At 36.2% G+C, this 57,671-nt stretch carries 52 protein-coding genes (2 of these 52 cut by a window edge); 24 read left to right on the plus strand and 28 right to left on the minus strand.

The genetic code is table 11. From position 1 onward, the window contains the following. From B6A10_RS03515 to B6A10_RS03555, 9 genes are all read left to right on the plus strand, one after another. A protein-coding gene (locus B6A10_RS03515) for a DUF4450 domain-containing protein (protein WP_188219730.1) crosses the window boundary here: on the plus strand, positions 1-3,487 show its 3' portion. The gene continues 140 nt to the left of window position 1, outside the view; the window shows 3,487 of its 3,627 coding nt (coding positions 141-3,627); its start codon lies off the left edge, out of view; the stop codon is at positions 3,485-3,487. Position 3,488: 1 nt separating this feature from the next. Beyond that, positions 3,489-4,559 (plus strand): glycoside hydrolase family protein, encoded by a 1,071-nt coding sequence (locus B6A10_RS03520; RefSeq protein ID WP_188219731.1) that lies wholly within the window; start codon positions 3,489-3,491, stop codon positions 4,557-4,559. A gap of 10 nt (positions 4,560-4,569) precedes the next feature. Next, positions 4,570-6,702, plus strand: coding sequence for a hypothetical protein (locus tag B6A10_RS03525; protein WP_188219732.1), 2,133 nt, complete (start codon positions 4,570-4,572; stop codon positions 6,700-6,702). A gap of 622 nt (positions 6,703-7,324) precedes the next feature. Next, positions 7,325-9,172 (plus strand): rhamnogalacturonan lyase, encoded by a 1,848-nt coding sequence (locus tag B6A10_RS03530; RefSeq protein ID WP_188219733.1) that lies wholly within the window; start codon positions 7,325-7,327, stop codon positions 9,170-9,172. 95 nt (positions 9,173-9,267) lie between these two features. Next, positions 9,268-10,155 (plus strand): hypothetical protein, encoded by an 888-nt coding sequence (locus B6A10_RS03535; protein WP_188219734.1) that lies wholly within the window; start codon positions 9,268-9,270, stop codon positions 10,153-10,155. Between the two features lie 17 nt (positions 10,156-10,172). After that, the gene (locus B6A10_RS03540) at positions 10,173-10,523 is read left to right on the plus strand and encodes an STAS-like domain-containing protein (protein WP_188219735.1); all 351 of its coding nucleotides are present in this window, start codon (positions 10,173-10,175) and stop codon (positions 10,521-10,523) included. Then, positions 10,510-11,049, plus strand: coding sequence for a type II toxin-antitoxin system VapC family toxin (locus B6A10_RS03545; protein ID WP_188219736.1), 540 nt, complete (start codon positions 10,510-10,512; stop codon positions 11,047-11,049). The genes B6A10_RS03540 and B6A10_RS03545 overlap by 14 nt, the downstream gene beginning before the upstream one ends. 347 nt (positions 11,050-11,396) lie before the next feature. Further along, positions 11,397-13,616 (plus strand): nitric-oxide reductase large subunit, encoded by a 2,220-nt coding sequence (locus B6A10_RS03550; protein ID WP_188219737.1) that lies wholly within the window; start codon positions 11,397-11,399, stop codon positions 13,614-13,616. A 254-nt stretch (positions 13,617-13,870) separates the two neighbouring features. After that, complete coding sequence (locus tag B6A10_RS03555; RefSeq protein WP_188219738.1) at positions 13,871-14,395, plus strand: hypothetical protein; 525 nt, start codon at positions 13,871-13,873, stop codon at positions 14,393-14,395. A 59-nt stretch (positions 14,396-14,454) separates the two neighbouring features. Here B6A10_RS03555 and B6A10_RS03560 read toward each other — a convergent pair whose 3' ends face one another. The 18 genes from B6A10_RS03560 to B6A10_RS03640 all read right to left on the minus strand — a co-directional run bounded on the left by B6A10_RS03560 (position 14,455) and on the right by B6A10_RS03640 (position 33,195). Next, entirely contained in the window at positions 14,455-15,264 is an 810-nt protein-coding gene (locus tag B6A10_RS03560; protein ID WP_188219739.1) for an MOSC domain-containing protein, read from the minus strand. Positions 15,265-15,439: 175 nt separating this feature from the next. Beyond that, on the minus strand, positions 15,440-17,983 hold the full coding sequence (locus tag B6A10_RS03565) for a heavy metal translocating P-type ATPase (protein ID WP_188219740.1): 2,544 nt from the start codon (positions 17,981-17,983) through the stop codon (positions 15,440-15,442). Between the two features lie 72 nt (positions 17,984-18,055). Then, positions 18,056-18,445 carry a heavy metal-binding domain-containing protein gene (locus tag B6A10_RS03570; protein WP_188219741.1) on the minus strand — a complete coding sequence of 130 codons (390 nt, stop codon included), beginning with the start codon at positions 18,443-18,445 and terminating at the stop codon, positions 18,056-18,058. 96 nt (positions 18,446-18,541) lie between these two features. After that, entirely contained in the window at positions 18,542-19,102 is a 561-nt protein-coding gene (locus B6A10_RS03575) for an AraC family transcriptional regulator (RefSeq protein ID WP_188219742.1), read from the minus strand. Positions 19,103-19,210: 108 nt separating this feature from the next. Beyond that, positions 19,211-19,909 (minus strand): DUF3347 domain-containing protein, encoded by a 699-nt coding sequence (locus B6A10_RS03580; RefSeq protein ID WP_188219743.1) that lies wholly within the window; start codon positions 19,907-19,909, stop codon positions 19,211-19,213. A 167-nt stretch (positions 19,910-20,076) separates the two neighbouring features. Next, positions 20,077-21,288, minus strand: coding sequence for an efflux RND transporter periplasmic adaptor subunit (locus B6A10_RS03585; RefSeq protein WP_188219744.1), 1,212 nt, complete (start codon positions 21,286-21,288; stop codon positions 20,077-20,079). Between the two features lie 47 nt (positions 21,289-21,335). Further along, positions 21,336-22,568, minus strand: a complete 1,233-nt coding sequence (locus tag B6A10_RS03590; RefSeq protein ID WP_188219745.1) for an efflux RND transporter periplasmic adaptor subunit — start codon at positions 22,566-22,568, stop codon at positions 21,336-21,338. 2 nt (positions 22,569-22,570) lie between these two features. Next, positions 22,571-23,824 (minus strand): TolC family protein, encoded by a 1,254-nt coding sequence (locus B6A10_RS03595; protein WP_188219746.1) that lies wholly within the window; start codon positions 23,822-23,824, stop codon positions 22,571-22,573. Then, entirely contained in the window at positions 23,814-25,748 is a 1,935-nt protein-coding gene (locus tag B6A10_RS03600; RefSeq protein WP_188219747.1) for an efflux RND transporter permease subunit, read from the minus strand. The genes B6A10_RS03595 and B6A10_RS03600 overlap by 11 nt, the downstream gene beginning before the upstream one ends. 8 nt (positions 25,749-25,756) lie before the next feature. Continuing rightward, on the minus strand, positions 25,757-27,037 hold the full coding sequence (locus tag B6A10_RS03605; RefSeq protein ID WP_188219748.1) for an efflux RND transporter permease subunit: 1,281 nt from the start codon (positions 27,035-27,037) through the stop codon (positions 25,757-25,759). A gap of 60 nt (positions 27,038-27,097) precedes the next feature. Continuing rightward, positions 27,098-27,439, minus strand: coding sequence for a heavy-metal-associated domain-containing protein (locus B6A10_RS03610; protein WP_188219749.1), 342 nt, complete (start codon positions 27,437-27,439; stop codon positions 27,098-27,100). A 143-nt stretch (positions 27,440-27,582) separates the two neighbouring features. Then, positions 27,583-27,954 (minus strand): hypothetical protein, encoded by a 372-nt coding sequence (locus tag B6A10_RS03615; RefSeq protein ID WP_188219750.1) that lies wholly within the window; start codon positions 27,952-27,954, stop codon positions 27,583-27,585. 90 nt (positions 27,955-28,044) lie between these two features. Beyond that, entirely contained in the window at positions 28,045-28,386 is a 342-nt protein-coding gene (locus B6A10_RS03620) for a phage holin family protein (protein ID WP_188219751.1), read from the minus strand. Between the two features lie 88 nt (positions 28,387-28,474). After that, complete coding sequence (locus B6A10_RS03625) at positions 28,475-30,391, minus strand: family 43 glycosylhydrolase (protein WP_188219752.1); 1,917 nt, start codon at positions 30,389-30,391, stop codon at positions 28,475-28,477. 13 nt (positions 30,392-30,404) lie between these two features. Further along, a complete protein-coding gene (locus B6A10_RS03630) occupies positions 30,405-31,178 on the minus strand; it encodes a glycoside hydrolase family 43 protein (RefSeq protein ID WP_202986193.1) in 774 nt (257 codons plus the stop codon). Further along, positions 31,175-31,501 (minus strand): hypothetical protein, encoded by a 327-nt coding sequence (locus B6A10_RS16320; RefSeq protein WP_202986194.1) that lies wholly within the window; start codon positions 31,499-31,501, stop codon positions 31,175-31,177. The genes B6A10_RS03630 and B6A10_RS16320 overlap by 4 nt, the downstream gene beginning before the upstream one ends. A gap of 146 nt (positions 31,502-31,647) precedes the next feature. Continuing rightward, positions 31,648-32,409 (minus strand): alpha/beta fold hydrolase, encoded by a 762-nt coding sequence (locus tag B6A10_RS03635; protein WP_188219753.1) that lies wholly within the window; start codon positions 32,407-32,409, stop codon positions 31,648-31,650. A 72-nt stretch (positions 32,410-32,481) separates the two neighbouring features. Next, positions 32,482-33,195, minus strand: coding sequence for a pyridoxine 5'-phosphate synthase (locus tag B6A10_RS03640; RefSeq protein ID WP_188219754.1), 714 nt, complete (start codon positions 33,193-33,195; stop codon positions 32,482-32,484). A 115-nt stretch (positions 33,196-33,310) separates the two neighbouring features. On the opposite strand from B6A10_RS03640, the gene B6A10_RS03645 reads away from it, so the two are divergent. The 8 genes from B6A10_RS03645 to murI all read left to right on the plus strand — a co-directional run bounded on the left by B6A10_RS03645 (position 33,311) and on the right by murI (position 41,823). Continuing rightward, positions 33,311-33,967, plus strand: a complete 657-nt coding sequence (locus B6A10_RS03645; RefSeq protein WP_055094390.1) for a CBS domain-containing protein — start codon at positions 33,311-33,313, stop codon at positions 33,965-33,967. A 5-nt stretch (positions 33,968-33,972) separates the two neighbouring features. Continuing rightward, positions 33,973-34,857 carry an NAD kinase gene (locus B6A10_RS03650; protein ID WP_026712693.1) on the plus strand — a complete coding sequence of 295 codons (885 nt, stop codon included), beginning with the start codon at positions 33,973-33,975 and terminating at the stop codon, positions 34,855-34,857. A gap of 170 nt (positions 34,858-35,027) precedes the next feature. Continuing rightward, entirely contained in the window at positions 35,028-35,711 is a 684-nt protein-coding gene (gene porG / locus B6A10_RS03655) for a type IX secretion system protein PorG (protein WP_055094669.1), read from the plus strand. Between the two features lie 4 nt (positions 35,712-35,715). Next, positions 35,716-36,456 (plus strand): isoprenyl transferase, encoded by a 741-nt coding sequence (locus B6A10_RS03660; protein ID WP_055094386.1) that lies wholly within the window; start codon positions 35,716-35,718, stop codon positions 36,454-36,456. Further along, positions 36,389-39,139, plus strand: coding sequence for an outer membrane protein assembly factor BamA (bamA, locus tag B6A10_RS03665; RefSeq protein WP_188219755.1), 2,751 nt, complete (start codon positions 36,389-36,391; stop codon positions 39,137-39,139). The genes B6A10_RS03660 and bamA overlap by 68 nt, the downstream gene beginning before the upstream one ends. A 37-nt stretch (positions 39,140-39,176) precedes the next feature. Beyond that, on the plus strand, positions 39,177-40,409 hold the full coding sequence (locus tag B6A10_RS03670) for an OmpH family outer membrane protein (protein ID WP_188219756.1): 1,233 nt from the start codon (positions 39,177-39,179) through the stop codon (positions 40,407-40,409). Positions 40,410-40,435: 26 nt separating this feature from the next. After that, positions 40,436-40,936, plus strand: coding sequence for an OmpH family outer membrane protein (locus B6A10_RS03675; protein WP_026712688.1), 501 nt, complete (start codon positions 40,436-40,438; stop codon positions 40,934-40,936). 113 nt (positions 40,937-41,049) lie between these two features. Continuing rightward, positions 41,050-41,823 (plus strand): glutamate racemase, encoded by a 774-nt coding sequence (gene murI / locus B6A10_RS03680; protein ID WP_188219757.1) that lies wholly within the window; start codon positions 41,050-41,052, stop codon positions 41,821-41,823. Position 41,824: 1 nt separating this feature from the next. Here murI and B6A10_RS03685 read toward each other — a convergent pair whose 3' ends face one another. Then, entirely contained in the window at positions 41,825-43,066 is a 1,242-nt protein-coding gene (locus B6A10_RS03685; protein WP_188219758.1) for a PorV/PorQ family protein, read from the minus strand. Next, positions 43,067-44,389: a DUF4270 family protein gene (locus B6A10_RS03690; protein ID WP_188219759.1), complete on the minus strand. Its 1,323-nt coding sequence runs from the start codon at positions 44,387-44,389 to the stop codon at positions 43,067-43,069. It abuts the gene before it with no gap. Between the two features lie 263 nt (positions 44,390-44,652). Between B6A10_RS03690 and B6A10_RS03695 the strand changes: the two genes are divergently transcribed. The 5 genes from B6A10_RS03695 to B6A10_RS03715 are packed head-to-tail and all read left to right on the plus strand — an operon-like array spanning position 44,653 to position 48,642. Further along, on the plus strand, positions 44,653-45,468 hold the full coding sequence (locus B6A10_RS03695) for a DUF6268 family outer membrane beta-barrel protein (protein WP_188219760.1): 816 nt from the start codon (positions 44,653-44,655) through the stop codon (positions 45,466-45,468). Between the two features lie 15 nt (positions 45,469-45,483). After that, entirely contained in the window at positions 45,484-46,488 is a 1,005-nt protein-coding gene (locus tag B6A10_RS03700; RefSeq protein WP_055094374.1) for a Kelch repeat-containing protein, read from the plus strand. Next, entirely contained in the window at positions 46,478-46,834 is a 357-nt protein-coding gene (locus B6A10_RS03705) for a DUF4907 domain-containing protein (RefSeq protein WP_188219761.1), read from the plus strand. The genes B6A10_RS03700 and B6A10_RS03705 overlap by 11 nt, the downstream gene beginning before the upstream one ends. Further along, positions 46,835-47,920 carry a sensor histidine kinase gene (locus B6A10_RS03710; RefSeq protein WP_188219762.1) on the plus strand — a complete coding sequence of 362 codons (1,086 nt, stop codon included), beginning with the start codon at positions 46,835-46,837 and terminating at the stop codon, positions 47,918-47,920. Positions 47,921-47,925: 5 nt separating this feature from the next. Further along, the gene (locus B6A10_RS03715; RefSeq protein WP_055094368.1) at positions 47,926-48,642 is read left to right on the plus strand and encodes a LytR/AlgR family response regulator transcription factor; all 717 of its coding nucleotides are present in this window, start codon (positions 47,926-47,928) and stop codon (positions 48,640-48,642) included. A gap of 1 nt (position 48,643) precedes the next feature. Here B6A10_RS03715 and B6A10_RS03720 read toward each other — a convergent pair whose 3' ends face one another. Together B6A10_RS03720 and B6A10_RS03725 are read right to left on the minus strand one after the other, a co-directional pair. Continuing rightward, positions 48,644-49,162, minus strand: a complete 519-nt coding sequence (locus B6A10_RS03720) for a gamma carbonic anhydrase family protein (RefSeq protein ID WP_188219763.1) — start codon at positions 49,160-49,162, stop codon at positions 48,644-48,646. A gap of 14 nt (positions 49,163-49,176) precedes the next feature. Further along, positions 49,177-50,175 carry a PorP/SprF family type IX secretion system membrane protein gene (locus B6A10_RS03725; RefSeq protein WP_055094363.1) on the minus strand — a complete coding sequence of 333 codons (999 nt, stop codon included), beginning with the start codon at positions 50,173-50,175 and terminating at the stop codon, positions 49,177-49,179. A 124-nt stretch (positions 50,176-50,299) separates the two neighbouring features. Between B6A10_RS03725 and B6A10_RS03730 the strand changes: the two genes are divergently transcribed. Continuing rightward, on the plus strand, positions 50,300-51,199 hold the full coding sequence (locus B6A10_RS03730) for a NifU family protein (protein ID WP_188219764.1): 900 nt from the start codon (positions 50,300-50,302) through the stop codon (positions 51,197-51,199). 170 nt (positions 51,200-51,369) lie between these two features. On the opposite strand, the gene tsaB is transcribed toward B6A10_RS03730, so the two are convergent. From tsaB to B6A10_RS03745, 3 genes are read right to left on the minus strand one after another with little or no spacing between them, the layout of a single operon-like run. Then, positions 51,370-52,038 (minus strand): tRNA (adenosine(37)-N6)-threonylcarbamoyltransferase complex dimerization subunit type 1 TsaB, encoded by a 669-nt coding sequence (gene tsaB, locus B6A10_RS03735; RefSeq protein ID WP_188219765.1) that lies wholly within the window; start codon positions 52,036-52,038, stop codon positions 51,370-51,372. A gap of 60 nt (positions 52,039-52,098) precedes the next feature. Next, positions 52,099-53,394, minus strand: coding sequence for an efflux RND transporter periplasmic adaptor subunit (locus tag B6A10_RS03740; protein WP_188219766.1), 1,296 nt, complete (start codon positions 53,392-53,394; stop codon positions 52,099-52,101). A 10-nt stretch (positions 53,395-53,404) separates the two neighbouring features. After that, a complete protein-coding gene (locus B6A10_RS03745; protein WP_188219767.1) occupies positions 53,405-54,778 on the minus strand; it encodes a TolC family protein in 1,374 nt (457 codons plus the stop codon). Positions 54,779-54,957: 179 nt separating this feature from the next. Between B6A10_RS03745 and B6A10_RS03750 the strand changes: the two genes are divergently transcribed. Continuing rightward, entirely contained in the window at positions 54,958-56,370 is a 1,413-nt protein-coding gene (locus B6A10_RS03750) for a DUF4403 family protein (RefSeq protein ID WP_188219768.1), read from the plus strand. Between the two features lie 79 nt (positions 56,371-56,449). Here the strand turns inward: B6A10_RS03750 and B6A10_RS03755 are convergent, their stop codons facing one another. The 3 genes in view from B6A10_RS03755 to B6A10_RS03765 are tightly spaced (at most 3 nt apart) and all read right to left on the minus strand, a layout consistent with a single transcriptional unit that may run on beyond the window. Beyond that, the gene (locus tag B6A10_RS03755) at positions 56,450-56,728 is read right to left on the minus strand and encodes a hypothetical protein (protein WP_188219769.1); all 279 of its coding nucleotides are present in this window, start codon (positions 56,726-56,728) and stop codon (positions 56,450-56,452) included. Further along, positions 56,718-57,260, minus strand: a complete 543-nt coding sequence (locus B6A10_RS03760; RefSeq protein WP_055094348.1) for a DUF420 domain-containing protein — start codon at positions 57,258-57,260, stop codon at positions 56,718-56,720. Before B6A10_RS03760 ends, B6A10_RS03755 begins: the two co-directional genes overlap by 11 nt. A 3-nt stretch (positions 57,261-57,263) precedes the next feature. Beyond that, positions 57,264-57,671: the 3' portion of an SCO family protein gene (locus B6A10_RS03765; protein ID WP_188219770.1), read on the minus strand. It continues 279 nt past the right edge of the window; only the last 408 of its 687 coding nucleotides appear in the window; its start codon lies beyond the right edge, outside the window — the gene reads right to left on this strand; it ends in the stop codon at positions 57,264-57,266.

A 57,671-nucleotide genomic window follows, 5' to 3' on the forward strand; every position in this document is an offset into this window, starting at 1 on the left:
CGGCACCCGGAAATTCAATCGTGCTTTATACGGAAGTAACACCGCTTTTAGAGTGGAAGCGGGCGATTTACCGGAATTTTCCATGTACATGCCGGGAATGGGAGGCAATTTCAAATTGGGAATTAGTAATGGCAAAAACAGCAAATGGATTACGGAGGCGACTCAAATCAAAACCAAATACACACCAGGAACTGTAGCATATGAAATCAAAGATGCTCTACTTGAAAAGGGAACTTTGGCTGTACAAATAGTTGCCTTAAATGATAGCGAAGGATTTATTATTAAAGTTACAGCAAACAACATACCTAAAAACAGCTCCTTATTTTGGGCTTTTGGTGGTGCCAGTGGCAAAAAATTCTCCCGAAATGGAGATATTGGTGGTGACCCGGAATCTGTTTTTTATTTGCATCCCGAAAATTGTATTAACAATCAATACCAAATAAGCAAAAACAGTTTTATACTTTCTTATGGTTCAGAAAGCAGTAAAAAAATAACCGAAAATAATCAAAATCTTAGTGGAATATTCCCAGATTCCAAAGTCCAAATTTCAAGCGCTAATTTTCTAAAAACACCTCTAGAAAATTGGGCTTCAAAAGTAGATACGGCTCCGATGCTGATTGGTCAATTAAATGAATTTTCGAAAAATGGAGATTATTGGCTAATTGAAAACATCAAAAAGGTTGAAAATGCAACTCAAAAAAGTCTTGCTGAAAAATTCCAAAAAGCCCTCAATCAAAGTGATGTTTTGGCCAACCGAATCAAAGTCAACACCCCAGATCCTTACATAAATACACTGGGCGGTGCTCTAGCCATGGCAGCCGATGCTATTTGGGAAAATCCGGCTTATTTGCACGGTGCTATTGCCTGGAGAATGTACCTGAATGCCTGGCGAGGTGCTTATGTAGCCGACCCTTTGGGCTGGCACGACCGAGCTAAAACCCATTTTGAAAGCTATGGAAATTCTCAGGTCATCGAACCGGAATCAGGTCCTGTTGTACCAGATACGACCCGAAATTATGCCCGTCAACTCGAAAAAATAGGCACTTCAATGTTTAGTAGTGGTTACATCAGTCGCAATCCAAACAAAAACACCGTTGCCCATCATTATGATATGAATTTGGTTTTTATTGACCAATTAATTCGCCATTTTAAATGGACGGGTGATAAAGATTTTCTCAAAAAAATGTGGCCAGTAATCAGCAGACATCTGGCTTGGGAAAAACGTAATTACGATACAGACGGCGATGGTTTGTACGATGCCTACGCAGCTATTTGGGCGAGTGACGGTCTGGGTTATAGCGGCGGTGGCGTAGTTTACACCTCTGCCTATAACTATTATGCAAATAAAATGGCTGCAGAATTAGCCATCATTATTGGCGAAGATGGTTCGGCCTACGCCAAAGAAGCACAGCATATTTATGATGCCATTCAAAAAAAATTATGGCTCAACAACAAAGGGACTTTTGCCGAATACAAAGACCTTTTGGGCAATCAACTCACACATGATACTCCCGGAATTTGGAGTATTTATCATACGCTAGACAGCGAAGTAGCCAATCCTTTTCAGGCATATCAAGCGCTGAAATACATTGACAATGAAATTCCTCATATTCCGGTTCAGGCTGAAGGTTTGGATAAAAACAATCTGGAATTGATTTCAACCACCAATTGGCAGCCTTACACCTGGTCTGTAAATAATGTGGCATTGGCTGAGATTTTACACACTGCCCTCGCCTATTGGCAAGGCGGACAAGCCGAAAAAGCCTACCAACTTTGGGAAAGCGGACTCATTGAAAGTATGTATCTAGGAGCTTGCCCAGGCGGATTTGAACAGTTATTATTTCAGGATGCGATTCGTGGCGAATTGTACCGTGACTTTGCCGATCCAGTGGGAATGGCAGGAAGATCATTGGTAGAAGGACTTTTTGGAATTCAGCCAAATGCACTCAAAAACACGCTTACTATCCAACCTGGACTTCCTAAATCTTGGAATGAAGCTTCGTTAGAAATTCCCGATGTGGCATTTTCTTTCGAAAGAAAAAACAATATTGACATTTATAAAATAACACCGCATTTTCCAACAAAAATGAATTTGCAATTAGTACTAAATGCAACTCATGAGAACATTAGCAAAGTCATCGTAAACGGTAAGGAAGTTTCATGGAAACAAATTGAGGGAACAGTTGGAAACCCAAAAATCAGCATCGAAAGTCCTTATGCAGATATATACCAAATCGAAATTATTTGGAAAGGCGAAAAACTTGAAAAAATCAGCTCGGATTTTAGCATTTGCGAAGGCGAAAAACTCATTATCAAAACCCAAAAAGCGACTATTTTAGAAATCAAAGACAGTCAAAGTTGTTTGGAACAAATCAACCAACAAAATCATGAAATAGCTGCAATTGCCTATGGTTTGAGTAATAAATCTTTCTTCGTCAAATTACAACAAAAAGAGATGATTTGGTGGGAGGCAATCGACTTAAAAATCAATCCTAAAATAGCAATTGTTTCGAATGAAATTAAAGCTGATAAAGCAATTTTGACAATTAAAAATCACTCCAATTCGAGCTTAGCCGGAACTTATGTTGTTAATCAAAATACAAAGAAAGCAAATACAATTTTCGAAGCAAATTCAGAAAAAACTATTGAAATTCCCGTAAACCAATTGCATTCCGGAACCAACCAAATCGAACTAAATTGGGATAACGGAACCAAAACCAAACTGACTTTTACCAATTGGGACATTTCAAGTAATTCAAAAACGAAATGGGAAACAGTATCTTTAAGCACAATTTATAACGACAAAATCACCAATATTTTTGAAAATAAATACCTCAGCCCAAGAGCGCAATCGCCTAGTTTACAAATCCCGACTCAGGGCATAGGTAACTGGTGCTATCCGTTTATCAAACCAGAAATTGACGATTCGGGCTTAAGAAAATTAGCAGGAATTAAAAACCAAATTACGAGTCCGCAGGGAGTTCCCTTTGCTACACCTTCGTTGGCTGAAAAAAACATAGCCTTTGTATCCCAATGGGATAATTTCCCAAAAAACATCAGTATTCCCCTTTCGGGAAAAGCTTCTCAGGTCTATTTACTGATGGCAGGAACTACCAATCCGATGCAAAGCCGTTTTACCAATGGCGAAATAATTGTAACTTACAGCGATGGCAGCAGCGAGAAACTGGAACTAAAAAATCCGGAAAACTGGTGGCCTATTGAGCAGGATTATTATACCGATGGCTATGCATTTACCACTAATGCACAAAAACCGCCCAGAGTTTATTTAAAATCAGGAATCATTACCCGAGATTTCAATGACTTCAAAACGATTAAGGGTTTTAGTGATTTTGGTGTGGAAGGCGGTGCCGGAACGATTCTTGATATTCCATTGGACAAAAATAAAAAACTAAAAAATCTGGAAATCAAAGCCGTTGCTAATGAAGTATTGATTGGAATAATGAGTCTAACATTAAAAAGAGACTAAAATGAACAGAAAAGAATTTATAAGCAGTACTTTGCTGGCTTCTCTGGCAGCTATGCTTCCTGTACATGCGCATGATTTTTTGACTTCTGACAAAGAACCCAAACTTTCAGATTTTGCCAAAAGTTTAACGCCCGTAGGGCGTGCTTTGGAATTTGAGGACTATTACGTTTGGTGCAATAGTCCCATTGAAGGTCCAGATGGGAAAATTCATGTTTTCTATTCGCGCTGGCCTAAAAGCAAAGGCATGAGCGGATGGATAAACTGTTCAGAAATTGCACATGCTGTTGCCGATAAACCCGAAGGTCCTTATGAATATGTGAGTACCGTACTTGCACCAAGAGGTCCCGGTTTTTGGGATGCTACTACCTGCCACAACCCAAGTATCCATTATGTAGATGGAAAATATGCCTTATTCTTTTTAGGAAATTCCAATGGAAAAATGAACACCAAACGCATCGGATTAGCAACCGCTGATTCCCTTTATGGCCCATGGAAAAGACCGGACGAACCCTTATTACTTCCCGGAAAAGAAGGCGAATGGGATGATTTACTGACTACGAATCCTTCTTTTATCAAACACAATGGTAAGTATTGGCTATATTACAAATCATTGGACACCGAAGGCTACGTACATCCAAAATTTGAAATCAAAGGCAATCGAAAATACGGTCTGGCTATTGCTGATTCACTTGAAGGTCCTTATATCAAATACGAAGGCAATCCTGTAGTTGATTTCCATAAAATGGGCAACAACCAACAATGTGAAGATGCTTATGTTTGGTACGAAAAAGGCAAATTCAAAATGATAGCCCGAGACATGGGTGTTTTTGGTATGGACAAAGGCTTGTACCTGGAATCCAACGATGGTAAACATTGGTCGAAACCACAAATTGGCTATCAGGAACTCAGCAAATACATTGAACAACCACCAGCCCCAAAACATTTGAATCGCTATGGAAGAGTGGAAAGACCACAACTCTTATTTCAAAACGGAAAACCTACTTATCTGTTTACCGCTTCACAAGGCGGGAAATATAAAACGGCTTCCGCTTTTATTTTTAAAATCAATTAAATTATAATTTATGCAAAAATTATTAATCAGCCTCTCTTTATGTTTGCTGCTAACCACAGCTAAGGCACAGCAAAAAATTGACCGAAAAGCCGTTGTAACCAGGCACAATGTCAATATTACCAAAATTGACACCTTAGGTTCTTTATCGGTGGGAAACGGAACTTTTGCTTTTACCGTTGATGCCACCGGATTGCAAAGTTTTCCCGACTATTATCAGGCGGGAGTCCCTCTGGGAACCCAATCGGAATGGGGATGGGATGCTGTACCGAATACCGAAAATTACAAATTTGAGGAAACCCTACGAAATTTTGAACAACACGGCAGACAGGTTCCTTATTCTATGCAACAAAAATCGCCGGAACATGCTGCAAAAGCGGTGGAATATTTCCGTGCCAATGCGCATCGTTTACAGTTGGGGAATTTAGGTTTTGAATTGTACAAAAAAGACGGAACTCTGGCTCAACCATCAGACATAAAAAACATTAAACAAACGCTGAATGTATGGACGGGAGAGATTGAAAGTTCTTTCACATTGGAAGGAACTCCGGTAAAAGTATGGACGGCTTCGCATCAGGAAAAAGATGTTATTGGTGTAAAAGTAGCTTCCGATTTGATGAAAAAAGGACAGCTAAAAATTCGTCTGCGCATTCCTTTCCCAACTATGAAATGGGGCGACAACGGCAACCTTTGGAAAGCCGATTTTGCCTATACCAGCACTCTTTCAAACAAAGGTAAAAATGAGGCGATAATCAATCATAAAATGGATTCCATCACCTACAATATTGGTTTAAAATGGAAAGGAAATGCAAGTATTTCAAAAAAAGAAGCGCATTATTTTCTTTTGACTCCAGCCAAAAGCAACAACTTTGAATTCAGTTGCGAATTTGCTCCGGCTCATAAAGGAAATCTAAACATTCCGGATGTTGCGGCGGTTCAATCGAGCAGCATTGCAGGTTGGGAAAAATTCTGGAAAAGTGGCGCAGCTGTTGATTTCTCAAAATGTACAGATGCCAGAGCTTTCGAATTGGAGCGCAGAATTGTGTTGTCGCAATACCTAACCAAATTGCAATGTACGGGAACAGAACCTCCGCAGGAAACCGGATTGACTTTTAACAGCTGGTATGGAAAACCGCACTTGGAAATGCACTGGTGGCACGGCGTACATTTCCCTTTATGGGGAAGAGCCAATCTATTAGAAAAAAGTCTTCCTTGGTACAATAAAGTGTATGATAATGCCAAAAAAATTGCCGAACGTCAAGGTTTTGATGGCGTAAGATGGCAAAAAATGACCGACCCAGATGGTAACGAAGCACCTTCTTCTATTGGAGCTTTATTAATTTGGCAACAGCCTCATTTTATTACTTATGCCGAACTGATGTATCGTGACCATAAAGATAAAGCCACTTTAGATTTATACAAAAAACGCGTTTTTGCCACTGCCGATTTTATGGCTTCTTTTGCTTATTACAACAAAGAGCAAAAAAGATACATTTTGGGACCAGGAGTTATTCCGGCACAGGAACGATTTGTAGCTGCAGATACTTACAATCCAACTTATGAATTGGCCTATTGGAATTGGGCTTTAAATACCGCTTTAGAATGGAAAAAACGATTGGGTGAACCGGAAGTTGCCAAATGGAAAGACGTGGTAGCTCAATTATCTAAATTACCAATTCAAAATAATGTGTATCTGGCTACCGAAAGCGCCACCGATTCTTATATCAATCCGGAATACAAAACCGATCATCCTTCTGTTTTTGGCACATTCGGAATGTTACCAGAAACGACTTTATTGGACAAAAAAATCATGCGAAATACTTTTGATTTAATTTGGGACACCTGGTCATGGAAAGAAACTTGGGGCTGGGATTTTCCAATGACAGCCATGACTGCTGCCCGATTGGGAATGCCCGAAAAAGCAGTTGATGCCTTGTTTATGGAGGTGCAAACCAACACTTATTTGGTTAACGGACACAACTATCAAGAAGGACGTTTGCCTATTTATTTACCTGGTAATGGTGGAATTCTAACAGCTGTAGCTATGATGTGTGCGGGTTGGGATGGTACTACCGAAAACAATCCGGGTTTCCCAAAAGATGGTAAATGGAATGTAAAATGGGAAGGTCTTGAAAAGATGTTTTAAAGGGTAACTTCTTTCATATATAGAAAAGCCACCCCGCCCGTTGGGCACCCCTCCAAAGGAGGGGAAGTCTCGTAATTTCCCCTCCTTTGGAGGGGTGCCTGAAAGGCGGGGTGGTTTATTTGCTATTGCTTATGTTAATTACATTAAGCTTTAGCCGAATGAAACTAAATCCTGAGAGTTTTTAATTCTCAGTATTTTTTGTTTAAAAAAAGTATACATCAATTGTAATAAAATCATTGTTGCTTATGAGATTCAAACGTCCTTAGCTGCCGCAGTCGAGTGTCAAATGTTTGAAGAAAGCGTAAAAAGAAAAGCTGTCTGAGCGCAGCGAGTGCTGCCTCTTTTAGCATTCGAAAACCAATTTGACCGACGAGGAAGCGCAAGACTTGAAATCAAAGATTCATGAATACAGAAAAACAATAAAAGTGCATGAATATTTTTTTGTTTCTTTTTTGATCAAGCAAAAAAGAAAATTACAATTTATCATTTTGAACAAACTTACATCGTTAGCTTCATAAAGAGATAATCTCTTTTTTTACAAAAAAGACTTTAACTCTTTAAACTTTTTCCCTTATTCACAGTCTAATACCCTTTAACCAATTAACCCAACCCTAAAACCATAATGAAAAAATTCCTCTTAGTAATACTCCTAATTCAGACCAACAGCTTTTTGCTATTCAGTCAAAGACAAATGGAATCCTTAGACCGTGGACTAATTGCTGTAAAAGAAAACAATCATTTCTACATTAGCTGGCGTGTTCTGGGCACAGACCCTGATAATGTAACTTTTAATTTGTATCGAAAAAGTAGCAACAAAACCGCAGTTAAAGTAAATGAAAAACCAATTACAGGTGCAACCAACCTGATCGATGAAAAAGCGAATCCCGCCGAAGAAAATACCTGGTTTGTAAAAACAGTGCTGAATGACGTTGAAAAAGAAGCCAAAGGAAGTTTTAGCCTGGCAGCCAATAGTCCTGATAAAAACTATTTATCCATTCCGTTAAAAGCCATTCCGGGCTATGCTCCCAACGATTGCTCGGTAGGAGATTTAGACGGAGACGGCCGTTATGAACTTGTGGTTCACATGACCGGAAAAGGAGCCGACAATTCGTTTACCGGATTGACTGATCCTCCTATTTTTCAGGCTTATACCTTAGAAGGGAAATTTTTATGGGAAATTAATTTGGGCAAAAACATTCGCGAAGGCGCTCATTACACTCAATTTATGGTTTACGATTTAGACGGTGACGGCATAGCTGAATTCGTTTGTAAAACCGCCGATGGAACAACAGATAATGCCCAAAATGTAGTAGGAGATGCCACCAAAGACTGGAGAGATTTGAATCCGAAATCAGGGACTTTTGGGAAAATTTTACAAGGACCGGAATACCTTTCGGTTTTTGACGGAAAAACAGGAAATTTAGTAACTACCGTGCCTTACATTCCCGAAAGAGGGAATATCGGAGCTTGGGGCGGGAAAGGCGGCAACGGAAAAAATGACAACACCGGAAACCGTGTCGATCGTTTTACGGCTTGTGTGGCTTACTTGGACGGCATACACCCAAGTGTGGTTATGTGTCGCGGTTATTACGGTCGCATCGTAATAGCAGCCTGGGATTTTAAAGATAAAAAACTGACTTCGCGATGGGTTTTTGATACCAAAGACGGCAGTAATCCTTATTCCGGAATGGGCAATCACGGACTCTCGGTTGCCGATGTGGATAATGATGGCAAAGACGAAATCATCTTTGGTTCAATGGTGGTTGATGACGATGGAAAAGGATTGTACACTACCGGATTTCGTCATGGCGATGCGCTTCATGTAAGCGATTTAGATCCTGAAATTCCGGGTCAGGAAGTTTTTGGCGTTCACGAAATCGAAGAAGGCACTAAAGGTCCGGGTGTGGCTTTGTTTTCGGCTGCGGATGGAAAAGTATTGTTTACCGCCGCTCCCAATGAAGATGTAGGTCGTGGCGTTGCCGATAATATCGATACCACAAGAGTGGGTGCCCAAATGTGGTGGTCCGGTTCCAGAGGATTGTATGACATCAAAGGGAACCGCATTGGGGATGCACCCCGTTCTACCAATTTCTTAATTTATTGGGATGGCGATGCTTCGAGAGAAATTCTAAATTCCAATTATATTGACAAATACGGCAAAGGACGCCTATTCACTGCCGAAGGTGCCCGTTCTAATAATGGCTCAAAATCCACTCCTGCCCTTTCGGCTGATATTTTAGGCGACTGGAGAGAAGAACTCATTTTAAGAAGTAACGACAACAGCGAATTGCGTATTTATTCTACCACGATTCCAACTACAATCAGGCAATACACCCTAATGCACGATTCGCAATACCGACTGGCAATTGCCTGGCAAAATGTAGGTTACAACCAGCCACCACATACCAGTTTTTATATGGGAACCGGAATGAAAGCCGCTCCAAAGCCGAATATTAAATTGGCACCTTAAACCTTTATCTTAGATATATTTTTAAAAAGCACAGCTAACTCTGTGCTTTTTTGTGAGAAAATTATAGAGTATCATAAAATTCATATCTTTACAAAATGAAAATTGTATATATACCGTCAAAAATTACTTCAGATGTTAATGGTTATGAATTACTTTTACGACTTCAAAGTGATTTATCCCATTTTATTGGAGAAGACATTCATATAAGCTTTAAAAATGTTTATTGGTTTGAAGCAAATCTAGTTGCTATTCTTGGGGCAATTATTGAAGATTTAGAAAATAGACATAATAGAGTAAAAATTATCGATGCTGAGTACTTTAGATTAAAAAATGATATTTTGTTTAGAAACGGTTTTTTTCCTCAGTATGGAATTACTTCTTCAAGCTTATTTAGCAGTAGTACGCAAATCCCATACATGAAATTTAAAGAACATGAACCGCAACTTTATAATGACTATATTCAATCGGAACTACTTGATAACAAAGATTTCCCAAGACATTCTGAAAAGCTTGGAGGAGAGATAAAGCGTAATATTTTTGAATTATTTGAAAATGCTCGAACACATGGAAAATGTAAACATATACATACTTGTGGTCAATTTTATCCAACTAGAAAGAAATTACACATAACAATTGTTGACACTGGACAAACCATTGTCAATAATGTAAAGGATTTTTTAAAAAAGGACATGAAATCTTCTGAATATATAGATTGGGCTATGGAAACAGGAAACACTACAAAAGTTGGAAACATACCCGGTGGATTAGGTCTAGGTTTAATTTTCGAATTTATAAATTTAAATAAAGGGAAAATACAAGTTGTTTCATCTAATGGTTATTGGGAATTAAGAGAAGGAAAAATTAGCAAACATGACTTAAATTTTAGTTTCAGAGGAACCATTGCAAATCTTGAATTTGATTTAACAGAAAATAACCATTATAGTTTAGCTGATGAAGTGCCTCAATTCGATATTATTTTCTAACTTTGAAAAAAAATATAATGCAATTAAGAATAATAGATATAATAAAGACGAACTTTGCCGTCACAACTGATGATGGTGATAGAATATTTGATTTATTAGATCAAAATTTTTCAAAAAAAAACCCAGTAATTCTTGACTTTGAAGGAATTACACTAATGACAACTGCTTTTTTAAATTCTTCAATAGGACAATTATATAGTAATAATAAATATTCAAGTGAGTTTCTAAATAGTAACTTAAAGATAGTAAACGTCCAAGAACAAGACAGATCTTTATTTGCCATAGTTGTTAAACGAGCGAAAGAATATTTTGCTGACCGACAAGGTTTTGAAAGAAACACAAGTGATTCGATTTATGGCAGCGACTAATATTAATTCTTATAAAATCAAATTATCTGATCAGTTTTTTTTTGATACTAATATTTGGTTATTACTTTTTGGTACTGTAGCCAATTATCAAAGAAATGACCAAACTGCTTATGCTGGTTTCCTTCAAGAACTTATAAACAGAAACAGTGCCTTATATATAAATTCAATGATTATTTCAGAGTTCGCAAATGTTTTATTGCGTCACGATTTCAAACAATGGTCAAAAACGTGTAATATCCCAAATCCAGAATTCAAACGTCATTTTAGCACTACGGATGATTATAAAAACTCAATATCAACTGTGAAACATTTAATTTCAAACATTTTATCAATACCAATTTTAATTAAAGTTTCTGACAGTTTTCATAATAATGATATGATTTCTGTACTCAGTGATTTTGAAATTGTAGATTTCAACGATTCTTATATCGCCAATTTGGCAAGATCGAACAATTATAAAATTGTCACTAATGATAGAGATTTTCAAAAGCTGAAAAATATCGAAATTTTGACAACTCAAATTTAAAGTCCGATATAACACCTCGCTCGTGCGCGAAATAAAATTCAGCGAAGCGAATCCTTTCACGTTCGAAACAGTAAACTTTCACGCAGATTTTGCAGATTTTGCAGATTTCCGCAGATTATGGAATAATTTTTCTGCTCAAATCAGTAAAATCTTCCCGCTAAATTTTAATAAAGGATATTTTTGTCTTTTATTAAAATTAGTGTACTTTTGTATCGAATAATTAAAAACCTTTACAAAAATGAAAAAATCAGTATCCGCCGGCAAGCAATAAAAGACAAAAACCTCTTTTTGTCTTTTGTAAAAGTAAAAACATCACAACAAATTAATTCCAATTAAATAAAATAAAAATGAAAAAAACGTGGTTAGCCTTTATAAGTGTGGTAATCATCTCATTTATAATCCTTCTGGGAGTGGGGAAAGAAATCTATCAAACACAGCCTCCGATTCCGGAAAAAGTAATTTTAAAAAATACAGGAACAATAATTTATACCAAAGAAGATATTCAAACCGGGCAAAATGTATGGGAATCCATTGGCGGAATGGAAGTAGGTTCGGTTTGGGGACACGGAAGCTATGTAGCTCCGGACTGGACCGCCGAATGGATTCATAAAGAAGCCGTTTTTGTGCTGGACAACTGGGCTAAAGCCTTTAGCACTTCTTATGAAAATTTAGATGTTGAAAAAAAAGCGGCGCTAAAAGCCCGATTAATCCAGGACATCCGAACCAATACCTATAATGAAGCCACAAAAACCATCAGTATTTCAGAAGAACGCTACAATGCCATCAAAAACAATACGGCACACTTTAGCAGTATTTTTTCAGAAGGAAATGCCGAATATGCTATCCAGAAAAAAGCATTAACCGACAGCAAAAAATTAACTCAGCTAAATGCTTTTTTATTCTGGACTTCCTGGGCTGCCAGTACCAACAGACCCAACGCCGATTATACATATACGTCTAACTGGCCGCACGAACCTTTGATTGACAATAACATCACTAACAGCTCGGTGATTTGGTCAGGTTTGTCAATTGTGTTGTTATTATTATTCATCGGAATATTAACTTACTATTACCTTCTTAATCATGAAAAAGGCGAATTGCTGGACAAACCGCAAAGCAATCCGTTACAGGATTTAAAATTATTGCCTTCGCAAAAAGCAGTTTTAAAATATTTCCTGATTATTTCATTATTAATCGTTTTACAAATTGTTTTAGGAATTGTCACGGTGCATTATACCGTAGAAGGTCAGGCGTTTTTTGGTTTCGAAATTTCCAAATTCCTGCCTTATTCTGTCACAAGAACCTGGCATACGCAGTTGGCTGTATTTTGGATTGCAGCAACCTGGTTAGCCACCGGATTATTCCTGGCACCGATGATTTCCGGAAAAGAAATCAAAAAACACATTCTGGGAATCAATTTTCTGTTCATTGCCTTACTGATTATCGTATTGGGTTCTATGTTTGGCGAATGGCTTGGAATTCATCAGTTCTTAAGTCTGACAACCAACTTTTTCTTCGGGCATCAGGGTTATGAATACATGGATTTAGGGCGCTTTTGGCAAATATTACTGGGAGTCGGATTGGTTTTATGGGTTCTTATGGTAAGCCAGCACATAATTTTTGCCATCCGTAAAAACGATCATTCTAAAACGTTGCTAACGATATTATTGATTTCCGTAATGGCCATCGGGATGTTCTTCTTCTCAGGATTAATGTATGGCGAAAACAGCAGCTTACCGGTAATCAATTACTGGAGATGGTGGTTGGTTCACCTTTGGGTAGAAGGTTTCTTTGAAGTATTCGCCACGGTGGTGATTGCTTATATTTTCTCTCAAATGAAAATAATTTCAGCCAAAACAGCGGGAAGAGTTTCGGTAGCATCAGCGACTATCTTCTTAGCCGGAGGGATTTTGGGAACTTTGCACCATTTGTATTTTTCAGGAACACCGGTAAAAGCGATTGCTTTGGGAGCAACCTTTAGTGCCTTAGAAGTTGTGCCGCTTACTTTAATGGGGTTTGAAATCAGAGAAAACTGGAATTTATTAAAAAGTACTGCCTGGATGCAAAAATACAAATGGCCTATTTTCTTTTTTATTGCCGTCGCTTTTTGGAATTTTATGGGAGCCGGAGTATTTGGATTCTTAATCAATCCGCCAATTGCTTTGTATTATATACAGGGATTAAATACCACAGCTGTTCATGCACATACCGCTTTATTTGGCGTATATGGAATGCTCGGAATGGGATTCATTTTAATTTGTTTGCGTTTCTATTCAGACAGAGACTGGGATAACAGCAAACTTAAAAAAGCTTTTTGGGCTTTGAACATCGGCCTTGTTGCAATGGTTCTTTTTAGTTTATTGCCAATTGGAATTATTCAGGCATACACCTCAATTACCAAAGGCTATTCCTTTGCCAGAGAAAGCGAATTACTGTACTCTCCAACCATCCAAACCTTAAAATGGTTGCGCATGATTGGTGATATTATTTTCTCAGTGGGTATTTTTTACTTCTGTTGGTTTACCGTAAGTGAAACCATTTATAATTTAAAAAGAAAAATAAAATAACGCTTCCCTTTTTTTAAACGAAAGCCTGTCGAAGGATTATTATCCCTGGCAGGCTTTTTATTTTTTCAATGCAATTGCAGCTCCGGTTGCAAGAACTCCCTCCTGCTGCGCGATTACATTTTACACAAACAAAAACTTTGGTTTCACAATCCTCATAACAACTTAAAACACAATAGATTACAAACACAAACAAGAAAAATTACTTAACTTTATACTACTAAATAATTTAGCATTAATCTTTAAAATTGTTTACCATGAAAACATTAAAAAGATTTAGTCTAGCCCCTGTTTTTATTTTTTTTATTCTAGGACTTTCCTCTTGCAATTATGCACCTGATTTTGGTGATGACTTTGGCGATGTAGAATGTTTAGGATGTGGAGAAGACTGGGAAATCAATACACTTGACGAAGCTAATCGAGAATTGACAAACCATACTTGGAAAATGACTACTATCAATGTAGCCAATGATAATACAGAATTCTATAACTACAAATTGGTTTTCAAAACTGATAAAACAGTAACCGCAACTTATGACACTGTTACTTTTAACGGTACATGGTCTGTTACAGATAACAATCCTAACCAAAAATTAATCTCTGATTTAAAACTAAAGCTTGTTTTTACTTCGCCCTCAATTTTTACTCAAATATCCAAAGAATGGACTTTAATATCCTCCACAGTTAGCCTTTTCAATTATAATGAAGGGGATTTACTAGAATTTGCCTATATCAGCAATAATGTAACAAGTTATAGTTTTAAATTACAGGCAATTAATTAAACTGGCTCAAAAACTCGTAATCACTCTCGAATGACCAACTACTTTAGAATTTAAAAATCTTAATTTTTTTGAATACAACTTGCCCCAACAGCAATATACCCTTCTTGTTTAGCAATTACATTTTGTCCGAACAAAACCTTATTCCCCACTTTCCGGTATTGAGACAAAGTATATAAAGGTTCTTTTCCTGCAAAAACTCCTTTTTCAAAATCAACGGTCGTCATAATGCAACGTCCGCAGGGTTTTACTCCATAAAAAAGCTGATTGCCTATACTGAATTCTTTCCAGCTTTCTTCCTCATAAGGATTTCCTCCGCTAATCACAAAATTAGGTCGAAAACGTCGGATAGAAACCGAATTTTCCAATCGGGAATTTAAATCGTCTAATGAAGCCTGCCCAATGAGCAAAAAAGGAAATCCATCCGAAAAAGAAGTAATATCATCCGGAGTAACGGCATAATTCGGATCTACTTTGCGCAAACTGCCTTCGGGCATATAAACCAATCGGACTTTAATGCCTAAAATTTCCGAAAACCAGTCCGAAACCGCTTCGTCCACCTCAACAGCCTGAACAGCATCTTCCCAAACCATTACTTCCGCTAAAGGACTTCCCTCCTTTGACGAAAGCGGAAAACGAATACTTCCTTTTGCTGTATCATTGTGAGAAATTTGTAAAAAACCGTCTTCAATTTGAGGGTGAAATAATGCCAATTCCGGATGTTTACGTTGAGTAACAAAAACACCATTTTCATCCACCAGCATCCATCTTCGGTCAAATTCCAACCCTCTTGGAGTGACTTTTGCCTTTTCCAAACGAATGCCGGCAAGCGATTTTACCGGATAAATCCAAATTTCGGAGAGTTGCATCATTTTGTCTTTTTTTCAAAAATAATAAATTAAAATCTTAACCATATAAGTTCATTTAGTCAATGATAAACTTATACAGTAAAAAAAAAACAGGAATCAAACAAACAGATTTTAGCCCTTATAAGTTATCTTCGGTAATCTGCTAAAATCCGTTTCATCTGTGTCCCAATTTATATTTTTATAATTTCAAATTTCGCAATCGCAATGCATTGGTAATCACTGAAACCGAACTAAAACTCATCGCCAAAGCCGCAATCATCGGTGACAATAAAATTCCAAAAACCGGATATAAAACCCCTGCCGCAATAGGAATTCCGATAACATTATAGAAAAAGGCAAAAAACAAATTCTGATGAATGTTTTTCATTACCGCCTGACTCAATTCTTTGGCTTTCACAATTCCCTGTAAATCGCCTTTTACCAAAGTAATTTTAGCACTTTCAATGGCAACATCCGTTCCAGTTCCCATCGCAATCCCCACATCCGACTGTGCCAATGCCGGAGCATCATTGATTCCATCACCGGCCATTGCGACAATTTTTCCTTCCGACTGTAATTTTTGGATTACTTTCAATTTGTCTTCCGGCAAACAACCCGCCTGAAAAGAACTCAATTGCAAAGCATTGGCCACTGCCTCAGCCGTATTCTTATTATCTCCGGTCAGCATCACCACTTCCACTCCTTTTTGCATCAACTCTTTGACCGCCGCCGCGCTATTGGTTTTTATCGCATCCGTAATCACCACAAATCCCAAAACCGAACGATCAACAGCAATATAAGAAACGGTTTTCCCCAGTTTTTGCTCGGCAATAACCTGCTCTTCAATAGTTGAAGAAATTGTTATCTTACTATCTTCCAAAAGTTTTTTATTACCCAAAAACACTTGTTTTCCCTCAACAATCCCCTTTACACCTTTTCCGGTAATGGCTTCAAAGTTTTCAGCGGCAGTTAAAGTTATGTTTTTCGCTTTCGCAAAAGAAACGATAGCCTGTGCCAAAGGATGTTCGCTATATTGATTAACAGATGCAATTGCCTGAAGTGCCTCATTTTCCTTTTCGTCATAAACCTGAATGTGCTCCACCGAAGGTTTTCCTTCTGTCAAGGTTCCGGTTTTATCCGTAATTAAAACATTTACCTTATTCATGTTCTCCAAAGCTTCGGCATTTTTTATCAAAACCCCGAATTGCGCTCCCTTACCCACTCCAACCATTACCGACATGGGTGTTGCCAATCCCAAAGCACAGGGACAGGCAATAATTAAAACCGCAACCGCATTGATAAATCCGTAAATGAGTGCATTTTCCTGAGGCCCAAATTGCGCCCAAACAAAAAAAGTAATTACAGCCACCAACACTACTATTGGTACAAAATATTTTGAAATTCGATCGGCTAATTTTTGAATGGGCGCTCTGGAACGGCTGGCATCATTCACCATTTGTACAATTTGCGACAATAAGGTTTCGGCTCCTACCTTTTCGGCCAGCATCAAAAAAGATTTATTTCCGTTGATGGTTCCTGCAACCACAGCATCACCTTTCTTTTTATCTACCGGAATAGGTTCTCCGGTAATCATAGATTCATCAATTGTACTTTCTCCCTCCGTTATTTTCCCATCAACCGGAATTTTGTCTCCCGGTTTCACACGCAACAAATCGCCTTTTTTAATCGCATCGATAGCAATCACTTTATCAGCACCATTTTCTACCAAAACAGCTTCGGTAGGCACTAATTTCAACAATTCCTTAATGGCTCCACTGGTACGGCTGTGGGCTCTGGCTTCTAACAACTGTCCTAACAAAACCAGTGTTAAAATCACGGTTGTGGCTTCAAAATACAAATGCACCGTTCCCATTTCAGTTTTAAATTCTGCCGGAAAAAAATCAGGAAACAACAATCCAAATACACTGAACAAGAAAGCCACACCAGCACCAATTCCGATAAGCGTGAACATATTCAAATTCCAACTTATTATTGATTTCCAGGCACGTTCAAAAAACATCCAACTGGCATAAAAAACAACCGGAAGCGACAACACAAACTGCACCCAATTCCAGCTTTTCATATCCATCAGCTGCATTAACGGATTATTAGGAATCATATCCGACATGGCAATAATGAAAATAGGCAGCGTAAATACTACGGCAATTTTCATTTTTTTAAGCAAATACGTATAGGTTTTATTTTCTTCGTTTTCGACAGGTTTCATGGGTACCAAATCCATTCCGCAAATAGGACAGGAACCCGGTTCGTCCTTAATCACTTCCGGATGCATGGGACAGCTATATTGGGTTTTAGCAATTGTAATTTCAGGGGCTTTTACTAAATCCATTCCGCAAACCGGACAACTTCCGGGTTTATCATACACCTTATCTCCTTCGCAAAACATAGGGCAATAATATTTCCCGGCTTGTTTTGCGGACAATTCCGGATTCACTTTCGGCTGATGATGATGCGAATGAGAAGAAGTCCCGCAACAGGATTTGGATTCCGGTTTCGGTTTATCTTTAGCTTCAGGATGAGTCATTTCGATGGTATAATTTCCGGCATTTGCCAAAACTTCCTGTAATTGAGCAGTAGGCAAATGTTTTTCCATCTGAATAATTGCTTCCGGCGGATTCAACGTAACCTTTGCTTCAATGCCTTCAATAGTATTCAGCGTTTTTTCAACCTTGGTTCGACAACCGTCGCAACTCATTCCTGTGACTGTATAAGTATGTTTCATGATTATAAACGATAAAAATAAGTCCCGTAAAAACAGGACTCTTTCAATTAAAAAATATAAATTCTAAACTATTTATTCTTCCGAATCCATGTTTTTATGCATCTCTTCTTTCATCTTAGGCATGTCTTCCTTCATACTTTTCATCGCTTTCATATCCATACCACATTTAGGACATTTGCCCGGTTTGTCACTCATTTCGTTAGGATGCATCGGACAGCAAAATTTATCAGCATGCTTCTCGGCTTTCATTTTTTTATGTTTGCCTTCTTTCATTTTTTTAGCCACCAAATCCATCCCGCATTTAGGACATTTTCCGGGTTGGTCACTTTTCACTTCCGGATGCATCGGACAAGTGTACATGGCTTTTTGAGCTTCTTTTTTAGAAGCTTTTTCGGTGGTTTGAGCAACAGCTGTTACCGAAACCGCTAAGAACAGGCTTAGCAAAAGGAGTATTTTTTTCATGATTTTATTAATTTATTTTTGGTTATTTTCTTAATCCAAAGTTCAGAAAATCATGCCTTTTTTGCCTTGTACAATTTTGATAAAGATTTGTAAAATTTACAATTTATCAATCTGTTTCCGGCTATTTTCCTGAGATTGTTTGTAAGCCGTAGGCGAAAATCCGGTAATTTTTTTAAACTGATTACTCAAATGTGCTACATCAGTATAATTGAGTTGAAAGGCGATTTCACTCAAACTTAACTCATTATAATTCATCAGTTCTTTTACTTTTTCAATCTTTTGTGTAATAAAATAATGCTCGATGGTAATACCTTCATTTTCCGAAAACAAATTGCTCAACGCATTATAATCCTGTTTTAAATCTTCGGCGAGATATGTGGACAAATTAATTTTGAGCTGGTCTTTTTGATAATGCACCAAATTGACAATCAGGTTTTTTATTCGCTCAATAGTTTGGCTTATTTTGTCATCCAATAATTCAAAACCCAAGTCTTTCAAATTTTCAGACAACTGTTGTTTTTCGGTTTCCGTAAGTGGATTTTCAATTTCAGCTTCTCCTAATTTTAAGGCGCGCACCGAAATATCCATTTCTTCCAATAGCTTTTTGACGGCCATTTCACAACGGGCACAAACCATATTTTTGATATAAATTTTCATTTGAAAATTATTTTAAAACTGTTTTTAAACAAAAAAATCCCAACTTAGAAAAACGAAGTCAGGATTTGGATTGCTTTCATCAACTACACTAATTAAGTTGGAAAAAGATTATTTAATTTCTTTAATCATGCCTCCGCATTCAAGCATTTCGGAACCATAATACGGATTTTTGATGGCTTTAAATTCACTAATCCAATACCCGCTTTTTCCTTCGTTATACATTGGACAATAATCCTGATACAAATGCTGACTGCTCCCAAAAGTGGCAATCAAAGTCGAAATATCTTTGCTTAAAACCGCAAAATACTTTCTTTGCAAATCCATTTTAGTCTCATTCTTAGCGATTAATCCGGCTTGGATTTTAGCATCGTCAGTACTATTTAAATATTTTGTCAATAATTTGGAATCAATTTTTGTAACATCAGTTGCCGAAACTGCTTTTTCAAAATCGGCTGCCGCAGTAGCTGCTTCTTTTGCATTATCGGCTGCCAAAGCGTTTTTGATTTTCAAATAAGCATTGATAATCGCATCAGTAGAAACGGAAGCTTTCACGGCATCGCTCACCTCAGCAATTTCAACTTTAGTGTCTGCCGATTCTTCTCCTGCTTTTACGGGTTCTAAATCCATTCCGCATTTACTGCACACATCGCCTTTTTTTCCTGTAATTTCCGGATGCATCGGACAACTGTATTGCACATCGGATTTAACAATCACCTGTCCTTCAGCTTCTTTTTCTTCTTTATTTTTTTGATTACAACTTACTAAGGCAAGTGTTAACATGAAGCAGGAAAACATTATTTTTTTCATTTTTTTTTATTTTTTAATCGTTAAAACTAATTGGTTCTTTTTTATAATTTATTTTCACGTAAACTGTACCGAAGGTACGACATCTGGATAAAATTTCCCATTTTTGATGACATGCTTTGTTTAAAAATTTCAATCACAGCGCATCTTTTGTAGCAAAATTGATTCCGCTACATTTTCATTCCCTCCATGGGATCTTTTCCTTTTCTAAATTTATATTCACTATTAATGGCATAAGCACCGGTAATTACCACTTTTTTATCCGAATCCAACGGGGAAGTAATTTCAACCATTCCCTCCGATTCTACGCCGGTTGTCACCATCACATTTTCAAAAACACCGTGACTTTTTTCCAGCCAGATAAACGTGGCATTTTCATCTCTGATAACCGCATCAACAGGAACAAAAATTCCTTTTCGCATCGTCATTTTTAATCGGACAATAGCCTGCATTCCCGGTTTTAAATCCAAACGGGGATTAGGAACTTCCATTCGGACAAATAACAACCTGGAATTAGGATCAATTTCCGGATTAATGAAAACCACCTGTGCCTGCACAGACTGATTCGGATAATCCACAAAAGACAAAGTTGCCGTTTGCCCCAAATGTAATTTATTGGCATAATTAACATTAACCTGAGTTTCGAGCCACAAACTCCCTAAATCAGCCAGTTTAAGTATCGGTGTTCCTTCCATTACATAACTGCCTTCGGTAATGGCAATTTCCGAAACCGTTCCGCTGTAAGTGCTGTAAAAAGTAGTATAAGGAGAAACCTCTTTTTGCGTTCTAATGGCTTCAATCTGTTTTGGCGACAAGCCGTAAAACAACAGTTTCTGTTTGGCTGAAGCCAAAATATTTTGGGCATTTTTACCAAAATCTCCCGGCATACTCAGTTGTTTAAAAGCCGCCAGATAATCCTGTTTGGCTATCGCCAAATCTTCACTGTACAGCTGATACACCGGCTGATTTTTTTGCACAAAATCGCCTTCGGTTTTAACATACAACTTTTCTATTCTTCCCATCGCTCTGGACGAAATACTCTTAATTCGTTCCTGATTAACCGCCAGTATTCCGTTATAGCTTTCCTCCGGACTAGCTTGTGAAGCAACTAACGGAGCAGTCGTGATATTGCCCAATTTTAACTGTTGGTCGCTCAACGAAATTTCATTCGACTGGTCTTTATCTTTTTTCATCAAAGTTAATTCCATGTGACAAATAGGGCATTTTCCCGGTTTGTCTTCTTTCACCTGAGGATCCATCGAGCAGGTATAATACGCCTCTTCCTCAGAATGAAGATGCGCATCCTTACTCTTGGAATTACAGGACAAAAGCAAAACAAAAACCAACAAGCAAAGCCAACTTATTCTTCTAAATACTTTCATTTTTTCTCTATTTTTTAGAATCGTTTTTTCTATTTCAACAATAGTTTCTAGCGAATAAAACTTTCACTATCCATCAGATAGTATCCGTTTTCAGCTACCTCCTCTTCGGTGCTGATTCCGCTTAAAATTTGTATCCAGCCCTTTCTTTCAATTCCGGTTTTTACCTTAGTCGATTGAAATCCGTTACCTTTTTTCACAAATACAAGCTGATGACTTCCTAAACTCACCAAAGCTTGTTTGGGAAGCCAGATGCCCTTTTGCGAAAACGTTTCAATCTTTCCTTCTAATCGCAAACCAATTGGGAACTGCCGTTGCGCATTATTGAGGTACACCCTGATGCGATTGGTTTTTTCCGAAGGATTGAGTTGGGTTTCTACAAAATCTACTTTAACATTCACTACCTCATCCGGATCTAATTCACTCACAATCTGAATCGACTGTCCCGCTTTGATTTGACTGGCATAACCCTGTATCACATTAAATACGCCCCAGACTTTATCAGTACTAACCAACTGAAAAACCACGGTATTTTTAGTAATATAATCGCCCTCTTTCAACAAAGAAACTCCCGAAGCAGCGGTAGTTTTCATTCCATCATTGGTAGTATTACTTTTTGAACCACTCACAACACCACTAACCGGACTATAAATTGAAATTATCGGATTGACTCTTTGTGTTGTAACCAACGAATTAATCTGGTTTTTAGTCATGCCGTAAAGCAGTAATTTTTGTTTTAAAGCGTTTATAATTGGCTTATTCTCCGAATCATTATGAATCAAATACAGAAAATTTTGCTGCTCGGTAAGCAATTCCGGACTGTACAAATCGAATAATTTTTGTCCTTTTGTTACTTTTTGGTACGCATAATTCACATACATTTTTTCGATTCTTCCGTTTACTCTTGCTGCAATATTTTCATAGGAATTCGCTTCATAAGTAACAATTCCCGGTAACTTTAGCTCGCTGCTTATTGCGGTATCTTTGGCTCGGGTAGTTTTAAAATTTCCCGCCACAAACTGATTGGCCGGCTGAAGTAATTCTTCAACATCGGGACTTTGTGACTTTTCTTCTTCTACTGTTTTTTTGACCAAATCCATGCCGCAAATAGGACATTGTCCGGGTGCATTTCGAATAATTTCCGGATGCATCGGGCAGGTATAAACTGCTTCTTCATGCGAATGAGCGGACTCATTTTTAGATGTACCAACAAAATAATACACTGCAAATCCCAGCAATACAACTGCTATAGCCAACAAACCATATTTTAGATAGTTGTTCATGTTTATTTTCTTTCTAGTTGTTTTTCAATTTCTACCTGAACATTCAAAATCATTTGCAATTTATCCAGCTTTTCCATTTGCGCCATATTGAGTGCTTCCCAGGCATCCAATACCACAAATAAATCGCCTGTATTGTTTTGCCAGGCTAAAACCGCCGTGTCATAATTGCGTTTCAAAGCCGGAATAATGTGCTTCTCAGCAATATCGTATTGCTTTTTCAGGCTGACCCATTCTGCCTGCATGCTGGAAATCATTCCCGATGCTTCATTCAGAATCATTTGTTTTTGCCATTCCAGACTTTCGTTTTTAATCTTAAAACTATTAGCATTCGCCTTATTCATTTTTGTAGACCAGGGCATTGGCAGTTTAATCATTCCCATTAAAGTAAATTGTTGCGGCATTTGACCAAAAGCAAACATGTGGTCGTATTTTATGCCAAATTCCGGCAGCTGTTTTGACTTTTCAATTTCCATTTTAAGTGTATTCAACTCCATCGTTTTTTCGATTGCCTTAACATCGCTTCGGTTTTGAGCAAGCATAGTCACATCCGTTTGAAACGAATCGGCTTCTTTGAGCGTATAATTTGAATCTATTTCAAAAAGCAAATTTTTATCTCTTGCCATCAGCGTATTGAGCGCAATTCGTTTTTGGGAGATTTCATTTTGCAGCATGAGTTCTTCACTTTGCAAAGCACTGTATTTGGATTTAGCCTTATAATACGTGGGTAATTTATCCATATTATACTGATAGCGGATTTCCATACTTTTAATCATGTAATCCAACAGCAACAGATTTTCTTTGATAATTTTAATTTTTTTATCCAAAACCAGCCATTGGTAATAATTGGCTTTGGCCAAAGCATTCAACTGATTACCGGTATATTTTTTATTTTCGGCTTCCACCGAAGACATGGCGTTCATGTAATTGGCTTCGGCTTTTTGTCGGGAAGCATTAGGAATCATTTGGGTAAACCCAACCATATACGCCCCCATTCCCCGACTCATTTCATCGGCTTTCCACATTTTAGTATTGTAAGGCGTCATAAAAAATCCGGTACTAATTTCGGGAGCCATCCAGCTTTTTGCTCCTTTTGCAGCGGCATCCATGCTTTGAATATCGGCTTCGTACATTTTTAGCTGAGGATTATTGTTTTGAATTTGCATCAAAATTTCATCCAATGAAAGCGTTTGTCCAGCAGCTGCTAAGACATTTAAAAGCAAAAAAACTATACTGATGTAATATTTACTAGTTTGCATCGATAATATCTATTTTCCCTTTTGTTTTCAATTCTCTTAATTTGGTGATTTCAAAAACAACAGGGGTTACTAATAATACATAAATAACAGAGGAAATTGTTCCTCCAATCAAGGGTACGGTAATTGGAATCATCACGTCGGCGCCGGTTCCGGAAGACCAGAGTATTGGCACTAACCCAAAAAGTGATACCGAAACCGTCATTAATTTTGGTCGCAATCTTTTAGCCGAACCTTCAATAACATATTCCCGTATAATGTCTTCGTTGAGAGTTTCGCTGCTGTTTCCATATTTGGCAATCATTTTATCCATTGCTTCATTGAGGTAAATGGTCATCAACATGGCGGTTTCAACAGCCATTCCAAACAAAGCAATGAAACCTACAGCGACAGCCACCGACAGATTAATTCCGTAGAAATACACCATAAATATTCCTCCAATTAGAGCGAAAGGAACGGTTATCATCGTAATTAAAGCTTCTTTCATGGAACGATACGTGAAATACAAAATCATAAAAATAATGAGAACAACAATCGGTAAAATAAGGCTTAAAGTTTGGTTTGCCCGAATTTGATTTTCCCATTGACCGCTCCATTCCAAATAATAACCTTTAGGCATTTTAGCCATCATTGCATTCAGTTTATTTTGGGCTTCTTTGACTGTACTTCCTAAATCCCGGTCGCGTACATTGAACAAAACACTACCGCGAAGCATAGCATTTTCGCTATTAATCATCGGCGGTCCGTCGCTTATTTTAACCTCTGCAACTGATTCAAGAGGAATTGGTCCAAATTCCATGGTTTGAAGTTGTAATTGCTTTAATGCGTTCAGACTGTTTCTGTATTCCTGAGCATATCTCGCATTAACCGAAAAACGTTGTCTCCCTTCGATGGTAGAAGTCAGCGTCATGCCGCCAATGGCTGTTTCTACCACACTGTTTACTTCATCAACACTAAGACCGTAGCGGCCAATTTCTTCTCTTTTGGGAATAATATCAATGTATTTTCCGCCGGTAATAGGTTCGGCAAATAAATCTTTAATCCCCGAAGTGCCCTCTAATGCATTTTTAATTTTTTGGGATAAAGCATCAATAGTATCCAGACTGGTTCCGTAAACTTTAATCCCTACATCGGTTCGGATTCCGGTTGAAAGCATATTAATCCGGTTGATAATTGGCTGAGTAAAACCATTGGTTACTCCGGGAATCTGGAGTTTATTATTAATTTCGGTAATAATATCATTCTTCGTGATTCCGTCTCTCCATTCGCTTTGCGGTTTGAGTAATATTATGGTTTCAATCATACTTATCGGACTGTTATCCGTCGCTGTATTGGCTCTACCGGCTTTTCCTAAAACATGAGTCACTTCGGGAATCGAGCGGATTAATTTATCCTGAACCTGCAAAATTCGTTTGATTTCCGTATTCGAAACATCCGGTAAAGTCACCGGCATAAACAAAATGGATCCTTCGTCCAAAGGCGGCATAAATTCCGATCCCAATCGGGTGAACATAAAACCACCAATTAACAAGGCCACTAGATTTAGTGCCAAAATTGTTTTTCGCCATTTTAAACAAAAAACCAAAACCGGCGTATAAACCTTTTCTAATTTTCTGTTTATCGGATTTTTTTCTTCAGAGCGCAATTTGCCTTTGAGCAAAAAACTAATCAACACCGGAGTAAGTGTTATCGCCAGGAAAGCATCAACAATCAAAATAAATGATTTTGTCCAGGCCAACGGACTAAACAGCTTTCCTTCCATTCCCGTTAACAAAAACACGGGCAAAAAAGAAGCGATAACAATGAGTGTAGAATAGAAAACTCCCGGTCCGACCAGTTTGGAAGAATCTTCAATAATCTTCATTCGCTCCTCGGCAGATAAAGGATCCTGCTCTTTTTTAAACCTATTTTTAAATATATTTTTCATAGTTCCGCTTATTGAATTGTACCTTTTTCTTCCTGTCTTTCCGAAAGTCCCCGATAGGCATTTTCAACCATAACAATTCCGTCATCCACCACAACACCAATTGCCAGAGCAATTCCGGTGAGCGACATAATATTAGAAGAAATTCCAAAAGCTTCTAAAAGAATAAAACCCACAGCTACCGAAATAGGCAATTGTATCAAAATAATCAGGGCGCTGCGCCAATGAAAAAGAAACAGGAGAATTACGACAGATACCGCAATCATTTCCTCAATTAAAGTTCCTTTAACCGAATCGATAGCCTTTTCAATCAGCTCGCTGCGATCATAAGAGGTTTTGAAAGTAACGCCTTCCGGCAAACCTTTTTCAACTTCTTTCATTTTGGCTTTTACAGCCTCAATAACTTTATCGGCATTCTCTCCGTATCGCATGACCACAATTCCGCCTACTACTTCTCCTTCACCATTGGCATCAAAAATTCCCAGACGCAAATCGCCGCCCATTTGTACCGAACCGATATCACTTACCTTTACCGGTACTGAATTGTAATTCTTGATAGCTATGTTCTCAATATCTTTGATATTTTTAACATAGCCCAATCCTCTCACGATGTAAGCCCGGTCGCTCATTTCAAATTTTCTTCCGCCAACATCGTTGTTACTGGTTTTGACCGCCTGCATGACTTCCATCATACTGACTTTGTAATACTGCATTTTAAGCGGATCTAAAACCAACTGATATTGTTTTTCAAATCCTCCAAAAGAAGCTACTTCGGCGACTCCGGGAACGGTTTGCAAAGCAAATTTCACATACCAGTCCTGCAAAGCCCGTTGTTCACCCAAATCCATTCCTTTGGTTTCAAAATGATACCAAAATACATGACCTACACCGGTTCCGTCAGGTCCTAAAGTAGGAACTACATTTTGAGGCAGCAATCGCTGGGCGTAATTCAATCGTTCCAAAACCCGGGTTCTCGCCCAATAAGGATCAACCTCATCTTCAAAAATGATATAAACAAAACTCATCCCAAACATCGACGAAGCCCTGATATTCTTGATTTTCGGAATTCCCTGCAAATTGGAAACCAACGGATAAGTCACCTGATCTTCGATTACCTGCGGACTTCTCCCCATCCATTCCGTAAAAACAATAATTTGGTTTTCGGACAAATCCGGAATGGCATCAATTGGATTTTGTTGCACACTATAAATTCCCCAAGCCAGCAAACAGGCCGAAACCAACAAGACAATCAGCCGGTTTTTAAGAGAAAGTGCAATTAATTTTCTGACCATTTTTCTAAATTTTATATCGAAATATTATCTCTTTTTATATTTCATTCAGCAATTCCTCTTTTACTTGCGGTCATATTGACAACACGTATGAAGGGACTGATAAGCAGCATCAGTAGCTTTTATTTTTTCACTGTCGTAACCTACAGCTGCAATACGCTTTAAAATTTCTTCCTGATTAGTCGCTTTGGCATCATAGGTCAACACAGCTATTTTGCTGTCTTTATTCCAATTAACCGATACTACATTTTCTAAATTAGCCGCTTTTTCAATAGTCTTTTTGCACATACCACAATTTCCGTAAATCTTTGCTTTTTGGGTTTTTACATTTTTAATTTGTGCTTGTACAGCATTAGCCGATAGCAATACAACAATTGCTATCATTATCTTTTTTAATGATTTCATAATGTTAAATTTAATAAGAGAAAATAGTTAACCAATAACAAAACGGTTCAAAAAACCATTATGAGATTGTAGTAACAAAAAAATGAATGGATAAAGCAAATATGCTTTGAATTTGATGCACTTATGGCTATCAAAAAAGAAGTTTAGCCTATTTTAGGAATAAGCCAAAGAGAGGTATATCCGTCCGAAGGAACAGATACTAATGAAGAAAAATTTTGTTTTTTTGAAGAAAAACCAAAATGTGTTTGTATCATTTCGTATGCTGTTGAAGTGGTATTTCCAATATTCACAGAAGACACGCCACACATTGCTTGTCCGCATTTACCGGAACAACCTTTATGATCTTTGGTTTCTTTAGATTTAGAATTTTTACAGCAACAAGCTTTCATCTTGGTTTTAGAAGACATTTCCATTTTACAGGAATGCTTGCCAGAATCTGATCCGCACGCATAGATTTTTGCCGGCAACAAAAAGAAGCCTAAAAACAAAATCAATATGAGGCAGAATTTATTCATTTCTAAATCGTTAATGCTACAAAGGTACTATTTTTTATATTGTAACGATAAAAGCCAAAGTCATTTATGCTTTTTTTATACTTTCTAATTTTACTTATCTCCAATAAAAAGATTGACAATCGATTGGGAAACCGACAAAATAATACTGAATAACAGCGCTGTAAAAAAAGTATCTACATCAAAACCTCCCACAATATTATCGCAAAGTATAATAATCAAACCATTAATAACCAGCAAAAATAATCCTAATGTAACAAAAGTAATTGGTAACGTAAACAAAAACAAAATAGGTTTGATAAAAATATTCAGCAAGCCCAAGACAATAGCCACAAAAATAGCCGTTGAAAAACTGGCTACATGAACGCCTTTCATAAAGTGCGAAATCAGTAAAACCAGAATGGAAGTAGTAAGTACTCTTAAAATTAATTTCATTTACTGTATTTTTAATAGGTCAAAAATACTCTTTTTTAGATTACAGCAATTTGTTTTAAAAAGAAATTGCTGTAATCTGTTTAGAATCTTATTTAGAAACTCCTTCAGAAGTCATAATTACTCTTTTCATAGTCCCATCTGAATTGTATTCTAATTCATCAATACAAACCGATCGACTATAACTACCGCCATTCGTTTGAATTGCTCCGTTATGATAGATAAAATAAGGTTTGCCTTTGAACTCCAAAATTGCCTGATGATTGGTATTCGAATTTCCGGCAATTTCGTTTAATATTCCTTTATATTCATAAGGCCCTTCAATGGAATCAGCCATAGCATAGGCAATTTTTTCCGGAAAACCGCTGGCATAACTCAGGTAATATTTGCCATTTTTTTTATGTACCCAAGGTGCTTCGGTAAACTGTAAACCTTCAAAATCAATTTTCTTAACCGGACCATCAATTTCAATCATATTCTCTTTTAGTTTGGCATAATAACAAACCCCATTACCCCAAAACAGCCAGGCTTGTCCGTCATCATCGATAAAAACCGCAGGATCGATACAAGTCCATCCATGAGTGGAAGCAAAACAATCAGCATTGGTCAAAAGCGGTTTTCCTAAAGCATCTTTATAGGGACCTTGAGGTTTATCGGCCACTGCCACCCCAATACCGGAGCCATTGGTACTGATATACCAATAGTATTTTCCATTTCTTTTAATGGTGTGTCCGGCATAAGCATCATTGGTTTTATCCCATTTAAAATCTTCTATTTTCAACGGAACAGGATATTCTGTCCAATTTTTCAAATCGGTGGTTGAAAAAACCAACCAATCTTTCAATTTATAGCCTTTTTGTCCGCCTTCAAAATCATGTCCGGTAAACAACCAAAGCGTATCCTTTTCAACAAAAGCTGCCGGATCAGCTGTATATTTATGTTTGATAATTGGATTTCCTGTTGATTGAAAACGATAATTTCCATCCTTTGACAACAACAAACTTTGTGGCACTCCACCCCATTTTTCGTTTAATCGTTGCGCTTCTTCTTTAGTGATACTAATTACACTTCCATGTCGCGGAAAGAAATCTTTAGTAAATGATTCAGTTTTTTCTGTAAAATGATACAAATCTTTGGAACGCTGAAATTCATAACGCCCGCTGGAATACAAATCATACATCAAAATGTATTCGTCACTATTATTCAATTTAAAAACAGACGAACCTTCTACTCCGGTTTTATCATTGGCATAAGCATCCAAATAATCAAAACTCTCTTTATAAGGCCCTAATAATTTTTTACTTATTGCTTGTTTAATTCCGTTTTGGATTTCTTTTCCGTTTGCATCTTTGGTATTTCCTTTATAAAACAAATGATATACGCCATCTTTATAAATGATATCGCCATCAATAGCTCCGTCTTTGGCACTGTACAATAATTTGGGTTCTGCTTCCAAAGCGGTAAAATCTTTATTGGCATAAGCACAATAAAAATCTAATTTTTCATTGTATTTGAAACGAACAGTAAAATAAACCAAATACTTTTTAGCCTTGGTATCGTAAAAAGTTTGCGGTGCCCAAACCCATTTAATATCTCTAAATTTCTTTGGATATAATTTTTCTAAATCAATTACCGATGATTTCCAATTCAAAAGATTTTTTGATTGCATCAAAACAATTCCTGGATTATAATCCCAGCCGTTTTTCTTAGTATTCATATCGGTTGCAACGATATAAAATCCGTTTCCATCTGCTTTTCTAAGAATATGCGGGTCACGAATTCCGCCGGTACTGGAAATATCCTTGGATGGAATAATAGGTTCATTGTTATTTAATGCTCTCCAGTTTACCGCATCTTCACTCACCGCAAAACGCAATTGTTCCTGTTGACTGGCCGCTCCTTTTCCTTCAAAATAAGCAAAAAGATAACCTTTAAAATCTTTATTCTGAGCAAATAAATTAGATATACTCAAAAACGTAACCAATGCAATTTTATATACTGCTTTCATGTTTTTCTAATTGTTATAATGAAAAATTCAAATTCCAATGTTTGGCCAAACGTTCAGCCTCTTTTTTAGTTAAATGAATGACAGCACCGTGTTTTTGAACTGAAAAATTAGTACGCTTCATAACTCCCTCATCAAAATGCCCCAAATTGGTGAAATTTTTAAAATCACTAGTTTCAGCAAATCCGAAATTATGCGGATTCACACTAAAGATATCGTACATTAGCACCCATTTATTATCACTTAAACGTTTAAAAACATTTGGTGCTTCACATGATTTTTTTTCAAAATCAATCTGCTCCGGCTGATAAACATAACCACTATTTATTTTATTCGAAAAAGCCATTTTTATTCCTCCCGGATTTTCCTGAGCCACATACATCATACAAAATCTTCCGTCAGGCAGCTTCGTAATATCGGCATCCAAAATTTGTTTCGTGCTATCAGGATATTCAAAAAGAATTTCAGGAGTGGTTTCCAATGCCGTAAAATCCTTATTCATATAAGCATAATACAGTTTGGTTTTTCCTTTACTTTTACGCATCGTAAAATAAATCATGATTCTGTCTTTGGCTTCATCATAAATCAACTCGGGAGCCCAAACACAGCCTACATTCCATTCCGGATAAGCTTTATCAATATCTAAAATAGAATGAGACCAATGAATCAAATCTTTGGATTTCATCAAAACCAAATCCCTGTTATTTCCCCAGTCGTATTTATCACCAGGACGTTCCCACTCGGTATCACGATAGCCTTTTTGTTTGCCATAAATATGTAAATCGGTCATAGCAATATAAAATAGCCGTCGTTACCGCGCATGATATAAGGATCCCTAATTCCTTTTTGTTCAGCAATGGTATCTCCGGCAATTACGGGCTTGGCATTATTCACATCGGCAAAAGTATAGCCGTCTTTACTCAAAGCAAAGTATAAGCCGTGTGTATCATCTTTAAAATAAGTTAGTAAATAAGCCGCCATTTTGTCTTTTGAAGCTTTACTTTTTCCGTTTTTCACCGAACTACAGGCCGAAAAAAGAAAAACACCTCCCAGAAGCATTCCCAACTGCTTGACGATTTTATGTTGCCCTAAAAAAAGATTGAAAATTTTCATTTGAATTGGTTTATAGATTTTATGGTTAATTTTTCGTGAGTCAACAAACTTAAGTGTTTTTTTTACATTTATCAAAATAACAAATAAAAAAAAAACAGCAACTTCAAAAAAAGTTACTGTTTCTATATTCTTAAAATCGAAAACGATTATTTCAAAAACGAAATTACCATTTGATAAAACAAAGCAGGATTTTCGGCATGCAACCAATGTCCGGCATTTGGTATAGTTTCTAATTGCATCAGCGGAAAATGTCCACTGATACTTTCAATATCCGAATCTAAAACATAATCCGAATTACCGCCACGGATAAAAAGTGTTGGCTTTTCAAAAACCAATTCCGATGGCAAAGGCACTCCAATTTCCTCTATTTTTTCATTAAAAACAGCCAAGTTAAATCGGAAAGCCAGTTGTCCCGGCTCTTGCCAATACAGATTTTTTAATAAAAATTGCTTGGTTCCAAAATCATGTATAAACTGACTTAAAGTTGCTTCAACCTCGGCGCGACTAGGTTTTACCGAAAAATCAACAGCATTCAATCCTGCCAAAATAGTTTGGTGGTGCGGCGCATAATATTTTGGCCCAATATCAGCTACAATTAATTTATCGACTAATTCCGGATGGCGGGTGGCAAAAAGCATGGCTATTTTTCCTCCCATGGAATGACCTAAAATGTTGATATTCTCTAAAGCATGTTCCTGACAATAGGCAAAAACATCCTGAACCATCAACTCATAATTAAATTCATCCGACTGAAAACTGCGCCCGTGATTGCGCATATCCAGCATATGTACCTGAAAACCATCCGAAGCAAATTGTTGCCCTAAAGTTTTCCAATTGTCGGACATTCCCAGAAATCCGTGTATGATTAAAAAAGGCTTCCCTTCTCCTTCTATTTTTGAATAAAGCATTAGCTTAGATTTTAGATTGCAGATTTTAGATTGCAGAAAATAGCTTCACAACCAAATCCTTTAAAAATTATACTATTTTAATTTTCGCAAATACATATTGACCACATTTTCCAGACCTAAATACAAAGCTTCTGAAATCAATGCATGCCCAATAGAAACTTCCAATAATCCCGGAATATTTTGTTTAAAAAACTGAATATTATCCAAACTCAAATCATGTCCGGCGTTGATTCCTAATTCTAATTCGTTAGCCAATTTGGCTGCGGTCACATACGGATCAATTCCCTTTTCGTTTCCTAAACTGTATTGATGAGCAAAAGATTCGGTATACAATTCAATGCGGTCAGTTCCAGTTTTCTTAGCCCCTTCAATCATTTCCAAAACGGGATCCACAAAAATAGAAGTGCGGATTCCGTTGTTTTGAAATTCCTGAATCATTTCGGTTAAATAAGCCTGATTTTTTACGGTATCCCAACCTGCAGAAGAAGTAATCGCCCCGATAGCATCCGGCACTAAAGTCACCTGATCCGGTTTGCACTCCAAAACTAAATCCACAAAATTATGCTGCGGATTGCCTTCAATATTATATTCGGTATAAACTATCGCTTTCAAATCGCGGGCATCCTGATAACGAATGTGACGCTCATCGGGACGTGGATGAATGGTGATTCCCTGTCCGCCAAATTTTTGAATATCGGTCGCAACTTTTAATAAATCGGGTACATTTCCACCGCGTGCATTACGCAAAGTAGCTATTTTATTGATGTTTACACTTAATTTTGTCATTAGAACGTATTTTGATTACGAAAAACTATATTTTGGTTACAAAAATACAAAGTAAAAGCTAGGCGTTTTTGCCTTTTTTTGATTATTTTGCATAAAAATTGAGCCCTCAAAGAACATGGAAATTACAAATTACATAACAAATGATTTCAAACCTATTGACAGTCAGGAAACTATTGAGGTCGTAAGAGATTTTTTGGGCGATTTCAATTTTTCGCATTTCCCTGTTGTCGAACATGGCGTTTATATCGGAAGTATTTCGGCAGAAGATGTAGAAACTTTTGACGAACAAAAAAAAGTAGCCGACTACAAATACAGCCTGGAGACTTTTTTCATCAGAACCGATGCGCTTTGGTTAGAAGTTTTAGAAGTTTTTGCCAAAAATCATTCTAATTTGATTCCGGTTTTAGACGAAAGCAACAAATATGTAGGCTACTACGAAATGGAAGATATTATTAATTTCTTCCACCAGACTCCTTTTATTAAAGAACAAGGGGTTATCATTAAAATCAAAAAAGGGATTTTAGATTATTCCATGAGCCAAATCACGCAGATTGTTGAAAGTAACAACGGAAAACTTCTGGGTTTGTTCATCTCTGAATCAGATATCAACAGTGTGGAAATTACCATAAAAATAAGCTCAGGAGCTATCAACGAAATTATCCAGACTTTTAGAAGATACAATTACGAAATCATTTCCGAACATCACGAAGATTCTTATATCGCTAATTTAAAAGAACGTTCAGACTATTTAGACAAATATCTTAACATGTAACCCCAATGAAAATAGCCATTTACGGTCAATATTATCAAAATAGTACAGAACCTATCATCAAAGACATCTTCGTTTTTTTTAACAAAAGAAATATCGAAATTGTTATTGAATCCAATTTTCTGGCTTTAATTCAGGAAAAAAAAATCATCGAAAAGGAATACAAAACTTTTTGTTCGCATACCGAACTGGATTCCAGTTTTGACATGTTACTCAGCATTGGCGGTGACGGAACTATTTTAAGAGCAGCCACTTTAGTTAGAAATTCCGGCATTCCAATTTTAGGAATCAACGCCGGAAGACTGGGTTTTCTTGCCACAGTTCAAAAAGAAAATATCGATGAGTTTTTACAAATGGTTCTTGACAAAAAATACACCCTTTCTAAAAGAACCTTATTAAGCCTTACTTCTTCTCCGGAGAACGAAGCTTTGAACGATATTAATTTTGCCATGAATGAAGTTTCGGTGAGTCGAAAAGACACTACTTCGATGATAACCATTGATACCTACCTGAATGGAGAAATCTTAAATTCCTATTGGGCTGATGGCTTAATTATTTCAACCCCTACAGGTTCTACAGGATATTCACTAAGTTGCGGAGGACCAATACTTACACCGGATGTTACCAGTTTAGTAATCACTCCTATTGCTCCACATAACCTGAATGCCAGACCTCTGGTAATTCCTGACGATACCGAAATCAAACTAAAAGTATCCGGCAGGGAAGAAAACTATTTGGTTTCTCTTGATTCCAGAATTACATCAGTAGGCAATGAAACCATTTTAACGGTAAAGAAAACTCCTTTTCAAATTAACATGGTCGAAATTCCTAACGAAACCTTCTTAAAAACCTTAAGAAGTAAATTGCTTTGGGGAGAAGACAAAAGAAATTAATTTTTTCGGTTGCCATTTATACAATACCATTCGTTTTTAGCGTTTTAGTACAACAAAAAACAAATTCCCAATAAAACAAACGTGTCTTTTTTCAAAAAAAAGTACATTTATTTTATTGGGCATTGATTCGTATTGATAATTATTATATTTGCAGGCAATTTTCTATGAAAATGAAAAAAATTTTAAGCGTACTGGTAGTTTTTTTTCTATGCACAAAAGCACAGGCTCAAATACATGAAATAGGTGTTTTTCTGGGTGGCGGCAACTACATTGGCGATGTGGGTAAAACTACCTATATTGCTCCAAATGAGCTTGCTTTTGGAGTTTTATACAAATGGAACAGAAGTCCGAGACATGCTTGGAGAATTTCCTACATGCAGTCAACAATAAGCGCTGACGACCTGGATTCTGAAGAACCCGGCAGAAGTCTGAGAGGCTATAATTTTGAAAATAGCATAAAAGAACTATCTTTAGGGCTTGAATTCAACTTTTTTGATTTCAATCTTCATACTTTAGCGCAAAAATTCACCCCTTATGTAAGCTCCGGAGTGAATTTCTTTACGTATGAAAATATGTATATTGAATTAGGAGAAACAAAAAAAATAAACAGAAAGAGCTCTATTGCAATCCCAATGATTCTTGGAATAAAAACAAATATTTCCAGAAGTTTGGTACTTGGAGCAGAAGTAGGAGCCCGATATACATTTTCGGACAATCTTGACGGGAGTAATCCTAAAGAAGAAAATCTGAATGCATTTCGGTTTGGAAATTTAAATAATAATGATTGGTATGTTTTCTCAGGTATAACATTAACCTATACCTTTGGCGAAAAACCCTGCTATTGTCCGCAATAAAAAAATGAGTGTATTAGATACAATAAATAAAGATAATCTCCCAAAACACCTTGCCATTATCATGGACGGCAATGGACGATGGGCTAAACAACAAGGTCTTTTAAGAACAATTGGCCACGAAAATGGCACCAAATCAGTACGAATTACCATCGAGAACTGTGCGAAATTAGGAATTGAAAACCTGACTTTATATGCCTTTTCGACCGAAAACTGGAACCGACCTAAATTAGAGGTGGAAACCTTAATGAAGTTATTGATTAAATCTTTGCAAAAAGAATTAATTACTTTGCAAAAAAACAACATCCGACTTAATGCCATCGGGAATCTCGATATGATGCCAAAATCGGCTCAAAAGGAACTTCTGGAGGTGATGGAAAAAACCAAGAATAATACTCGAATGACCCTGACACTTGCCCTCAGTTATGGTTCTAGAGAAGAAATAGTTAGCGCTGTAAAAAAGATTGCAGATAAAGTTAAAAATAATATAATTTCAATCGATTCTATTGACGATTCAATTATTAATAAGCATCTTTACACGCAAAATTTACCTGATGTAGATTTATTAATCAGAACGAGTGGAGAACACAGGATAAGCAATTTTCTATTATGGCAAATTGCTTATGCTGAATTGTTTTTTTCTGAAGTTATGTGGCCTGATTTCAGAGAGGAGCACCTTTATGAGGCGCTTATTAGTTATCAAAAAAGAGAACGTAGATTTGGAAAAACAAGTGAACAAATTAAATAATTTTTTAGTGTTGAATAAGAGTATCAAAGCATTACTTACCCTTGTTTTTTTGGGTAGTTTTTCACAAATAAAGGCACAAGACAGAGTACCATTCGACCAAGGTAAAAAATACATATTGGCTAAAGTTGAACTTACTAACAAACTTAGCTTTAACGACCAAACCGTGGTAACATTTGCCGGTTTGCAAAAAGGTCAGGAAATCACCGTACCCGGAGAACAAATTAGTGCAGCCATCAAAAAACTGGGAAAACTGGGGCTTTTTGATGAAATTGCTTTTTACATCAACCACATCGACAACGATAGTATTTATCTGGATCTGGATATTAAGGAACTTCCTAAACTGAATGACGTAAAATTTGTTGGCGTTAAAAAAGGAAAAACTGAAACCTTCATCAAAGACAATGGTTTGACAAAAGGAAAAGTAGTCAATGAAAACCTCATTACCACAACTAAAAATTACATTGAAAACAAATACAAAAAAGACGGTTATTTTAACACCAAAGTTAATATCAACACTGTAAAAGACACAACTGCCGGTAATTTAGTAAATATGGTGGTTAGCGTTGACAAAGGTGATAAAATTAAAATCAGCCATATTGATTTCGTGGGCAACAGCAAGTTAACAGACAAAAGCCTGCGCAAGGCCATGAAAAACACCAAACAAAGAAATCCTATCCGATTACTAAAAGCTTCTAAATTTGTAAAAGACAAATACAAAGAAGACTTAGAAAAAGTAATCGAAACCTACAAAGAAAAAGGTTATCGTGATGCTCGAATTGTTTCGGACAGCGTAACTTACAACAAAGAAAAAAACAAGCTGGCTATTAAGATTAATGTTGAAGAAGGGAACAAATATTACTTTGGAAACATTAAATTTTTAGGAAATACTGTATATTCTGACCAGCAATTAAATCGTTATTTAGGTATCAAAAAAGGAGAAACTTACAACGGTGTTTTATTAGAAAAAAGAATTGCCGACAAGACAAAACCTGACGGAGAAGACATTACTAATTTATACCAAAACAACGGATATTTATTCTCAAGCATCAATCCGGTTGAGGTAAAAACGGCCAACGACACAATTGATTTCGAAATCAGAATCACCGAAGGACCTATTGCCTATTTTAACCATATTACAGTAGTAGGAAATGACAAAACCAACGACCGCGTTATTTACCGTGAATTAAGAACAAAACCGGGAGAAAAATACAGCAAAGAAGAACTGGTAAGAACCGTTCGTGAAATTGGACAATTAGGTTATTTTGATCCTGAAGCTATTGATCCAAAATTCAAAAACGTAGATGGTGCTGCCGGAACGGTTGACATTGAGTACAATCTAGTTGAAAAAGGATCCAGCCAAATCGAACTTCAAGGAGGTTACGGAGGCGGTGGTTTCATTGGAACCTTAGGACTTTCGTTCAATAACTTCTCTGCCAGAAACATTGGAAACAAAGCCGCCTACAAACCACTTCCTATGGGAGACGGTCAAAAAGTTGCTTTACGTTTACAGGGAAGTACTTATTTCCAAACTTATAGTGTTTCTTTCTCTGAACCTTGGTTTGGACAAAAAAAACCGGTACAATTTAGCACCTCTATTTCATACAGTAAGCAATTCTTAAACAACTATATTACTTACAAAGTAGATAAATCAAAAAGCTTTAACATCTTTACCGTATCGGTAGGACTTGCTAAAAGATTAACCGTTCCTGATGATTTCTTTGTATTGTCACAGGCAATTAGTTACCAAAACTATGATTTGAACAATTACAATACCGGTTTGTTTACTTTTGGAGACGGATCATCTAAAAACTTTGCTTACACTATTGGACTTTCGAGAAGTAACAAAGGGGTAAATCCAATTTTCCCAACTTATGGTTCTGAATTTAGTATTTCGGCTAAAGTTACACCTCCTTATTCCTTATTCAACGGAGTGGATTATGCCAACTTAAAAAACCAGAAAGAAAACAAATTACAATATGATTCTTCTAATCCAACTCGTGTAACATTGGATCAAAATTACACTTACACCAATGGGGAATACTTAAAAGAAACCTACAGCGGATCCGGAGTATATACCAAAGCTACTTCAGCTGACGATGCTTCGGCAGATGCTTCAAAAGTGGATCAAAAGAAATTTAATTGGCTGGAATATTATAAAATTAAATTCAAAGCCGACTGGTATACAAAAGTTTATGGTAAATTTGTTTTAAGAACATTAACTGAATTTGGATTCCTGGGCGCCTACAATCAGGACAGAGGACTGGTTCCTTTTGAGCGTTTTTATGTAGGAGGAGACGGAATGGCTAACTACTCAATGGACGGTAGAGAAACCGTACAATTAAGAGGTTACCAAAACAACTCTTTAACCCCAATCAATAGTGCCGGACAACAAATTGGAGCTACAGTATATAATAAATTCTCTATGGAATTACGTTATCCTATAACATTAAAAGCAGCAGCCTCAATTTATGCCTTGGCATTTTTAGAAGCAGGTAATTCATTTGAAAGCTTTAAAACTTACAATCCGTTTGACATCAAACGTTCGGCGGGTGTGGGTCTGAGAGTATTCATGCCGGCATTTGGTTTGTTAGGAATTGATTTTGGTCACGGATTTGATGCTATGCCAGGAACAACAACACCAAGCGGATGGCAAACCCATTTCATCATTGGACAGCAATTCTAAAAAATTGGTTTCTGATTTTTTCTAATACTTAAAAGCTATGAGAAAACATTTTTTATTTCTATTTTTAGCCGCTTTAGCCAGCAACAGCCTTAGCGCGCAAGCACGTGGCAACCGCGTGGGTTTTATAGACATGGAATACATTTTAGAAAATGTAAATAGCTATAAGGAATCGAATGCGCTTCTGGAAGAAAAAGCAGAGAAATGGAGACAGGAAACAGAAGCTAAAAAAACAGAAATCAACAAGGTTAAAGAAGCCCTCGCAGCCGAGAAGCCGCTTTTAACTAAATCATTAATCGAAGAACGAGAAACCGAAATCACGTTTCTGGAAAACGAATTATTAGATTTACAACAAAAACGTTTTGGCCCAAACGGCTTATTAATGAATCAAAAAGCATTATTAGCCAAACCGATACAGGATCAGGTTTTTACTGCTGTTCAGGACATTGCTGAAGCAAAAAAATATGATTTCATATTTGACAAATCCTCTGACTTAACCCTGCTTTTCGCCGACAAACGATTTGACATCAGCGATCAGGTATTAAGAGTCATTAATCGAACAGAAAAAAGAGAACAGCTAAGCAAAAAGGAATTAGCAGCCGAACAGGAAAAAGAAAATAAAGAAGATGCTATATCCGATAATCCGGAACTTGCCGAAAGACAAAGAATCTTAGACGAAAGAAAAGCGGCAAGAGATAAAATTATGGCCGACAGAAAAGCTGCTATTGAACAAAAGAAAAAAGAATACGAAGAAAGAAGACAAAAAATATTAGACGAAAGAGCCGCTAAAAAAAATGGCACGGTTTCTGAAACAGCTAAAACTGAGGTTCAAAAAGTTGCAACACCTGACTCTCAAACCGAAACAGAATTAGCCAAACAAAAAGCAGCTGATGCTAAAGCAAAGGCACTTGAAGAAAGAAACAGAACGATTGAAGACCGTAAAAAAGAATTAGAAGAAAGAAGACAAAAAATTCTGGATGACAGAGCAGCTGCAGCTACAGCTAAAAAGAATGAGTCATCTTCCGAAACATCTAAAACAGCAGCCGCTACGACTACTGCTAAAACAACAGTTAAAAAAGATACCACCGCTACAACTGCTCCAACAGAAGCAGAACTAGCCAAACAGAAAGCAGAAGAAACAAAAGCCAAAACACTGGAAGAAAGAAAAAAAATTATTGAAGACCGTAAAAAAGCATTAGAAGAAAGAAGATTAAAAATTATCCGAGAAAGAGACTCTATCAAAAAAGCTAGAGAAGAAAAATTAAAACAATAAATTAATTACTTAATATTTTAAAACCAATGAAACAAATTAAAACTTTATTAATTGCTGCTCTTTTCGTTTTAGGAGCAAACCAAACCATCAATGCACAAGCAAAGACTGCCCATGTAGATGTTAGTGAGATTATGGCAAAAATGCCGGCTATGCTAGATGCTCAAAACCAATTAGAAAAACTTAGCACTACATACGACGCCGATTACAAAAAAATGGTAGAAGAATACCAGGCTAAATTAAAAAAATACGAAGCAGAATCTTCTACAGTAACTGACGCTGTAAACGGAGAACGTTCTAAAGAGGTTCAGGATATGCAAAAAAGAATTGTTGACTTTAGAGACAACGCACAAAAAGAATTGCAACAAAAAGAATCTGACATCGTTAAACCATTAATGGAAAAAGTAAGAGCTTCTATCCAAAAAGTAGGCAAAGCTAAAGGCTTCCAATACGTTTTAGACGGTTCTTCACTTTTATTAGCTGATGGTCCAAACATCACTGCTGACGTTAAAAAAGATTTAGGATTCTAAGATTCTGATTCTAAAACATATTAAAAAAACCGCTCTTTTTCTATGCAAAAACGAGCGGTTTTTTTACAGCTTATTTTTAGGAAAATTAATTCATAGCTATTAAATTTGTTGCAATGGACAACAAACAACCCATAGGTATTTTTGACTCCGGTATCGGAGGAACTTCGATTTGGAAAGAGATTCATCATCTTTTACCTAACGAAAAAACAATCTATTTAGCCGACAGCAAAAACGCTCCTTATGGAGAAAAATCCAAAGAAGAAATCATTCGGTTGAGTATGAAAAACACCGATTTTTTACTCGACATGGGTTGCAAATTAATCGTTGTAGCCTGTAATACAGCAACCACCAATGCCATCAGAGAATTAAGAGCAAAATACAATGTTCCATTCATTGGTATCGAACCTGCCATAAAACCAGCTGCCATAAACTCCAAAACCCAAATAATAGGCATTCTGGCTACAAAAGGAACCCTAAACAGCGAGTTATTTAACAAAACCACCGAAATATTCTTTGAAACCAAAATCATTGAACAAATTGGCTATGGATTAGTCGAACTCATTGAAAATGGTCAAATCGATTCTCCTGAAATGGAACAATTGCTTCGCTCCTATTTAAATCCAATGATTGAAGCCAATATCGATTTTCTTGTACTGGGCTGCAGTCATTATCCCTATCTCATCCCTCAAATAAGAAAAATTATCCCCGATCATATTCAGATAATTGATTCCGGTTTGGCCGTGGCAAGACAAACGCAAAATGTATTAAAAGAAATCGGTTTTAATCCGGATAACAACAACGAGCCCATTTTTTATACCAATACCAACCCAAAAGTTTTAGAGAACATCCTGGGCGGCGAGTACATCGTACAAGAAAAAGATTTTTAACCTAATCAAATTTTCTTTTTACAAACCAAATTCCGTCTAAAGACAGATTAAGCGATATTTTATGATAATTCTCTTTTATCAGTCCGTTACTGATTCTTCCTTTTTGTCCATAAGAATACGAAATATTCAACACTGAAAAAGTATTCTCAATAGGCAACGAAACCCCAAAAGAAATCGCCGTATTTTCTATCCTTTTATTATCTATTTCTAAAAATCCGGTATCGTAACTGAAACCTGTTGAAAACTGAATACCGTCAAAGTAACTTCTTTGATTTTTCCCTCTTCGATAAGACAATCCCATCTTAAATTTTTCCTGATTCAAATAATTCCCGTACAAATCAGCCTGATTGGTATTTTTCCAAAAAGCCTTTTCATAATCCATAGTCAGATTCAGATTATTTTTAAATTTCTTACTTAATCCCGCCGAAAATTCGAAAGGCAAATAATAGTCATCTGTATCGGATGCTGCATTAGTTTCTATTGTATTCGATGCTTCCAACTCCGAATTGTACGTAATCACCGATTGCACTTTGGTAGCATTAACTTTTGCGGGAGATTTCAAAGTCGTTCCAATCGTAAAAGTGGAATCAATTTTAAATTGTCCGCCAAAATTAAATCGCGCACCATTATAAGACGATTCTTTAGCGATAGTAGTTATCGAATTGGAGATAATATATTCTCTGGAATCCTTAGTGCTTCCGAAAAGAATTGAAGTCGACAACCCCAAAGACAATTTATTTCCAATGCGGTGTGCATAAGAAATATCAAAATTATTCAATCCTCCGGTTCCCGTAGCGCTTAAAGAGTATTCTTCATTACTGTCCTGAATAGGCAGTTTATAATCAGAAATTTTAAAACCGGCACTCGAATAAGGTTTTAAAGCCACACTTACTGCCGACTTAGTACTCAGCGGAAAAGCAAAAGCAATATGTGAAAACTGCACATTATTGCGGCTTTCTTTTCGGGATAAATTTTGATACGAAGTCTGAATCGCATTCCCTCCCACATCAAAAATAAAATGATTTTTATACATAAATCCCAAAGAAGCCGGATTCAGGTTATTGATAAATCTATCAGATGGCAAAGCTACTCCCGAACCTCCAATACCCGGAAGCGAACCAAAATCGGATTCATACAAACTTCCTAATCCGAAAATTGAATATGGAGAACTGGACAAACTTTGTGCATAAGAGCTAAAAGACACGACAATCAAAAAGCTTATTATTGCGATTATTTTTTTCATCTAATAAGAGATATAATATATTTTCAACTGAACTTTATTACCGGTATTTTTTTGGTTCCCTAACACCAAACGATCCACAGCCTTAGAAATATTAGGAATCGTTAAAATCAAAGACGATCTGGAATCCGATTGTTTAATCATTTCGCTTTGCATAAAAGTTCCCAAAGGAATGCTGTAACCAATATTTTCGTCAAATTCGTCATTATCTTTATTCAGCACCGCATAAATGGGATAACCGGAAGCCGAATTCAAAGTTCCTTTCAATCGATTTAAATCATCAGCGAGATAAACATTCAGGGAATCAGCTAACGGATAAACACTAGAATAGGTGTTATTCACTGGTCGGATGATTAATTTGGCATCCACAATAGCGCCTTTTTCAGTAATGTATTTTAACTGTTTGATATTCGGAAAATCAATTCTGCAAGCCAGTCCCGTACCTGACTGGATAAAAGATTTATTCTCGGTTAAATTACTGGACAAACGCTCCGTAGTTCCTGGTAAATCTTTCAAAACCGTTCCGGTTCGGTCTAAAGTAATTCGGTTAAATTGCTTCGAAGCATCCGTAATAGTAAATTCTTTCAAAATAGAAGTTTGTGCGTCGGTTACTTTTTTCGAATAATACAATTGCATCAAACTCGTCGTTTTAAACCCCATCACACAGGAAGAAGTTCCCGATACCGAACGAATGACTAAACCGTTGAAATACTCAACAAACTGATCTTCGGTAGTTATCTCACGCTTTTTTAATTTTTGAAAAAGATCATCTCCAAAAGCAGCATCCAGTTTTACAAAAATACTGTCCTGTCTTAAAGGCATAGAACTAAAAGTAGCGGTCGCTAAACTATTTGTATCATAACTCAAAATCGAATTATTATAAAAACTATCGTCATCCGTATTCGGTTTTACCTTTTGTAACAAACGATGAATACTTATTGACTGAGTCTTGGTAGTATCACTATAATAATATTTATCCGGAATTAATACCATTCTAATCGAATCAAACACATAATTCGCTCCTTCTAAATCCGAACTGGTTGTTTGCAAAGCAAAACTTGAAGAACTCAACTGAAAATAACTATCCGATTTTACTTTCCCGAATATAGGATCATCATAATTCCCTAAAAGAATTCTGCTTTGACTCGAAGTCGCCAGGGAATCAAAATTTATGGTCGAAACCTCAACAGTAGCGGTATCAATTAAAATAACCTTATTTGTAATCGCTAAATTATCTGAGCCTACCACAAATTCTCCCGCATCAACATCCGAATTACACGAAGTAAACAACGCTCCTAAAATCAAGACTATAATGAATCTGTACATAAAAAATTTTTGAACAAATATAGCAGAGCACCTTCTACAAAGCCTAACAACATATACAAGCCCGCATTTTACACCTATAAAAGCCATTTTTTTATCTACATATCCAAATAGAAAATCCAAATCGAATTCAACGAAATAAAACGGGGTTTTGTCTATGAAAAAAAGGCATCCATATATCTTCTTTTTTTAAAATAAGGAATGCACATACTTTTGAAGCAATAAAAGATTAAATGAAATTAAAATATTTTACAAGCCTGATTTGTATGATTTCAATTCTCAAAACAACTGCTCAAAGTGGCTATTCTTTAGAATTGAACATTAAAACCGTTCCTACCGAATCGATTACAAAAAACGAAACAGGAGTCGGTTTTTCATTTTATGACAATTGGAATACCAAGAATGAAATAAGCAATACAATCAGCTATAAAAACACAGGACTGAATTTTGACTTAGACAATTACTATTCAAGCGACATAGATTATCGTTTGAACCGAATAGAAAACAATTTGGAATTGAGTCATAAATTCAACAAAAAAATAAGTCTCGATTTAGAATTAAAAACAGTCGCGGCTTTTGAAAACAATTTAGGTATTTCGGATGTTAGCCTTTTTGGAGGAGCCGAAATGCGTTATTCATTTAACGAAAAAAACAGCCTAGAATTAGGTGTAAAAAGAATGAGTGTTTTTGGCAAAGCAGCCGTATTACCTACTCTTGCTTTTTACAGCCAACTCAATCCGGATACCGATATTGAAATTGGATTTCCTAATTCGGCAATTCATTATTCAAACAACGAACGCAACCATTTTAGCCTAACTAACAGCTTTGATGGCGAATATTATAAACTGGATCAAAATAAAAAAATCGAGAGCAATCTGACAGCCTCAAAAATTAGTTTTTCTCAAATGACAACAGCATTTGAATACGAAAGAAATGTGGATAAAAATTGGTTTCTAAGTTTTCAGGGAGGATATCAGTTTAACAAAAAATACAGATTAACAGACAATAGAGGAACAACAAAATTTAATTTCGATGCTAATGATGGAACCCTTTTCAATATTGGCATAAAATACAAACAATAACAAATAAACTAAATTATGACTATTTTTAAAGGAAGAACACTAATCGCCATGCTATTGATGAGTTTGGTTTTTGTAGGTTGCAGCAATGATGACGATGAAGAATTGATAGGTAACTGGATTAAAAAATCCTCATTTGACGGTCCTGCAAGATCAAGTGCAACGAGTTTCGTTATTGGTTCTTATGCTTATGTGGCTACAGGATATACCGGAGACGAATATCTAAAAGACCTTTGGGCTTATAACTCTGATGGTGATTATTGGGAACAAAAAGCCGATTTTACGGGTGTTGCCAGAAGTTCTGCTTCAGGATTTTCTATTGACGGAAATGGTTATATCGGACTTGGTTATGACGGCATCAACAAATTAAAAGATTTTTTTCAATATAATCCAGACAATAACACCTGGACACAAAAAGCAGATTTTACAGGAACAGCTCGTTATTCGGCTGTTGGATTTCAGGTAGGCGGAAAAGGTTATTTTGGAACCGGATACGACGGAAATTACCTGAAAGATTTCTATCAGTATGATGCTACAACCGACACCTGGACACAATTAAATGGTTTTAGCGGAAATAAAAGAAGAAATGCAGCTGTTTTTGTAATTGACGACAAAGCTTATTTAGGAACCGGAGTTAACAATGGTTCTTATCAGGTTGATTTTTGGATGTTTGATCCAAGCGACGAAAGCTGGACCCGAAAACGTGATATCGATCAGGATACAGACGATGATGAATCTTACAACGACGATTATGTAATTGTGCGTTCGAATGCTTCTGCATTTACGATGAACGGATTAGGTTATATTGCCTGTGGAGAAAGTTCGAAAACAATTTGGGAATACGATCCGGCAACTGATGTTTGGAAAGAAAGAACTGCACTTGAAGGTTCAGGAAGAACTGACGCAATAGGATTCTCAATCAACGAAAGAGGATTTGTTTTACTAGGACGTTCCGGTTCTTCTTATTATGATGATGTTTGGGAATTTAGACCACAAGACGAACAAAATGACGATGACAACTAATACAAAAACAAAATTCTTCCGGACAAATTTCCGGAAGAATTTTTTATTCAGCACAGCCAAAACACTTATTTTGAGCAGCTTTTTACTGTTCCTTTTCGCATGTAATCACAATAAAGGATTGACTTTGGAATCCTTAAAAATAGATAGTGGTTGGGGGTATATCATTAAAAACAACGATAAAATTATTATCAAACAGTCGATAATTCCCGTAATACAAAATCAAAAATCATTTGAAAATGAAGAAGACGCGCTAAAAGTTGGTAATTTGGTGCTCAAAAAACTAAAAGCAAATACATCGCCAACAATTACAAAAAAAGATTTAATTTTATTGTCAATTAAAACATAAATGAACTTAGAGGGAATCACCACCAACAATAATTCAAACAAAATACTGATACACAGTATTATTTGGTGCTTTTTAATAATTGCCTCCCTTTTACCTTTTTATCAAAATTTTACCGGAATTAACGCTGAATTTTACGTTCAGTGGTCCAGTGGCATCCTATTATTTTATGCCAACTATTTTTATTTTGTACCCAATTTACTTTTGCAAAAAAAATACACGGCTTATCTGGGTATCATTTTCGGAATTGTCGCTGTTTTAACCTGCATTAAAATCGTTTATTTTAGCCCGGCTTTCCACAATATTCCACATCAAAGAATATTTGACATTAACGGAAAAGAAATCATTCACGACAAACGTTTTTTTAAAAAACCACCACCGTTTTTTTTCAAATTTTTCCCTTCGCTTTTCTATCTGTTTATAATTACGATAAGCACTATTATTAAAACCCTTTCGGAATTTTACACCAATCAGCAAAACAAATTAATTTCTGAAACCAGTAAAACTTCTACAGAATTAAATTATTTAAGAAAACAGACCAATCCGCATTTTTTATTCAATGCTTTAAACAGTATTTATTCGCTGGCTTATAAAAAATCCGATTTAGTTCCCGATGCCATTGTAACTTTGTCCGAAATGATGCGCTATATGTTGTATGAAACAGACAACAAAGCAGTATCTTTAGAAAAAGAAATCAACTACATTAAAAACTATATCGAATTACAAAAATTACGATTAAACAATATTGAAAATATTTTCCTAAACATTCACGGCGATACCCGAAACAAATCGATAGAACCTTTGTTATTAATTTCGTTTATCGAAAATGCCTTTAAATACGGCACCGATTACAAAGGAGCAGCTTTTGTAAAAATTAAAATTAGTATCGAAGAAAATATTTTGGATTTTTGGATTGAAAATAAAATTGAAAACCAGATAAAAGATCCTAATAATTCCGGAATTGGCCTGAATAATATAAAAAACCGACTGACTATTTTGTATCCTAATGCACATCAGTTAAACATTAAACAAGAGGATAACAAATACAAAGTACATTTAAAATTAGAACTGGAACCTTTGGAAAATTAAACAAAATGAAGTGTGTAATTATTGATGACGAACCTTTAGCGGTTGATTTAATTAAAGAATTTGTAAGCAAAGTAGAAAGTCTTGAACTCATCAATACTTTCAACAATGCTATTGATGCTATCGCGATGATTAACACTTCCAATGTGGATTTGATTTTTTTAGACATCGAAATGCCTCATTTTTCCGGAATAGATTTCCTAAATGCGATTGACAAGAAACCTTTGGTTATTTTCACCACTGCTTATTCTGACTATGCCGTAGAAGGGTTTAACTTGGGTGCGGTAGATTATTTAGTAAAACCAATTCCTTTTAACCGTTTTTTAAAATCGGTTATGCGGGCACAACAATTGTTTCTTAGCAATAAAATAGTTCCTAATACCACAACGCCAACTGTAATTCCCGAAAACGAACCCGATTTTATGTTTGTGCGTTCGGAATACGAAAACGTAAAAATTAACTTTTCGGATATTTTATTTATCGAAGGACTAAAAGATTATGTGAAAATTTACACCACCGATAATAAATTTACGCTCACTTTAACCAGCCTAATCAAACTGGAAAACATGCTTTCTTCAAAAGGTTTTGCACGAATTCACCGTTCGTACATTATCAATATCAAATACGTAAAATCGATTCAGAAAAACAAAGTCTTACTCGCCGACAAACGTATTCCTATTAGTGAAAGCTATAAAAATGCTTTCTTTGAAAAAATCAATTTGTAGTTTATTCTTCTTCTTTAAACCAACTGGAATATAGCAGGTAATTATTGGCAATTCGCTCAATTTCGCCTGCAAAACCGGACTGTTTTATATCTTTTACTTTTTTAGCCGGAACTCCCGCCCATATCGAACCGGATTCCACCACCGTATTTTGAGTAATTACGGCACCAGCGGCAATAATAGAATTACTTTCGATAATGCAATTATCCATAACAATCGCTCCCATTCCTATCAAAACATTGTCATGAACCACGCAACCATGCACAATGGCATTGTGTCCAATGGAAACATTATTCCCTATAATTGTTGGATATTTTTGATAGGTACAATGAATCACAGCCCCATCCTGAATATTGACTTTGTTGCCAATTTTAATATAATTTACATCCCCACGTACCACTGCATTAAACCACACACTGCAGGAAGTTCCAAAACTCACATCACCCACAATAGTAGCATTTTCGGCCACATAACAATCCTCCGGAATTTGTGGCGATTTCCCTTTTACCGATTTTATCAACATAAAAAAATAGAAAATTAATTAATAGCCGGACAATTACAATCGTATTTTTCACGACGACAGAACAAATCAAGTCCTAAAGTAATTTGATGGAAACCACCTGTTCCGTATTGTACTTTTCCACCTAAATGAGAATAGGTATAAGCAAACATGAAATTTTTATAATTCACCCCTAATATTGGAGAAATCGATTGGTAACGTTGTTTGGAAGTCCCGCTTCCGTTATTGTATTCGGCACCGTCAAAACTGGTTCTATATGACAAACCGCCCCATAATCTTCCAAAGTCCATATTCTTATAAGCTTTCAGGTTAAAATCGATAGCCTTTTCTTTGGTCAAATCAGCATATTGAAACATGATGGAAGGCTCCCATAAAATACGGTCGCTGTTTCCAAAAATATAACCCGAACTCAGGATAAATTTTCTCAAATTATCACTTTCGTATCCGGTGTAAATTTCCCTGCGGGTTTCAATCGCATTTTTAATGGTGGCATGCACATAAAAATCAAGATAATTGTAGGACATTCCAAAATCAATATTGAAATAAGAATCTTTCTGAACAATCGTCCCATCCACAATTGGATCATAATCTCCTGATTGCAAAAACTTAGTTTCATCCAGCTGACTTTGAATTAATCCTGCGCTAATACCAAAAGACAACTGATTCAAATCGATTTCATCTCTGGAAAACATCAAATGATAGGCATAGGTAAACTTCACTCCTTTTTGAGAATGATAGCCGTTTTTATCATTAAAAAGAATAATTCCCCCTCCGGCTTTCTCTCCAATTCTTCCGTTATAACTCAGCGTTTGAAGTGCCGGAGCATCTTCCTGATCAAACCATTGTTTACGGGCAGTTAATCGCAATTTTGCACAATTAGAAGCCCCCGCCATCGAAGGATGTAACAAATAATAATTATCGGAAAGATAATCTGAATATACCGGAATCCCTTCCTGCGAATAGGCAGTTATTCCAACAAACAAACAGATTAATAAGAATTTTATTTTGCTATACATTTATAATAGAATTTATCAGGAAGTACGGAAATAACTAAAGTTAAGTTAATTTATTCATTAATAATCCAAATATAGTTATTCGCTGAAAATAACTTTACTAAATTTGTAAAAATTTACAAAAATCATGACAAAAATAACTATTAAAGAAACTCAGAATCCAACGATTTTAAAGTTTGAATTTGAGGATTTTATTACCCGAAACGAAAGTTTTGAGTTTAAAAATATAGACGAAGCCAAATCTTCTCCCCTTGCCCAGCAATTATTTTATTTACCATTTGTAAAAACGGTTTATATTTCGGGTAATTTTATTGCAATTGAACGATTTAGCATTGTAGAATGGGAAGATGTTCAGGACGCTGTAGCCGAACAAATTGAAAAATATGTAAACAATGGCGGTGTAATCATCAATCTTGATGAAAACAAACCAAAAAAACAACCGATCACGGTTTACGGAGAAACAACTCCAAATCCTTCGGCTTTGAAGTTTGTAGTAAGCCGAATGCTGACTAAAACAGCTGTTGAATTCAAAAATATTGACCAAACGGCTTCTTCGCCATTGGCTAAGGAATTGTTCAAATTCCCTTATGTAAAAGAAATTTTCATTGACGAAAATTACATTTCGGTAACTAAATACGATTTAAACAGCTGGGACGAAATCACCTTAGAACTTCGAACTTTTATCAAACAATACATTGAAAACGGAGGAATTGTTCTGGATGACAGCGTTGTGGCCAATGCTGAAAAACAGGAACAAATTAAGAATGAAGAATTCGAAAAACTGGATGTAACTTCGCAACAAATCGTAAATATTTTAGAAGAATATGTAAAACCTGCCGTTGCTGCCGATGGCGGAAATATTGCTTTTGAATCTTATGACGAAGCGAGCAAAACGGTAAAAGTAATTCTTCAGGGAGCTTGTAGTGGTTGTCCTTCTTCTACTTTTACTTTGAAGTCCGGAATCGAAAACATGTTGAAAAGCATGTTGAATGACAACAGTATTCAGGTGGAAGCTATTAATGCTTAAAACAAACTCACTTATAAAAACAAAAAAGCGTTTCAATCGAAACGCTTTTTGTTTATACAGCTGTTTTATCCTTTTAAGTTTAAGTTATAAAACGTTTCTTTTTTATAAACCATATAAGATATTCAGATTCATTAAGTCTAAATTCCCTTAATTTCTTAATGGTAAAAAAATTATTTTTTCGAAGCAGTAACCATAAAATCCTTAAGATAATAAGGTTCAAAATAAGCCACATCCACAAAATCATTTTTAAGGAATTTATCATAGCTAAAAGCACTCATTTCTTTAGCAGACGGATAAATAATATCATCTAAAAATACAAAATTGGCCTTTATCAAAACAGCCTTGCATTTTTCGGCGCAGTCACCCACAAAATAAAGTGTTTCTCCAAATTCCTGAAAGGAATTTTCGTCAATAATCTCAGCCCGAATTGCTCTTTTCGACTCCAAATTTGTCGAAAAAACAGCACTATACACTTCCATCCTTCGGGCGTCTAACATGGGAATAATTAAGCCAGAATCTACCTTAGCCTGAGCCGCCAAAGCTTTTAAAGTATCTACCGCAATTAACGGAATCTCCAAAGCAAAACACAAGCCCTTTGCCGCCGAAACTCCAATCCGAAGTCCGGTATAGGAACCCGGTCCCTGACTCACTGCAACAGCAACTAAATCCTGATACGTTATTCCGGCTCCCTTGATACTTTCTTCAATAAAAACGTGTAATTTTTCTGCATGAGAATAACCTTCTTCAGCTATTTCATTACAAACAATCGTTTTTCCTTCTTTGGCAATGGAAACGGAACATTTTTTAGTTGCCGTTTCTATATTAAGTATGTAGCTCAATGGTATATTTTTTTTGCAAAGGTCTGAAAAAATTCAATTTTCCGGAGCTAAAGAACTAAATTATTTCTTTTTCCCCTCTGTTTTGAGTTTCACTTTATCTCCGGAATTCAATTCTTTACTTACCGTTGTATAAGGTCCAGTTATCACTTCGTCTCCATTTTTAACGCCGCTTAAAATTTCGATATTCGTATCGTCCTGAATTCCTGTTTTTACGATTTTAATTTTCGCTTTTTCACCCGATTTGATAAAAACACATTCGAGTTTTTTATCGTTTTTAGGAACTACATTTTTCTCCTCTTTTGGATCCGGTATTTTTTTATCTGAAACTTTAACCGCAGCCGTATCCGATTTCACAACCACCGCACTGATAGGCACTGCCAAAACATTTTTCTTAGTTTTGGTAATAATATCAACCGTGGCGGTCATTCCAGGTCTGAAAGGCGAATAAGTAGCCGGTTTTCCTTCTAATAAATCTTCGTAGGATTCTTTTAAAATGCGAACTTTTACTTTAAAATTGGTCACCTGATCGGCAGTTAAAGTAGAACTTGCCGAGTTAGAAATACTCGTCACCACGCCTTTAAATTCTTTTTTCAAATAAGCATCGACTTCCACTTTTGCTAAATCACCTTCTTTGATTTTAACAATATCATTTTCATTCACATCCACTTCCACTTCCATATTGTTCAAATTGGCCACACGCATCAATTCAGTTCCGGCCATTTGCTGTGTTCCCAAAACTCTTTCGCCTAATTCTACGTTTAGCACCGAAATCGTTCCATCGGCAGGCGCATAAATACTGGTCCGTCCTAAATTATCTTTAGCCTCATTCACGGAAGCCGAAGCACTCTGCACATTATAATAAGCCGATTGTTTGGTAGCTTTTGCAACTTCAAAAGAAGCGATGGATTTATCCCAATCGGATTTGGAAATAATTCCTTTTTCAAATAAAACTTTATTGCGTTCATAACTGGCTTTTGCTTCTTTAAACTGTGCCTCACTTTGCGTTAATCCGGCTTTTGAACCGGATAATCCGGCAACGGTTCTGTTCAAACTGGACAAATACAAATCCGGATTTATCTTAACTAGCAAATCACCTTTTTTTACTATCTGGCCTTCTTTTACCGGCAAATCGATAATTTCTCCCGAAACCATCGAAGCAATTTTCACTTCAATTTCCGGTTGGATTTTTCCGGTTGCCGAAACGGTTTCCACAATAGTCATTGGAACTACTTTGGCAATTTCAATCTCTTTTGCATCGTCTTTATTTCCTAAAAGACCTTTTTTCCCCAGATACAAAAGCACTCCAAGAACTACTATAAAAACAGCAAGAATGATATAAATATTTTTCTTTGACATAATGATGGTTTTATTTTTTTATGATTGGAATTCCAAAATAGAATTCTAATATTTTCGTTTTAAAAATGTAATCGTATTTAGTTCTCAACACCTCCGATTGTGCTGCCGACAACAAAGTTTGCGACTGACTCAATTCGAAAGCATTCATCAAACCTACTTCAAATTTTTCTTTGGCATAATTGTACGATTCCAAACGGGAATCCAACGCCTGAACTGCCGATTCATACGCTTTTAAAGCTCCTTTTGCATCGGTAAAAGCCGTATAAACATTGCGTTGCAAATCTAATTCCTGTTGTTCCAAGGCTATTTTTGATTTTTCAAAACTCACTTTCGAACGCTCTACATTGTTTCGAACAGCAAATCCGCTAAAAATAGGGATATTCAATTGAGCACCGAAAGACTGCCCTTTATTATCATTAAACTGATCGAAAAATTTAGGCGGCGACTGAGTTCCTATAACTGCCCCAGTTGTTAGATCTCTTAACGCAACATCGGCATAGGAAACACGGGTATTAAAATTATAAAAACCCCTTAATGTTGGCTGATAAGCGCCTTTGGCAATACTCACATTTTTTTGGGCAATTTCAAGATTGGTCTGCGCTATTTTTAACTCGGCTCTTTCCTGTTTGGCTTTATCATAAATGGATGTTGGCGTTTGACTTAAAATCGACTGATCCATTTGAAATTCCTCCGAATCAGCGACATCAAAGTTATCAAAACTGTCTAATTGTAATAATTGCGCCAGACTCAATTTGGAAATCAACAAAGCATTCTCAGCAGCAATTACCTTTTGATTATCGGCAGCAATAGTGGCTTTAACATCCAGCAAATCTCCTTTTGGCAAGTTTCCGGCGTTGACTAATTCCTGAGTTCTTTTTAATTGCTTATTATCGATAGCCAATTGCTCATTTTGAACCTTTAAATTTTCTTTATTAAAAAGCACCTGCAAAAAAGCATTGGCAACATTCAAGGCGATATCTTCCTGCATTTTTTGCAATTGATACTGGGAAGCTAAAAGTGATAATTTGGCTTTTCGCAAATTGTTTACATTTTGCAAACCTTTGTAAATATCAATTCCCACATTGGCACCGGCCGAAGTAAACTGCGTTGTTTGATTTTTTAAAAGTCCTGTGGTAATATCCTGATTCAAACCAATATTCCAGGAATGCGAAGCCGAAGCCGATACCGAAGGCATAAATTTACCATAAGCATCTTTCTTGTCAATTACGGCTGTTTGAGTATCTAATTCCGATTGTCGAATAGAAATATTATGTTCTAAAGCATATTTCACGCATTCTTCCAAGTTCCATTTTCGGGTTTGTCCCATCGAATAAAAATGAGTTAAAACCAGAAGCAGTAAACTAAAATATTTTTTTCGATTCATAAGATTCAGATAAAATGAAGTAAAGTTACTACACAAAAATAAGTTTTTCTGATTAAGAATCATACATATTAAGAAAACATTTGAAAATCTTAAAAATGAAAACAAAATCTAATTTGACAAATTCTTTTTCAAACAAAAAATCAAAGCTTTTTCTAAATTTACGACTTCAAATTGAACCCATGAAAAAAACTGCTTTTCCCCTTATTTTTTTGAGCTTGCTAACAATTATGAGTTGCTCTACTTCTCAAAAACTAGCTACCTTAAAACCGGAGCCGGACGATGCCAGCCCGATAGTTTACAACAATGTTCCTTCGTTTATCAACATGCCGATAAATGTAAAACTCAAAGACATTGAAAACAAAACCAATAGCTTTTTGAACGGTTTGATTTACGAAGACAACGACATTGAAGATGACGATATCGAAATGAAAATTTGGAAATTGGCTCCTATTTCTATCAAAAACAGCAATGAAGTCAATTCGAATTCGGATAAAATCACTACTGTACTTCCTTTGAAAGCAACTATAAAATACCGCATTGGCACCAAAACAATGGGCGTAAATTTGTACAACACCAAAGAATTTCATCTGAATGGTATTGTAACCCTAAACAGCAAAGTGAATTTAAATAACTGGAAACTAAAAACACAAACCGAATTAAAATCATTAGACTGGAATGAAAGTCCGACGATGAGTGTTTTTGGCAAAAACATGCCGGTAACTTATTTAATCAATCCTTCTATAAAACTTTTTAAAGCTAAAATTGAAAAAAAAATTGATGCAGCTATTGAAAAAGCAACAGATTTCAAACCGAATGTTTTAGCAGCATTGGAAAAAATTTGTACACCTTTCCAAATGAATGAGGCTTATGAAAGTTGGCTGCGAATTGTTCCCGCAGAAATCTACTCCACCGCCTCTCATTTAAAAAACGATTCTTTTGTATTGCAAATGGGAGTAAAATGCAATATGGAAACCATCATCGGTCAGGTTCCCGAAACCCAATTTGATGCAGAAAAAATTGTTTTAAAAGCAGTAAGTAAAATCCCGAATCAAATCAATGCTAATATCGTTGCTGTTTCCAGCTATCAGGATGCTTCCCGCATTATAAAAAAAAATTTTGCCGGAGAAACTTTTAGTTCCGGTTCCAGAAAAGTAACCGTTCAGGATGTTTCTATTTGGCACAAAAGCGGAAAAATGGTCATCGCTCTGGACTTAATTGGTTCGCTGAACGGAACGATTTACCTGGCGGGATTTCCTAAATACAATTCGGAGAAAAAAGAAATTTATTTTGACGAGCTGGATTATGTTTTGGATACCAAAAACAAATTGTTGCGAACTGCCAACTGGCTCGCTCAGGGAATTATTCTGAAAAAAATTCAGCAAAATTGCCGTTATTCTATTCAGCCAAATTTAGACGAAGGCAAGAAAACCATGCTGAATTACCTCAACAATTATTCGCCAATGAAAGGCGTTTTTGTAAACGGTAAAATGGAAGACATTCAATTTCAGAAAATAGAATTGAGTCAAAATGCCATCATTGCATTTGTAAAAGTAAACGGAGTCATCAACATCAACGTTGACGGATTAGAATAAACGATTGAAATGACAATTTCAATTTCAATGGCAATATCAAATATCAATTAATCCTAAATTAGAAATCTCCTTTAAAGAATTATTCAGATTTTAACTTGGATTTTCGCATTTTGTAAACAAAATAACCAACAAGAGCAACCAACAAATAAGGAATCACCATCAGGTAAACAATACCATCGTTAACCGCTTTTGCCTGCTCAATATTTCCATCATTTGTCAACGCGGCTCTACACATGGCGCATTGGGCATTTGTAATAAGAGGAAAGAAAAAAGAGAAAAGAATAAAGACATATTCTGACTTAAAAATATTCTTCTCTCTTTGTTCTTGGTTCTTGTTTCTTTTTTCTTTAGTGTGCATAATAAGGAGCAATCATTAAATAAACCACTACACCGGTTACGGCTACGTACAACCAAATAGGATAGGTAATTTTAGCTATCTTTTTATGCTTATCAAATACCTGAGCCAAAGCGCGCACATAGGTAATTAATACCAATGGGATAATCGCAATAGACAAGATAATATGCGTTACCAGAATAAAATAGTAGATGTACTTTATTATTCCTTCACCACCAAATTTAGTCGAATCAGAAGTCATGTGATAAGCCACATACATTCCTAAAAAAGCTACTGAACAGCCAATAGCTGTTTTCATTAAATTTTCATGCAATTTAACTTTTCCGTTTTTAATTGCATTGACAGCAAGAAGCAACAAAACAGCTGTAATTCCGTTGATTGTAGCGTAAATTGGCGGTAAAAAAGATAATGGTTCTACATCATAACCCATTTTTCTTAAATTCACTCCAAAAAGCAACGCCACCACTAAAGGTATCGCTACAGATAATACTACAATCCACTTGTTGTATTTGGTTTCCAAATTTTGTTTTTCCATTACTTATTCTGCTAATAAAATACTTATATCCTGTTGAATATCCCTAACTCCTTTTTTGTCTAAGCCGTCATAATATAAAATCGGATTTCTAAATTCATCTTTTCTGCAACGAATATTACCGTTTTTATCAATTAAAGCAAACATTCCGGAATGTTCAAAGCCACCGTTTACTTTACTGTTTTCTCCTGCATACAAATTGAATCCTTTGTTAGCCAAATCAAAAATAGTTTGACGGTCTCCGGTTAAGAAATTCCAATTAGATGATTTAACACCCAACAATTCTGCGTGAGATTTTAAAACTTCCGGTGTATCATGCATCGGATCGATAGTGATAGAAACAATTCCGAAATTAGGATTTCCAAAGAATTTCTTTTCGATAATCAGCATGCTTTGATTCATTTTAGGACAAAT

The sequence above is a fragment of the Flavobacterium pokkalii genome (assembly GCF_014596575.1).
Lineage (GTDB): Bacteria > Bacteroidota > Bacteroidia > Flavobacteriales > Flavobacteriaceae > Flavobacterium > Flavobacterium pokkalii.

Coding starts and splice junctions, on each gene's coding strand:
- B6A10_RS03520 (WP_188219731.1), top strand. CDS start 3,489: ATGAACAGAAAAGAATTTATAAGCAGTACTTTGCTGGCTTCTCTGGCA.
- B6A10_RS03525 (WP_188219732.1), top strand. CDS start 4,570: ATGCAAAAATTATTAATCAGCCTCTCTTTATGTTTGCTGCTAACCACA.
- B6A10_RS03530 (WP_188219733.1), top strand. CDS start 7,325: ATGAAAAAATTCCTCTTAGTAATACTCCTAATTCAGACCAACAGCTTT.
- B6A10_RS03535 (WP_188219734.1), top strand. CDS start 9,268: ATGAAAATTGTATATATACCGTCAAAAATTACTTCAGATGTTAATGGT.
- B6A10_RS03540 (WP_188219735.1), top strand. CDS start 10,173: ATGCAATTAAGAATAATAGATATAATAAAGACGAACTTTGCCGTCACA.
- B6A10_RS03545 (WP_188219736.1), top strand. CDS start 10,510: ATGGCAGCGACTAATATTAATTCTTATAAAATCAAATTATCTGATCAG.
- B6A10_RS03550 (WP_188219737.1), top strand. CDS start 11,397: ATGAAAAAAACGTGGTTAGCCTTTATAAGTGTGGTAATCATCTCATTT.
- B6A10_RS03555 (WP_188219738.1), top strand. CDS start 13,871: ATGAAAACATTAAAAAGATTTAGTCTAGCCCCTGTTTTTATTTTTTTT.
- B6A10_RS03560 (WP_188219739.1), bottom strand. CDS start 15,264: ATGATGCAACTCTCCGAAATTTGGATTTATCCGGTAAAATCGCTTGCC.
- B6A10_RS03565 (WP_188219740.1), bottom strand. CDS start 17,983: ATGAAACATACTTATACAGTCACAGGAATGAGTTGCGACGGTTGTCGA.
- B6A10_RS03570 (WP_188219741.1), bottom strand. CDS start 18,445: ATGAAAAAAATACTCCTTTTGCTAAGCCTGTTCTTAGCGGTTTCGGTA.
- B6A10_RS03575 (WP_188219742.1), bottom strand. CDS start 19,102: ATGAAAATTTATATCAAAAATATGGTTTGTGCCCGTTGTGAAATGGCC.
- B6A10_RS03580 (WP_188219743.1), bottom strand. CDS start 19,909: ATGAAAAAAATAATGTTTTCCTGCTTCATGTTAACACTTGCCTTAGTA.
- B6A10_RS03585 (WP_188219744.1), bottom strand. CDS start 21,288: ATGAAAGTATTTAGAAGAATAAGTTGGCTTTGCTTGTTGGTTTTTGTT.
- B6A10_RS03590 (WP_188219745.1), bottom strand. CDS start 22,568: ATGAACAACTATCTAAAATATGGTTTGTTGGCTATAGCAGTTGTATTG.
- B6A10_RS03595 (WP_188219746.1), bottom strand. CDS start 23,824: ATGCAAACTAGTAAATATTACATCAGTATAGTTTTTTTGCTTTTAAAT.
- B6A10_RS03600 (WP_188219747.1), bottom strand. CDS start 25,748: ATGAAAAATATATTTAAAAATAGGTTTAAAAAAGAGCAGGATCCTTTA.
- B6A10_RS03605 (WP_188219748.1), bottom strand. CDS start 27,037: ATGGTCAGAAAATTAATTGCACTTTCTCTTAAAAACCGGCTGATTGTC.
- B6A10_RS03610 (WP_188219749.1), bottom strand. CDS start 27,439: ATGAAATCATTAAAAAAGATAATGATAGCAATTGTTGTATTGCTATCG.
- B6A10_RS03615 (WP_188219750.1), bottom strand. CDS start 27,954: ATGAATAAATTCTGCCTCATATTGATTTTGTTTTTAGGCTTCTTTTTG.
- B6A10_RS03620 (WP_188219751.1), bottom strand. CDS start 28,386: ATGAAATTAATTTTAAGAGTACTTACTACTTCCATTCTGGTTTTACTG.
- B6A10_RS03625 (WP_188219752.1), bottom strand. CDS start 30,391: ATGAAAGCAGTATATAAAATTGCATTGGTTACGTTTTTGAGTATATCT.
- B6A10_RS03630 (WP_202986193.1), bottom strand. CDS start 31,178: ATGACCGATTTACATATTTATGGCAAACAAAAAGGCTATCGTGATACC.
- B6A10_RS16320 (WP_202986194.1), bottom strand. CDS start 31,501: ATGAAAATTTTCAATCTTTTTTTAGGGCAACATAAAATCGTCAAGCAG.
- B6A10_RS03635 (WP_188219753.1), bottom strand. CDS start 32,409: ATGCTTTATTCAAAAATAGAAGGAGAAGGGAAGCCTTTTTTAATCATA.
- B6A10_RS03640 (WP_188219754.1), bottom strand. CDS start 33,195: ATGACAAAATTAAGTGTAAACATCAATAAAATAGCTACTTTGCGTAAT.
- B6A10_RS03645 (WP_055094390.1), top strand. CDS start 33,311: ATGGAAATTACAAATTACATAACAAATGATTTCAAACCTATTGACAGT.
- B6A10_RS03650 (WP_026712693.1), top strand. CDS start 33,973: ATGAAAATAGCCATTTACGGTCAATATTATCAAAATAGTACAGAACCT.
- porG (WP_055094669.1), top strand. CDS start 35,028: ATGAAAAAAATTTTAAGCGTACTGGTAGTTTTTTTTCTATGCACAAAA.
- B6A10_RS03660 (WP_055094386.1), top strand. CDS start 35,716: ATGAGTGTATTAGATACAATAAATAAAGATAATCTCCCAAAACACCTT.
- bamA (WP_188219755.1), top strand. CDS start 36,389: ATGAGGCGCTTATTAGTTATCAAAAAAGAGAACGTAGATTTGGAAAAA.
- B6A10_RS03670 (WP_188219756.1), top strand. CDS start 39,177: ATGAGAAAACATTTTTTATTTCTATTTTTAGCCGCTTTAGCCAGCAAC.
- B6A10_RS03675 (WP_026712688.1), top strand. CDS start 40,436: ATGAAACAAATTAAAACTTTATTAATTGCTGCTCTTTTCGTTTTAGGA.
- murI (WP_188219757.1), top strand. CDS start 41,050: ATGGACAACAAACAACCCATAGGTATTTTTGACTCCGGTATCGGAGGA.
- B6A10_RS03685 (WP_188219758.1), bottom strand. CDS start 43,066: ATGAAAAAAATAATCGCAATAATAAGCTTTTTGATTGTCGTGTCTTTT.
- B6A10_RS03690 (WP_188219759.1), bottom strand. CDS start 44,389: ATGTACAGATTCATTATAGTCTTGATTTTAGGAGCGTTGTTTACTTCG.
- B6A10_RS03695 (WP_188219760.1), top strand. CDS start 44,653: ATGATTTCAATTCTCAAAACAACTGCTCAAAGTGGCTATTCTTTAGAA.
- B6A10_RS03700 (WP_055094374.1), top strand. CDS start 45,484: ATGACTATTTTTAAAGGAAGAACACTAATCGCCATGCTATTGATGAGT.
- B6A10_RS03705 (WP_188219761.1), top strand. CDS start 46,478: ATGACAACTAATACAAAAACAAAATTCTTCCGGACAAATTTCCGGAAG.
- B6A10_RS03710 (WP_188219762.1), top strand. CDS start 46,835: ATGAACTTAGAGGGAATCACCACCAACAATAATTCAAACAAAATACTG.
- B6A10_RS03715 (WP_055094368.1), top strand. CDS start 47,926: ATGAAGTGTGTAATTATTGATGACGAACCTTTAGCGGTTGATTTAATT.
- B6A10_RS03720 (WP_188219763.1), bottom strand. CDS start 49,162: ATGTTGATAAAATCGGTAAAAGGGAAATCGCCACAAATTCCGGAGGAT.
- B6A10_RS03725 (WP_055094363.1), bottom strand. CDS start 50,175: ATGTATAGCAAAATAAAATTCTTATTAATCTGTTTGTTTGTTGGAATA.
- B6A10_RS03730 (WP_188219764.1), top strand. CDS start 50,300: ATGACAAAAATAACTATTAAAGAAACTCAGAATCCAACGATTTTAAAG.
- B6A10_RS03740 (WP_188219766.1), bottom strand. CDS start 53,394: ATGTCAAAGAAAAATATTTATATCATTCTTGCTGTTTTTATAGTAGTT.
- B6A10_RS03745 (WP_188219767.1), bottom strand. CDS start 54,778: ATGAATCGAAAAAAATATTTTAGTTTACTGCTTCTGGTTTTAACTCAT.
- B6A10_RS03750 (WP_188219768.1), top strand. CDS start 54,958: ATGAAAAAAACTGCTTTTCCCCTTATTTTTTTGAGCTTGCTAACAATT.
- B6A10_RS03755 (WP_188219769.1), bottom strand. CDS start 56,728: ATGCACACTAAAGAAAAAAGAAACAAGAACCAAGAACAAAGAGAGAAG.
- B6A10_RS03760 (WP_055094348.1), bottom strand. CDS start 57,260: ATGGAAAAACAAAATTTGGAAACCAAATACAACAAGTGGATTGTAGTA.